A 46601-nucleotide genomic window follows, 5' to 3' on the forward strand; every position below is an offset into this window, starting at 1 on the left:
TCGGCAGCCGACAAGGCAACCATCGGGGTTCTGGTCGCGCGAACGGATCCGTCGCAACCCAAGCATAAGGGATTGAGTCAGTTTATTCTGGACATGAATACGCCCGGCGTGACCGTCAGGCCCATTTACGACATGTCCGGGGAAGAGAACGAATATAACGAAGTTTTTTTCGATGACGTGCGCATTCCGGCTGATCGGCTTCTGGGCAAGGAAGGCGATGGCTGGCGCCTTGTCATGGAACAATTGCAGACTGAGCGTTCGGCAATGACAAAGCCCGGTGCCGTCTGGGGATTTGGACCCACTGCACGTGAACTTGTCTCAGGACTGATTGCAACCGGAAAAATCAAGGATCCTCTCGTCCGCGACGAAGCGGCTCAGCTCTACATTGAAGGCGAAATGCTGCGCCTCCTCGTGTATCGCAATATGAGCAATCGATTAAACGGCAAACCTGCCGGCCTCGAGGGCAATCTGGGCAAGATGATCGCATCGCCTCACGGCCAGAAGCTGAGTGACCTCGCAAAACGCAGCCAGGGAGCGGCTGGCATGCTCGTCAACCCGGACGTCCTGCCCTTGCCGGAAAAGCATTACGGCCTTTTCAACAACTGGGACTACGCGTTCTGGTTCGGGCCGGCTTCCACCCTTGGCGTCGGCACTCAGGAAATTTTGAAAAATACCGTAGCCGAACATCTGCTCCGGTTACCGAGAGACAGTGATCCGACTGCTAAAATGCCGTTCGAAGAAATCAACAAGACCAAACTCAAAGCGGCGAGCTGATAGGAGCCTCTAATGAACTTTTCACTCAGCGAAGACCATGTCGCCTTGCGCGACTCCGCGGCAAACTTTCTGGACAAGGAGGTCGATCTTTCAGTCCTGCTTACTCATGGCCGCACGGTGATGGACGCCGACTATGACGGACTCTGGCGAAAGATCGTCGAGCTTGGTTGGCCTGGAATTGTCATTCCAGAACAGTATGGCGGTCTGGGAATGGACTATATTGATCTCATCATGATCATTGGAGAAATCGGACGTACACTCGCGCCGGTTCCCATGTTTGGCACGCTGGCAGGTGCCTGGGCGGTTGAGAAGGCCGGGTCGGAAACCCAAAAAGCAGACATTCTGCAGCGCGTCGCTGGTGGCGAGATGAAGCTTTGTCTCGCTTTGACCGACGCAGACGGAAAGGTCGGCGACGGGGTCACTGTAAGTGCAGCTAAAGGCGCAAGCCTTCTGAACGGCGAGAAGACATATGTCGTCGACGCCGATTCTGCTGACAAGATTATCGTCATGACTCAGGATGACACGTTCTTCGTCGTAGACCGGAATGCAGAGGGCGTCAGTGTTTCCGTGTTGCCATGGAGGGACATCACACGCCAGGTCTGCAAAGTCAGTTTCAAGGACGTGCAGGCGGAGCGCCTGGAGCATTCAGGCGGCGTCTGGCCCTGGGTTAAAGACCGTCTCTATCTGATCCTTGCGGCCGAGAGCGCCGCAGGCATAGCCGCCTCTCTCGCCGACTCGGTAGGCTATGCAAGCGAGCGTGTCGCATTTGGCAGACCCATCGGCGCGTTCCAGGCGATCAAGCACCAACTTGCCGAGATCGCCGCGCAGAGCGAATGCGCCACAGCCGGCGTGCAATATGCCGCCTGGACGCTCAGCGTCGATGACGAGCGAGCCTCTCTGGCCGCGGCCATGGCACAGGCGTATACCAGCGAATCCTACAAAGCCGCGACGCACCGGAACATCCAGATTTTTGGCGCGATCGGATTTACCTGGGAAATGAAGAACCATCTCTATTACAAGCGGGCCAGGGCCAATTCCGAACTCTTGGGCGCTCCAAGGCAACAGAGAGAAGAAATTGTTCACTGGATCGAGTCGCACGAAGCAGCGTGAGCCGCCAAGCTGAGCGTGTTTGGCTGACTACCAGTGAGACCGGGACACAATACGACTTTCGGTGTTTCGGCCAATGGCAGATGCGGACGGATTATTGATCCACTCAACTGTTGTGGAACTGCTCTCGAAGACCAACCGGGACGCATTCTCCAGTCGCTCAAGAAGAAGACTAGAGCGGATGATGAATAATCAGCTCCCACACGCGATTGTGAAATAATACCGCTAGTTCGTCCGTATCGATATTATTTATATCGTTGCACAAGACTGACTGATGTTCATCAAAGGACAATAGGAGCAAATGAATGGATGTTTGCAGAGCTGTAACGCAACGTATTTCCACGCGGGCCTTTCTGCCGGATCCGCTATCTGAATCTGAAATCCGCGACTGGCTATCTCAGGCCCAACGCGCTCCATCAGGTGGAAATACGCAGCCATGGCGCACCATCGTCCTAGCCGGGCAGGCCAAAGATGATCTGGTCAAAATGGCCGCTCCCGTTATTGCTGCCAATCCCCGCGGTCAGGAAACGGATCGGCCGATCTATCCCAAGGACCTCTGGGAACCTTATGAATCGCGACGACGCCGTGTTGGCGAAATGATGTATGAAGTGCTCGACATTCCTCGAGAAAACCGCGAGGGCCGTGCAGCATGGTTCTCTAACAATTTCCGGTTTTTCGGTGCGCCAGTTGCCGTTTTCGTGGTGATTGACGAGCGCATGGGTCATGGTCAGTGGGGCCATACGGGCATGTATCTTCAGACGCTCGCCCTGCTGGCCGAAGAACGGGGCTGGGGAAGCTGTTTTCAGGAATGCTGGGGGATGTTGCGCCCTGCCCTGAAGGAATATTTCAAACTTGGGGCTAGCGAAATGATCTGGTGCGGCATGGCGGTCGGCAAGCCTGACACGTCCCATCCGGTGAACACGCTCCGCGCCGAACGCGCTTGCCTGGACGAAACTGCAGACTTGCGCGGCTTCTAGAACGCCCCAAAACGACAACAGGTACCAATCGTCTGCATTGCAAATACCCATGCAGCGAATTGCTAACCCATCCCTGCGCCAACGCAGCGTTTAACGCCTACACGCTATTGTATGGTCGGAACGGGTCCCCGGATCGCGAACCCACTCTTACGAGCAGCAATCAATCATGCGATCCGGGGATGCTTTTATCCGTTCGTGATGAAGTCGGCGATCAGAGAATTGAATTCATCAGCTTTTTCCCACTGCGCCCAGTGCCCACATTTCGAATAGATATGCAGATCGGCATTTGGGATGCGCCGCAGGAACTGGAAGGCCATATCAACAGGGAGAACACGATCTTCCATGCCCCAGATGATCAGTGTTTCGTGCGCGATGCTCTCCAGGTCACGTCGCCACATATCGTTGGCTTTATTATGCACCTGTCCAGCCAACGGAGGAGACGCAAGAACTTCCGGTCTCGTCGCAGTTTCAAGTCGCTGTTTGACAAGTTCTGGTGTGATGTCCGATCGATCATAGACGAGCAAATCGATAACGCGGTCCACTTTCTCCAAAGAAGGACCATCTCCATCATAGAAGGTCGCCATACGCATGATCCCCTCCGTTGGAAAGGTGGACGTCACCGGCATTCCGCCGCCTGGTCCCATGAGGATGAGCTTGTCGACCCGCTCGGGGTGATCGAGCGCCATCACTAGCGCAGTGCCGCCACCCAGTGAGTTGCCGACCAGGCTGGCTTTATCCAAACCGAGAAAATCCATAAGCTCCAGCAATGCTGCGGCCATTGCGTCAAACATACCGCCCTTTATTTTCCGGTTCGTCGATTCTCCAAAACCTGGATGATCATAGACAATCGAACGGAATCCCTTGTCAGCCATTGCTTGCATGTTGCGGCTAAAATTACTGTAGCCATAAGCTCCTGGTCCTCCACCATGAATGAATATCACGGCTGGCCCTGAACCGACCTCATGATAACGAATGCGTCCGGCGGGAAGGTCCGCATAGTGGCTCTCGGGCATTGTAGGTTTTGCCATGGGTTTCGCTCCTTGTGGGCTTTTGTTTGATTTTCACGACTGACATCCGGGCCCTCGGCCGCAGCTTCGGTTCCACCCGGGAATTGACCGGTTCTGATCGACCGCGAAAGCACTGACTGATCACTTTTGTCATCACTTTGGTCTCGTCGCCCCAACCAGCTTTATCTTGTCAATCCTGTTTGCCATATACGCAGAAAAAGTTAAAGCGCTTGTTTTGAATTTCTTGGTAAGACATACTTGAATCGACTCCAGGATCACTCAGTCAGGTGGCCTGGCCAAACATCCGGCATCATGAAATCTGCATGCGGCCGCAGACAAGCGCCAACAAATTGGAGCCCACGACAATGGAAATCCGTCGAGACCCCTCATTACCCGTCATCGATCATGATCGTATCATGTCCCTGACGAAAGAAACGAACCACAAGTGGACCACCAAGGACGCTATTCTATATGCTCTTGGGATTGGCCTCGGAACCGACCCGTTGGACCGGGCAGAACTCGACTTTGTGTACGAAGCAAACGTGAAAGTATTCCCTACATTCCCCGTCGTTGTGGGTTTTCATGGCGGGCCGCTTGAAGACATCGGAATTGACTACCGATACGTCCTTCACGGCGAACATGCAGTAACACTCCATCGACCTTTTCCACCGGAAGGATGCGCCACGGCGCATGGCCGCATCCTGGGTGCCTGGGACAAGGGCCACGGAAAAGGGGCCGTTTTTTCTCAAGAAAAGACGATGACGCTCGACGGAGATACACTGCCCCTCGCGACCATCAGGACGACGAGCTTCGCGCGAGCGGAAGGTGGCTTTGGTGGCCCTCGGGACGGTCAGCCTGCACCACACTCCATTCCGGCGCGTTCTCCGGACCGCACGGTCAGGATTTCGACCACACCCGGTCAAGCTTTGCTCTATCGCCAATCTGGAGATCTCAATCCCCTCCATGCCGATCCCGATGCCGCGCTCGCTGCCGGATTCCACCAGCCGATCTTGCACGGTCTATGCACTTTTGCCATCTGTTGCCGCGCCGTACTTTCTGAATTCTGCGATTTTGATCCCCTGATGATTGCGCATCATGAAGTCCGCTTTTCAGCTCCTGTCTATCCGGGCGAGGAATTGACCGTCTATCTGTGGAAAGACGACAGTGTCGTCTCCTTCGAGGCACACGTCGAAGCCCGGAACGTGACTGCAATCCGAAATGGAATGACCAAGCTGTTGATCTAGTGCCGGACTTAGTTGCCTGGACTATCGGCCGGACCATTGGCAATCGTGCCGCCGGCGTGTGAGCCGGCGGCACAAGAGTAACTTTTGCGTCAAACCACGATACTGATACGGCCTTGTGGACGCAGTGTATTCATATCAATCTGCGTGCGCTTCTCAGCAATCCGGATGTGCCCGTCGATCAGTTTCAGTTTGTACATGTGATGCCCGCAAAACATGTCCGTAATGTCGTTTTTGGATCGATGGGTAATGAACTTGCTCTTCGCAATGTAATTGCCGCCCTCTGCCCCTAAAACCCTGACATTTCCGATCAATCGCGAACAGACTGACCGTGGCCATTCAGAGTGGTTCCCCGGCTTTTTCAACCGCTCGACACGATGCCTTAATCTGAAATAGTTGTCAGAAATATAGAAGAGATTTCTCGACGAACTCGCCTCATCTGACGCTCCAGCTTGAGGCACTTCGTAGATCGCCCCCTCCAGGAAAAGTGCAAACCAGTCATCCAGGCGCCATTCATCCAGCATCGCCGCTTCTTCGAATAGAAATGCTTCGATCTCAGCCTGACTCAGGGATTGCACCTGAGACGAAATAATATCCTGCGTTACCGAACTCATTTCTGATCCTCCATTCGATCTGCCCATTCCCGCCAGAAACATCGCATTTGCTCCTCGTCGGTCGCATCGAATTTCGACTTCAACATACCCCGGGAAATGTCATTCCATGCGACTTCATCGACAGCCGCATACCCTCTTTGTGCTGATTCAAGCGCCTCAACATCGTCGGGTGTAGCGAAGCCGCCCGGGCCGAGGAATTCCAGGAAGTTGTCTAGGCGGCGCTTCCTGAATGCCTCAGACTCACCTGTCACGCCCAGCGCCCAGGCACTGATGTTCATATTGCCTGGAGACAAGGGATAAAAAGTACGGACGGTCACGGCCATAATATCGTTGAGGACGAGGTTTGGAAAGATTCCCGTATTGCGTCCGAGAACGGCTATTCTGTTAGCTTGCTCCTCGCCCACACGCGCAACCAGTTCGCGCTTGATGTCCTCTACCTCGGTCTTCGCTTGTTCACCCCACGCTGGAATCCACTTGGCGACCGGCCTTCCCCATGGCGCGTTACCTTCGATCGCAGCATGCCCATTCTTAAGATCCCAGACAAACGTCTCGGTTGGCATTTCAGCTGGTCCGCCAATCGCATCTGCAAGATATTCGAAATATGTCCCGTGCGTATCGACAGCGTGATAGCCATCATAGCTGTTCTCCATCAGCAGTTTCCAGTTGGCACGAATACTGTACTTCTGCTCTCCGCCGATCACCTCCACGCCCTCTGGGCCGTGTTGGCTGAGGAGATCCAGAATGCTGCGCGCGTCGGCCAGGTATGAATCCAGCGATACCGCACCAGCATCGTAATTCAGGAAATAGAAGCCGGCATATTCAGCCAGTTTGGGGACGCTCCGTAGATTGGCGCAACCGTCGGAATTGAAATCCTCCGGATAGGTGCCAGCTTGCATGCGCGTAGCAAAATTGCCGTTATTGTTGAAGGCCCAGCCATGGTAGAAACACCTGAAAGCCAGCGCATTTCCTCTCGCCTGGCGTTCGACCATCGCGCCGCGATGCGGGCAGGTATTCATGAATGCGCGGAAAACACCCTTTCTGTCGCGATTGAAAATAACCTCCTTGCCGCCAACATTGCGCGTCAAGAAGTCGTTCGGATTTGGCAGCTCAGATTTGTGACCAAGATAAAGCCAGCACCGATTAAAAATCTTGTCGCGCTCTTGGGCGAGGATTTCCTCATCGATGAACGTCGTTCTTGCAACCCGAAAGAGCCCGCGCTCGCGATCATCGACGATGTAGGGACTCGCGCGTGATTTTTGACGAGCCTTCTCTGCAACACTCATAGTGTCCTCCGCTTTCTGTTTTCGAACCGCGCTCGGCGCAGCCCCACACTTCTGTCGCCTGGCTCGGCCCAACATTGTCGGGCCAGGCGACCACAATGACCCAATCGAAATCGGCTTGCCTTGCACGTTGGGCCATTGGTTGGACCATTAATCTTGGCATGATTTCTGTCAATTCTTAACGCTGCGACATTTCGAGACACCTTGAATCCAATGGCTTCCCATCTGCTCGCCTTGACTAAGACAGCGATGCTTCTGTATTGGTTGGACCATTGTACCTAGAAACGAGCCCTTCGGGAGGACGACCCATGGCCCAATCCAACGCACGCTTTGAACGCCTCGGTTATCTGGCGCTGAACGTAACCGACCTCGAAAAGTCGGCCGAGTTCTATGAAACAATGGTCGGCTTGAGGCGCGTGGAGACAAATGTTGATGCGGTATTCTTGCGCTGCAGTGATCGCCACCACGACATTGTGTTATTTCAATCCGACGCGCCCGGACTCAAAAGAATTGGATGGCAAATGGAGTCTCCCGAGCAGTTGGAAGCACTCGACCGGCATTTTCGGAGCATTGGAATAGTCACAAGGCCGGTATCGAATGCGGACGCCGTGGAGATGGCGATCGATGGCGGATTTCGAATGACCGAGCCAACGACAGGCGCGACAATGGAATTCTATTCCCATATGGACCACGCAGACAGCGCATTTGAGCCAACACATACCAAGATCGCCCGGCTCGGTCACGTTGTTCTGGCGAGCGCTGACATGGCCGCAACTGAGCGCTTCTTTTCTGAAAACATGAATTTCAAAGTGTCTGATCGGATCGAAAACGGCGTCGTTCACATGCGTTGCTTCCCGAACCCGCTTCATCACTCCTTTGGAGTCGGCGCCGGCAAGGCGGCGCAACTTCACCATGTGAATTTCATGGTAACCGACATGGACGATATCGGACGCGCAAATACACGGATGAAGTCAAAAACGATTCCTATCGTGTATGGCCCAGGGAAGCACCCCCAGTCCGAATCCGTGTTTTTCTACTTCCTTGATCCGGATGGACTTACGCTCGAATACAGCTACGGGATGGAAGAATTTCCCGAGCACGCCCCCCGTGCACCAAGACTCTTCCCCATGACGGTTGAATCGGTCGATCATTGGGGCGGTCTTCCAGAACCGGATTTTGCGAAAGTCGGAGAAATCGAAACCGCTGGTCGCGACCGCTAGTCAAGTTCATGATGGTCCAAGTGAGGGTTTTCGGGCAGCATATCGCATTTCCCGTCGACACCTCTTGGTTAGTCCGATGCAAGACGCGTAGCATGGCCTGACGTCAGATATAGGCTTAACTTATGTCATCCAATACTTTTCTTCCCGTCCAGTCCCGGCGGCTATTCGAAGACGTTTGCGATCAGATTCGCGCACAGATCGCCGACGGATCTTTGAAATCAGGAGATAAGCTTCCGGCCGAGCGCGACTTGGCAGTACAGTTTGGAATCAGCAGAACTGCGGTTCGCGAGGCGTTGCGAAGCCTGGAATTCGCTGGCCTCATTGAACTCAAAAAGGGCGCGCAAGGTGGGGCATTTGTGTTGGGAACTGACATGGGGCTCGTGCTGCCGTTTCAGAGTATTCTCGACGTCGGTCACCTCTCACTTCGTGAACTGACCGATGCCAGAATTGAAATACAGGACATCGTCGTCCGGCTAGCCTGCGCCAATGCCAGCATTGCGGACTTCGATGCACTTTCAGCCGATATTGAGCGGACACGACACCATCTGGAGAACGGCACTGCGGGAACCGATCCGTCCGCCACCCAGCTGTTCTACTCACTTCTCGCCGAAACCACAGGCAACAGGGTTCTGGTCGTTATCGTGAAAGCACTTTCACAAATCGTGTATCAGGCAATCCATCCACTTCACAGACCCTTGAATTTCGATCTCGTCGGCGTCCGAACGCGATTTCTCGATCATATGAAAACCGGCGATGTTGAAGGCGCGCGCAAGATAATGCGGGATTATCTCGAGTTTCTTCATCAGCACATTGTTTCGGAAGAACGTCGTCACGATTAAATATTTTCGCAAAGCCGGCTCTCGACGTCGTTGACGGCGGGACTTGCTTGCGGTCTAGTAATACAATCATTTTAATTATCAGGCCGCTTTCATCATGGTGACATCGTTTCAGCCGCTACCCATGTCGCTTGATGAGGTTACGTCCGACTGGCTCTCTGACGCACTTGGCGATGCTTTTCCAGGAGTCCGGATCAAGCGCGCGGCCCGAAGTGATGCCAGATCAGGTACTGCAAGCTCGGCACGCTTCGAATTGGATTACGACAATCGCGCCGGCCATTCTGACCTTCCCGACACGGTCTACGTCAAAGGCGGGTTTGATGACGTCATGCGAAAACGGGTCTGGGCGGCGTTAGTTCAGGAAGCCCAGTTTTTTAATGAGTTCGCGAGCGATGCACCGATCAATATTCCACACGCTTATTATGCAGGCTTCGATGAAGCCGCCAAGCAAGGCGTGCTTGTCCTGGAAGATCTCTCGGCGCGAGGCGTACGCTTTGGGCATGCAACCGACGATACAACAGTGGACACGATTGCGGCCGTCATTGAAGGCTTGGGCAAATTGCACGCGCGTTTCTGGAACGATCCGCGCCTGCCCGCATTTTCGCACTGGAAAGATCCACAGCGCACCTTTTTTCGCTATCTTTGCAGACCATCTCATTGGTCTGCCGTTCTCGAAAGAACCTATGGATCTGCTCTTCAAGCAGCATTTCCAACCCGTGAATCTGCGCTCGCTGGCTTGGAGCGTATGTGGTCAATAGATGACTCGATTGCGCGAACGCTCGTCCACGGAGATTGCCACTGCGGAAATCTGTTTTACGAGTCGGACGGAGCACCAGGTTTCCTTGACTGGCAATGCGTATTCCCGGGCGCGCCTGGTCATGATCATGCAGAGCTGATTGTGACGTCTCTTACGGCCGAACGAAGACGAAGCGCCGAGCGCGATCTGATTGCGCTTTATAGAGACGTCCTCAAGGCTCACCGTGTCCCTGACCTTCCGAGTTTCGATGAGTTGTTCTTGTCGTATCGGCAAAACAATATGCACAATCTGGTCGGATCAGTGTTAAATCCTTTTGATATGCAAACAGAGGAAGTAACAACTATCTCGGCCCTGCGCGCACTCGATGCGGCTGCAGATCTCGAGACTCTCGATGCGCTTGGACTGGATTGAAATTGTCGGGCAGAAAGCCGAGCAATAGCTGCTGGCTACACCTGCCCTCCCCGCTAATTCGTTTGATCCGCAGCACGGTTCCTAATCTGGCCTTCGAAAGGCAGGAAGCACTCCGATGGATTGTTTAATCGCCAGAATTGCGGCATGATTCGACGGTGGTGCTCGATTCCCAGCGCATTGAATCCTCAATCAAAAACTATTCTTCCAAATGATCGCTAACCGTCAGGGAGTGATCACAGTTTTCAAGACATTTGGGACGCGCGCATCCAGTTGCCGGTAAGCTTCAGCACCATCCTTGAGCGCCAGACGTGTCGTAATGAACTGTTCTGGTTTCAATCGGCCCTGCTGCACCAAAGGTACGAGCTCCTGCCACGTCTGTGGCGGAGAGGTCGTGCCGATTCTGAATGTCACCCCCTTGCTGAGCGATGCTCCCATCGGAAAAGGAAATGCCATATTCTTGTTCACGCCGATAACGGATACGACGCCCTCACGGCGTGCCATTTGAAGGGCCATCGCAATCGTTGCGTCAGCGCCGACAGCTTCCAGTACCTTGTCGGCCATCAATCCCTTCGTTTCATCACGTACGCGGTCTATCGCTTCGTCGGGGCTGAGAGCAATCGCACCCAGCCGGCTCGCGATATCGCGACGCTCCTTGATTGGATCCACAGCGAATACCCGGCCGGCGCCCATGACAATCGCACTGTCGATTGCCATCAATCCGATTGGACCGAGGCCGATGACAACAAAATCATCACCCGCTTCGATATCAGCGTTCCTGCATCCGAACCATGCAGTCGCCTGAGCATCCGTAAGCATCAACGCCTGGTCCATGGACACGCCCTCAGGAATGGCACCCAGATTAAAGTCACCGAATGGTACCCGTACAGCTTCAGCCTGAGATCCTTGCAAGGCGTGCCCAAGGCCGAACACCTGCTGTTTCCCATTGAGACAGTTACGCACGTTGCCCCGCAAGCAATTGCGGCAAGACCCACACCCGACTGCTCCCGGGATCATCACACGGTCTCCGGATTTGAACCGGTTTACACCAGAGCCCGTCTCGACGACCTCCCCCACGGCTTCGTGACCGATGCAGAAACCAACTCCTTCAGTAAACCCCGCGCCCGCGCCATGGTAGATGTGCAAGTCACTTCCGCAAATACTGCAAGCGGTAACCTTTACGAGGACGTCTTGCTTGTCACGAAGGGTTGCGTCGTCGACACTCTCATACCGTACATCGTAGGGCCCATTGTAACATAACGCCTTCATTTGGTGTCCTCTTCGAAATGTTGGTGCTGAGATTTTTTTTGCCGTCGCTCATCGTCAAGACACAGACCTGTTCGCGGCCTGCCAATAGGGCTCACGCAGCGCTTTCCGGTCAAGTTTACCGATACCTGTTAGTGGCAGTTTGGATCGAAATTCAATTGACTTGGGAGACCAGGGAGCGCCGCGGATTGCTTTGACATGCTCCTGGAGCTCACGCTCCTCGACGATCGCTCCAGCGCGTCTAACCACGAACGCCTTAACGGCTTCACCCCACTTCAGATCCGGAATCCCTACGACACCTGCCGAGGCCACGCCGGGATGCGCCATCAGTGCGTCTTCGACTTCGCGCGGGTAAATGTTGAATCCCCCGCTGATGATCAGGTCCTTGATACGATCAACGATCGTGAAATAGCCTTGCGCGTCTTGCACGGCAACGTCGCCGGTATGCAGCCAGCCACCTTTGAAAAGCGCGTCGGTCTGGGTTGGCTGTTTCCAATAGCCATTGCAGACTAAAGGCCCCCTCACGCATAACTCTCCGGGCTCACCGACACCAACTTCGTTCATATCGACATCGAACAGACGAATTTGTGTCAGCGTTGTCGCCCGTCCGCACGAGCCCAGCAAGTCCGGCCGTGCCAAATCGTGATCGACGATACGCAACGTGGTGAGAACTTGCGGCGCCTCTGTCTGGCCGTAGAGTTGCAGGAATACCGGTCCAAACATCGCGATTGCCATCGCCAATCGATCCAGTGACATCGGTGCCGCCCCATAGATCACGAGCTTCAAGCTGGACAGATCGTATCGCTCAATCACATCACCTGATTCAATGAGGGTATTGATCAGCGTAGGCACCAGGAAGGTGGCGCTGATATTTTCTCGCTCAACGACTTCGCAAAACCTCGTAACATCAAAACCAGGAAGGAGTCGGACCCGACCGCCCATCAACATCACAGGATAGATGTTGACGCCTGCCGCGTGACTTATGGGTGTCATCAACGCGTAGTGAATATCAAGCGGCCACTCCCACTCAGCGGCGATGATGGTCGCCATCACAGATAGAGCACGGTGAGGTAGCATCACACCTTTTGATCTTCCCGTCGTCCCTCCAGTATAAGCCAACATGACGAGGTCTTCAGGCTCTGCGCGATCCTCGAGTTCCAGAGGGGAGACTGTCGTCAAGGCCGCAAGCGCATCTTCGACATCGTTCGCCGGACCAAAGCCAAATATTTTTAAATCTTCCACTCTGGACCGGATGGCGACTGCCCGCGCGCCGAACTTGTCGGGGTCAAAGAAGAGCACACGCAGTTCAGCATCTCCGATGATGTGAACATGATCGTCCTCACCTGCCAGCGGATGAAGAGGCGTAAACCTCAATCCGAACACAGCTGCAGCACAGATCGCAGCCCACGTCTCCACTCTGTTTCCCGTCAAAAGGCCTATGCCGTCTCCTTTGGATAAACCTATCGAACGGTAGAGCGCACCGAACCGTCCAACCATATCGCCGAGCTCGGAATAGGTAAGCGACGCGTGATCATCAGAGATCATTGGCCGGTCGCCGAACCGCCTTACGGAATCAACCACGATCGCGGCCAGCGATCCTCCCGACGTCATGCTATTCATCTTCAGCCCTCAAATTATAAGTCGGCGTTTCTAGTGCCTGCGGTGCGGGTACAAGACAGGAATGCGCTGCGTCACCCCATACCAGCTAGCGGCTGCATGAGCCTCCCTGAACAAAGCCTCCGTCTTGGCCGACGCCTCTCCGATCTCGATGATTTCGCCTGGGTGCAAGTCTGTCGCGAGATATGCCAAGCGGCTCCGACGCGCCATCTTTCCTTCGGAGTTTACTGAAATCCCTGCTGCCTTGGACAAGGATATGGCGTCATCAAATCCATCTACTCTACGCCCACACAGATGATGCAGACCTTGGCAAAAGCGTTGCCGAAACTCCAGATAAGTCGAGAGCGCCTGACTGTGATGCTGATTCAACTCCATCCGGGGGCTGGCGGAGAAAACCAGAGCAATCGACAGTTCGGGTTCCAATTCTTCGTCTTTGCCGACTTGACAAATATTCCCAGAAATTCGGGCCATCGTTTTTCCTGCCCTCCTTGGCAAAGGCAACCGCACTGATGCTCCATTGATCTGGAACGTTTGTTTCATTCTGGAAACCTAGCATATGCCCCTGCGATCACAATAGCGGACGATGGCGATCGAGTACGAGTAGCTCTCATTTGTCTTCGCAGACTGTCGCTCGTGAAACAATCAAGATGCAACACTGTTCCAGCGTTCACCAGCCATGGATTTCAGCGAGCTTCCATTTAGTTCGTATGTTCTATATGGATTAACAAGACCACACCCCGTGGAAAAAGGAAGGAGCCTTTATGCCGGGACCGCTTCAAGGACTAAAGATCATAGAATTGGGCAGTATCGGTCCGGGACCCTTCTGCGGAATGATGCTTGCAGATGCTGGTGCAACGGTGATCCGTATCGAACGTCCGGGAGCTCACGTCGATACGCGCGACGCAATGCTTCGGTCCCGCAAGATTGTTCACCTCGACCTCAAGGCTCCGGGTGATCGGGAGCACTTGCTTGAGCTAATCAAGGACGCTGACGCGCTTTTCGAAGGCATGCGCCCTGGCACACTGGAGCGGCTTGGGCTCGCTCCTGAAAAGCTGCTTCAAGACAATGCCAGGCTTGTTGTCGGCCGAATGACGGGATGGGGGCAAACGGGCCCTTACGCGAAGGCGGCTGGCCATGATCTCAACTACGTTGCCTTAAGCGGCGCGCTACATGCGATCGGCCCTGCTGCTCACCCAGTCCCGCCACTCGCGCTGGTCGGCGACTTCGGCGGCGGCGGAATGCTGCTCGCCTTCTCGCTCACGGCCGCGATGCTCCACGCGCGCAGCACCGGTCAAGGACAGATCATCGACTGCGCCATGGCGGAAGGCGCAGGACTTTTGATGTCAGCTTTTTACTCCTATGTGGCGACAGGCCAATGGCGGGATGAACGCGAATCGAATGTGGTCGATGGGGGAGCGCATTTTTACGGTGTTTATCAGACGAAGGACGAGAAATTCGTCTCAGTGGGGGCGATCGAACCCCAGTTTTACGCGCTGTTCCTGCAATCCTTGGGACTGGAGCACGACGCGAGGCTTTCAGACCAAATGAACGTCGCCCTCTGGCCTCAACTCAAGGCAGTCGTTGCATCTGCCTTCAAGGAAAAATCCCAAGCCGAATGGTGCACCCTGATGGAGGGCACCGACATTTGCTTTGCACCCGTCTTGAGCATGAGTGAAGCGCCCCTGCACCATCACGCGAAAGCCCGCGGTTCGTTCGTGGACGTTAGCGGTATTGTACAACCCGCGCCCGCACCTCGCTATTCTTTGACGCCGCTAGCCCGCCCGAAGATTCCCGAAACCATTGCTTACCAGGACGCTGCGGAGACTTAGGTTTCCCGCGGCCGCCCAGGCATAATTTCTAGGGACGACAATCCGATCCGGAAGACGGCGGCACCCGCAATACTATCGTTGCCGCGCCATGCACGTTGGGGCATCGGTGCAACTTAGTCAGAATCGGACGGGCTCAGAGGCTCCAACTCGGATTTTGTGGTCAGCACTAGCCATGGCTGTGAGTTTGCGTTGGGATGAAAGCGTCAAAATCCGATTTAAGAAACTTTCGGGCCGCGCCCTCTCGAAGGCTGTCTATATCTGTCGCACCAAGACCGGTTGACGCCAAAAAAGCTGCCAGGTTCTCTTGCTGGATCAGGTAGGGATAGTCCGTTCCTGCAAATACGTGCCCAGGCGCCATGACAGTCGCCGCATGCGCCAAGGTAGCCGGATCGTAGACATTACTATCGTAAAAGAGCTTTGCGGCTTGCACACTCGGTGCCTCTAGACCGTCAATCCCGAAGCCAGCCGTCGCAGCCCATCCCTTGTCGAGACGCCCAAGAATGGAACTCAACGCCCCCCCACCATGGCTGAACCCGACTCTCAGTTTTGGAAACCGAAGCAGGGTACCCTCCATCATCATGGAGGCCGCACTCATGGCGACGTCAATCGGGAATCCGGCAAAGGCGGTAAAGACTGGCGTGACATCGAGTGATTTCACTGCGACAGGATGGAGTGCGTGCACAAACACCGCCATGTCCAGCGCTTCTGCAGCCTCCCAGAATGGGTCGAACAACCTGTCTCCCAGCAACCGACCGTTGATGTTGCTTCCGATCTCCACGCCTAAAAGTCCGAAATTATCGCGAATTCTCTGGAGATACCTCATGGACTCTGTGGGGTTTTGAAGAGGCAAGGCCCCAAGGCCCCTAAAGCGCTTGGGGGCCGCAGCATTCATATCGCCAATTTGCCCATTCACGTAGTCACATAGCGCTTCTGCACCCTGCACATCAATCCAGTAAGACAACAGCTCTGGCATGGGTGACAATACCTGAACGGCGACACCGTCCCGGTCCATATCTTCCAACCGTCTCGACACGTCCCAGGATCTGTTGTCGAGTTGTCTGAACGGCTTGTCGCCTATCAAAAGCGTCGCATCCACGCTCGACGCACACCTCATGCAGGGCCAGTTCGGAGCCAGGGTGTCCGCTGGACAGGCCGGGAAGCTGCTCGGCGTGACATGAGCGTGGACATCGATCAGATTTGACAATTCTTATTCTCCATTCGGTGATCGCTTCGACCGTGTTTTCTATCTCAGGAAAGGTAATCTTATGCGTATCGACCCGCTCCTGTCTCCAGGAACGGGTCGAAAGCGCTTAAGTCGAACGCGGAAAGTCTAGAACTTGCCTCGTAGCGCCACCCCCCAGGTCCGCGGGGCAGCGGGGAAGCCCATGTATGAGCCCGTTTGGAATGTTGCACCAAACTCAGCCCCTACATATCGTTCATCCGAACAATTGTTGCAGTACGCACTGAGCGACCATCCCTGCTCGAGCTGCTTGAGCCCAACGCTGAGATCGACCAACCATGTATCTGGTTGCTGATTGGCAATGTAGCCGGTCGACCCCTGAATCGGCAGCGCCCCGGAATTAGTCCGCTGCTCGGAAGTGTACTGATAACCAGCCGACGCAATCAGTGCCAGGCGATCGCTCAGTGGTTTCTCAAAATCAAGCGTCGCATTCGACGCCCATTCCGGGGTCAGGAGGAAGCGCTCGCCGCTCACTGCAGCGCCGCCCGAAGTTGCGTTTTCCAGGTCCGCGTCGAATCCGTACTCTGCATGCGGAATGTATGTCGCCGCAAGATTGAGCGTGAGATAGTCGCTGAGAACGAAGCTGTTCTCAATTTCGACGCCGTAGTCTTCCGCGGACGGCGAGTTCACAATTGAAAAAGCTGCACCGAGGAATTGCGGGACCTGGAGGTCTTCAATATCATTGTAAAATAGGGACACATTGGTCGAAGCCCGGCCATCCCAATAGACGAACTTTCCGCCCAATTCGTAGGCGTTGACAAACTCCGATTTGTAAGTCGGGTCCTTCGGCACACGGCCCGCACCAAGTTCAGGATTGTTTGAGGGCGCGCCCGCTGCGGTACTGTCAAGAATAACCCCGCCAGCCTTGAACCCACGGCTGAACTTGCCAAAGATCGTCGCGTTCGAGCTCAGATTGTAGCTAAGGCTGATCGCACCCGAGAATGCGTCTTCGTCGTAGGAATCCGAGAAGGCTGGTGCCGGGAACACATTGATCAGCGTCCATGCCGAACCCGCCGGTGGATCAATGATATTGTCATAGGATCCCGTTTTTTCTTCCTTCGAGAGGCGTCCGCCTGCGGCAAGCGTCCACTTGTCGGAGAGTGCGAAAGTCCAGTTCGTGAACACGGACATGCTCTTTGCGGTACCAGGAATGTACTCTTTCTGTATGACCGTCCCGGGTGTTGCGCCCGACGGAATTCCTGTAAGACCCGTGATAAACGCCTGAGCGTCGGCACCATTGATCAATGTACGCTGGCGAAGCAGGTCTTCGTCAGAATAGAAAACGCCAAAGAGTGCATCAATCGAGTCAGAGATCTTGGTGTCGAACAGGAGTTCCTGGCTGAACTGTTGCGACTCGAACTGTGGCGAGAATGCAAGCACATCTACCGTGCTGAACAATGCCTGCTCGTGGCGGTTGCGCGAGAACCATTCACGGTAGGCTGTAATCGATGTCAGCGTCCCGAGCCCCAGATCGAACTCCGAGCGGAGAGTCAGGCCCTTGTCACGCATAGCCAGATCGCCATTATTCCGCACGGCCGTGCGGAAATCCCCGCCGTTGACATAGTCGAGAGTCGTGTCCGGAAGCCCCCGTGCGGCAGCGAGCGCGTCGAGAAGATTTGTTACCGGACTATCCTGGTTCGTGTAAACAGCGCGGACGCAACACTCACCGGTTGTGTCTGACCAATCGGCGATGAGATTGAAGTTCATGGTTTCTGATGGCTCAAACAGCATCGAGACCTTTGCTGCCCATCCTTCAGTCTGATCCTCGGTCCGCCCTGTCAGTACATTCTCCACGTAGCCGCCATTGTTGAAGCCCATCAATGAAGCACGCACCGCCAGCTTGTCATCGACCAATGGAAGATTCACCGCACCCTTGAACATGCGACTATCAAAATTCGACAGGCGCATCTCATAGCTGCCGGCCGTCTCGGAAAGATCCGGAGCGGTGCTGGTCAGCAGGACAGCGCCCGCTGACGTGTTCTTGCCAAACAGCGTGCTCTGAGGCCCTTTGAGGACCTGAACACTCTGATAGTCGAGGAAATTCGAAAGGGCCGCGCCATTCCGGCTGCGGTATACACCGTCAACGAAAACACCCACACCTCCTTCAAGCGAGACACTCGGACCGGTTGTGCCGAGACCGCGAATAAGCAAGCGCACGCCTGCAGCTGGCTCGTCCGCTGTCCTCAATTGGATGCTCGGCGAAATCACATTGAAACGTGTACCGTTGTCGATATTCTTGTCAGACAGAATTTCGGCCGTAGCAACAGAGACCTGAATAGGCACATTCTGCAACGACTCTTCTCGCCGCTGGGCGGTTACCGTGACCGTATCCAGTTTACGGGTTGCTTCAGACTCTTGCTCTTGCGCCATGGCCATTGGCGCATGAAACGCGGAAGTCATGATCGTCGCCATGGCCGCCGTGCCAAGGAAACTGAATTTTTGAGTTTTCTTCATTTGGTGCTTTCTCCCAATTGAACGCATTTTTGCGTTCTTGATCGTTAAATGCTCTGGCTGCGTATCCGACCGATCTGCGCTTGCAGGAACGAATGACGGGCCGGCCACAACGGCGCCGATCACGAACCTGAAGATATGCGCGTCCCTAACCCTCCCGGATGACAGCCAATTCGTCCCTCCGCACATGCCCGCGTTCCGTGCGCGTGCGTTCTATGCATTTTCACGCTGAAACGCTTGTATAATTATGTCAAGCATTCCTGACCCAACGCAAGCCCCTGCCTTAGTGGCAAGGGCCTAGTGATCTCGCTTCCCGGAAAATTCCCGCACAAAATATCCCGACGAATGCACTGTTTTTTATCATTATTTAATCCATTCTATCTTTCTGTGACCTCTGCGACACATTCTGGTTCTTTTCCATTCGGCGCCAGACCGGCCCGGAAAAACAATGAGAGTGACACCAATGGATCTAGTACGGCATGCAGCTTTTATGACTATTATTGAACGATCGATTTAGTATAAATCGCCCAATCAGCCTCCGGTCCCGAAGTCCAGCCCAAATGGCTGGATGGTCGCATAAGGACCAATCAAATGGATGAAGGGGCTCGCTTTCACGCTCAATTTTCGTTGCACGCCGCACAATTTCGTTGAGCAGAATAGCCGACGATACGCCGCTTGCCCCGGCCTCACCGGGACAGTCAGATCACCCACATTCAATTCACACAGGCTGCGCCGCCTCCCTGCGCGAGTATTCCTGCTGCTGCTCAGATCTATTCGGTCACGCCTAGTGAAGCCGGACCATCAAGACCAAGGCAACGACAGAGGCGACCGCCTGAAATCACCGACCGCATCTGAGAGGTCTCTGGAAACGCCACACTGACGCGAGCAGCTCTTGCGTTTACGCTTTGAAGAACGAGCGCGTTACACGATTGAATTCTTCTGGTGCTTCATATTGAGGCCAATGCTTGCTGTCGGCTTCCATCACATACAGCCGGGCGCCGCCGACTTTCGAACAGGCCAGTTCTGCAGCATCAAGTGTATGAATGGGGTTGTCGCGCGTCCAAAGAAACATAGTTGGACATTTAATTTTGTCCAATGGAATGTCGAATGCGTGATGGTCGGACGCCGCAAATTCCCCAATACTCTTGTTGGCCACGGACATATCGGGATGCGTGTAAATACTAAGCCGTGTGCCCACCAGTTCCTCATCCAGTAGATGGTGATTGCTTTCATGCATAAGCCACTGCATGCGTAGCAAAGTGCTTTCATAGGTTGGCGTGCCGGCACTTTTCTTCATCAACTCCACGAGCTCAACGAGATCCTTCTTGCCTTGTTCCGACGTAATCTGAATGCCGCCGGTCGTGTTCAATTGAATCTTGATGACCCGATCGGGATACATTCCAGCAAATGTTCCGGCGACCCAGCCGCCCAGGGACTCCCCGGAAATATTGGCTTTCTTGTAACCAAGCGCATCCATGATTTCTGCCAGCTGCTTTGATAATGTCACGGGGTTGAAAACCGTATCCATCTTTTCAGAAAATCCACAGTTCAGAAAGTCATACGCAATCACGTGGAAATCATCGGACAGCGGTTTAACATTCTTGGCGTAAGCTTCTAAATGGCCACCAATCCCGTGCAGGAAAAACAGTGGCGGCTTGCCTTCGCCTTTACCCGCCTCCACGATACGTACCCGCCCATACGTTGGCGTATATATGTACCTGACTTCGCATCCCAGAAAATCGTTCCAAATGGTCATCTAACTCTCCATAGCGTTTGCTCTGCCTGCCATCAGGCTTGATTGACGTAATACTCAAATTCTAGAAATCGGGACGCTTCAGGCTAACCGGTTCATTTCGGTCGCCAGGCCCCGGCCGCGATTTTGCGGTTTGCTTATTCACACAGGAAACGCCCTGAGAGAAAATATTGCCAGCAGGGACTTGAGGTGATCGATGCAGGGCCGGCTCACTTGAACGCTCCTCAGGCCTTGGCAGTCTTATGCCGTCGAGGAGATTCCCCCCCATATGTCCTATGTCGGGACCGATGGTCCGAGTATCGGGGGCCCGCAGCGATGGCGACGCCGGCCCGCAACTCGGCTGGACTAAGACCCTTGCCATAGGTTCAGTCGGCTTGCTTGAGGATGTCGGCCTGGTGCTCACCGAACTTGGGCGCGCGTTTTTCGATTTTTATCTCCGAGGTGCCGAACCGGACAGGGTAGCAAAGGTTGCGGATCGTGCCGTACTCCGGATCCTCGATATCGAACCAGGTTTGTTTGAACTTAACCTGAGGGTCGTCGAAAAACTCTGCAATCGAATTGACAGGAGCGAGTGGCACGCCGAACCTGGCAGCCTTGTCGACGACGCTTTTGGTGCTCTGTTGAGAGGTGCCGACCTCCATCTCCGCCCACAGCGCCTCATAATTAGACATGCGAGACCAAGCGTCCTTGAAGCGCACGTCACCCACCAATTCTTCCCTGCCCGCTGTTTTGCACATTCCCTCGAACTGGGAATCTGTTTGTATGTGGCCAATCACAAATCCGTCTGTCGTCTTGATGGGATGATACATGTTGATCTTGCGAATTCGTTCGGCCCCTTCGCTCTGGAAGGTATGATTGATCATGATTGCCGGAAGCATAAGTGCGGCATACGCCTCCAGCAACGAGACCGAAACGGTCTGCCCTCTTCCCCCATTTCGCTCACGCGCGAGGAGCGCCGCCAGCACACCTTGCGTAAGCGTCGTTGAGGCGATCTTGTCGACCAGAAAGTTTCGGACCGGCACCGGCTCCTTGTTTTCGGAATACTGGCCGAAATCGTCCATTACGCCGCACATTCCTTGAATGACGTGATCGTATGCGGGTCGATCAACGTAGGGGCCATCCGAACCGAACCCGGTAATTGACGCAAATATCAATCCGGGATTTTGGGCACTCAGGACATCGTACCCCAATCCGAGCCGGTCCATTACGCCAGGACGAAAATTTTCAATAATGACGTCGGCTCCCAGACAGAGCTTGACCGCAGTGGCCTTATCCGCTTCGGCTTTCAGATCCAGTGCGATGCTTTTCTTGTTACGGTTCACTTGCTGGAAGAACGCAGGCAGATCGTCTTGCTTGGGATGCATCGCCCGCATCGGGTCTCCGGTAGCGGGTTCGATCTTTATCACCTCGGCGCCGAGGTCGCAAAGCATCTGTCCTGCAAATGGTCCGGAAACCATCGTGGCGAATTCGATCACGCGTAGTCCCTTGCACGGCGCATCCTTCGGATCGATCATTTCGCGTTCTCCTCCGCATCTATTTGGTAAGGCTCAAACTGTTTCAGTTTCGGAACGACAGAGCAAGGAAAAACAAGAACAAACGTTCTATTTTTAATTCGCAACCTGCCATGCAAAGAGAATGGAAATGCACATTGGGAAGGGTCTCAGATTTCAGGACTCCGCTTTATCCCAATACGTGTCTCTCAACAGGCGCTTGTACAATTTCCCGGTCGCATGCCGCGGTAGCTGTTCCATGAAATCGATCTGTTTCGGAATCTTCATCTTCGCAAGTTTCCCTTTGAGATGATCCCGGATGGACGTCGCCAGCGCGTCCCCTGAGTCGGACCAATCAAGCGGCTGAACGATCGCCACGAGGCGCTCGCCAAGGTCTTCGTCCGGGGCTCCGATAACGGCAACATCGGCCACCTGCTCATGCGTGATGATCGCATCTTCAATTTCCTGGGGGTAGATGTTCACGCCGCCGGAAATGATCATGAAACTCTTCCGGTCAGTAAGATAAAGAAATCCATCTTCATCGAGCCATCCAATATCCCCTAATGTGCTCCATCCCTTGTCGTTGTAGGCCCCTCGGGTCTTTTCCTCATCATTGTGGTAGCTGAACGCATTACCGCCCTCGAAATAGATCAATCCTTCCTTTCGGACCGGCAACTCTTCCCCTTCATCAGACAAGATATGTATCTTGCCGAACACTGCAGGACCGACCGAGCCTTTGTGCGTCATCCACTCCATCGGCCCGATAGCCGTCAGACCGTTGAACTCTGTGCCGGCATAAAATTCATGAATGATCGGTCCCCACCAGGCGATCATCTCTTCCTTTATCGGCACGGGGCAAGGCGCGGCGGCGTGGAAGGCAAGCTGAAGACTGGACAGGTCATACTGCTCCCGCACGTTCCGCGGAAGCTTGAGCATACGCACAAAATGGGTCGGAACCCATTGGGAGTGCGTTATATGCTCGTCCTGAATGTATCGAAGCGATTCCGCAGCGTCGAACTTCTCCATCACGATGACCGTGCCTCCGACTTTCAGGACCGACATGGACCAGCGCAGAGGCGCCGTATGATACATCGGTGCTGGCGACAGGTAGATCATATCGGGATTGTAGTTGAACCATTCCACTGCCAGGTTCGTCAAACCGTCCATCTCGTCAATTCGCGCGTCAGGAAGGGGGAACTTGACCCCTTTGGGACGACCGGTGGTCCCGGAAGAATACAACATCGGCGCGCCCTGACTCTCGTCGCCTATGCGCGATACCGGCATGGCGTCACGTTCGGTTACATAGTCGCGCACATCATCGGCCTGACCATCAACCAGAAAGACTTTGAGGCCCGGAACCTGTTGGGCAATGTCTTTACCGAGTGCGAGCTTCGCCTTTGAGACAAAGAGCACTGTCGCACCTGCGTCCTTGACAATGTAAGCGGCTTCCGGAGCGGTCAGTTGGGTGGAAATAGAGGTGAAATAGAGCCCCGAGCGCTCCGCAGCAATTGTGATTTCAAGATATCGCGCATGGTTCTCCATCAAGACAGCAATGACACTGGCGCGCGCGAGGCCTTCGGCACGCAGGAGATGGGCGCACTGATTGGACCGGTCTTCAAGTTGCTGGTAGGTAATTGCTTCGCCGTTTGGCACCATTTTATAGGCAATGTGTTCGGGCCTGCGTCTCGCATGATTGTGCACGTGTAGTTCCATGTCTTCTCCCTGCCTTCTCGGCCCGCCACTGGCTGGTCCTGAAGGGCCAAACAATTGATACATCCGTTTTAGTATAAAAGGAATCCCGCGGACGCAAGCGTCACGAAAGGTCGGAAGGTTGCAGGAGGCACCCGATCAGGATGGGAGCAAAAGTCTGGTATTTGGGAGTTCGCTTGTTTTCCTGCCGCCCGGATAATACTAACGACCTAATTTCAATGTTGCGGCACACAAGATCGCTACGAGGGAGAAGCACAATGCCCGGACAAGACCCTGAATCTCAAGCAGACCTCCGCTCCGGAAGCCTTCCGATCGCTCCGCAGCAAGGAGACCTTCTCTGGTCGCCATCATCGGCACGTGTGGAACGGTCCAATCTGTTCCGATATAAGGCATGGCTGGAAAGCCGAAGGGGGCTTTGTTTTGAAAGCTATGAAGCTTTGTGGGACTGGTCCGTCACAGACGTTGATGCCTTCTGGGCGAGTATTTGGGATTATTTTGCGGTCGACGCGGTGCAAAAATATAATACCATCTTGTCCGGTCCCGAAATGCCTGGCGCCATCTGGTTCGAAGGTGCGCGACTTAATTTCTGCCAGCATTTGCTTCGGCATGAATCCGTCAATCCTGATCGAGTGGTCATCCATGCCTTTTCCGAATCAGGCGTTCACCGGGAGGTGACGTGGACTCAGCTCGGCGAGTCTGTGAGACGTATGGCAACGGCTCTTCGAAACCTGGGCATCGTGCCAGGAGACCGGATCGTCTCCTATCTCCCCAACATTCCTGAAACAGCCATCGCTATGATGGCGGCAACTGCAATCGGGGCGGTCTGGGCATCGGCGGCACCTGAGTTCGGCTCAAAAACGGTCATCGACCGGTTCGCCCAGTTGGATCCGAAACTTATTTTCGTGACAGACGGCTACACATTTGCCGGCGCCGACAAGGACCGATCGGATCAAGTTGCACAAATCGTCGAAGGGCTGCCGAGCCTGGATCATGTTGTTCACGTCCCCTACAATCAGGAAGTCCGTCTGACCTTTTCAGGCGTAAGCGCACACACTTGGCGAGACCTGATAGACACGAATGCACCGACGAGAGAGCGTTTCGAATTCGAGCAAGTCGCGCACGACCATCCGCTGTGGGTGCTTTTTTCGTCTGGAACAACCGGGTTGCCGAAGGCCATAATTCATAGCCATGCCGGCATGTTGCTTGAGCAATTACGCGCCCAGCATTTTTGCGCGGAATTGACCCCTGATTCGACCATATTCTTCTATACGACGACAAGCTGGATGGTCTGGAATTCACTTTATTCTGCGCTGGTTACCGGCGCATCGGTCGTCATCTATGATGGCAATCCGCTTTATCCTGATAGCTCGAAATTGTGGCGCATTACTGAAGCCTCTCGCGCAACTGTTCTCGGCCTCAGCCCGAGCCTTGTCGTCAAGATGGACCAGGACGGCGTCCAGCCTGGCCGCGACTTTGACGTATCTGCACTGGAAATGGTGATATTGGGAGGGGCACCCTCCACACCGCAAACATTTGCCTGGTTCTACAATCACGTGAAGCCGGATCTCTGGGTGACTTCTCAATCGGGTGGGACCGAGATATGTAGCGCCATTACCGGTGCCGTATCATTGTTACCAGTACATGCGGGAGAAATGCAGGGACGTGTGCTCGGTATTCACGTGGAAGCATGGAACGAACGCGGCGAGAGTGTGCGAAATGAAGTTGCGGAACTTGTGATCTGCGCGCCGTTTCCGTCCATGCCACTCGGATTCTGGAACGATCCGGGAGACCAGCGATACTTTGAAAGCTATTTTGAAGATTTCCCCAACGCGTGGCGCCAGGGAGATCTCTTCATGATCAATGATCGAGGAGGCTGTTACATTTTCGGGCGCTCAGATGCGACGCTCAACCGTCACGGCATTCGTATCGGCACTTCGGAAATCTACCGCACACTGGAACAGATGCCCGAAATCGACGATGCAATGGTGGTCGCGCCCACACTTCAAGATGGCCCTCAGATGCTCCTCTTCGTGACCCTTCGAGCCAATGCCGCGCTGACTTCGGCGATGGACGAGATGATTTGTCGGCGGCTAAGGGAGGACAATAGTCCTCGGCATGTTCCTGACCGCATTATCAAGGTACCTTCAATACCGTACACAATCACCGGAAAGCGCCTTGAAGTGCCTGTCAGACGAATTCTTGAAGGCACGCCGGTCGACCAAGTGGCAAATCCCGATCTGATGCGGGATCCAGGCACATTGAACTGGTATCTCGAATATGCCGACCACATGAGACTTGGTATCCGGTGACCAGGATGCAGCAACGTCAAACCCACGGGGCCCTACCTGTGACACGCACCATTCAAGGAAAGAGCCGATCGCTCCAGGCGCCGAACCCAGAAAGCTTCGGCATCTCTATTTTCCGACGAAATTCGGTGGCCGCCCTTCGGCAAAAGCCATGAGACTGTCTTTGACGTCCAATGTTGCACCTGCGATCAGTTGATTCTGACTTTCCACCTTGAGCATGTCGTCAAATCCAAGTGTGAGCGCGCTAGCCACCTGACTCCGAATAAGGCTGAGCGCGACCGTCGGCCCGCTCGCCAAACGGTTTACTAAATCCTGCGCTGTCGAAGCAAAACGCTCATCGTCGACTACTCGCGTGATCAACCCGGCCAAGCAAGCGTCTTCCGCCGACATTCTTTCGCCCAGTAATAACAAGTCCAATGCCCTGGTTCGGCCGACACTTCTGGCAATCAGCCACGTCGTTCCCGTGTCGGGCACAAGGCCAAGTCTGACAAAGGGGCACTGCAAGTAGGATGACCGCCGAGCGATGATTACATCGGCGGACAAGGCAATGGCGCACCCTCCCCCTATTGCCGCGCCATTGATGGCCGACACGATTGGAATGGGAAGCTCGGCAAGTTTCCTCGCAAATGGAGCAAAGTATTCGTCCAGAATATTGTCGTTGTCGCCTCGCGCGTGACGTTCGCCAGCGTCCACCAGATCAAGACCGGCGCTGAAGGCCCGGCCAGCGCCCGTCAATAGTAAGGCGCGCGCACCGTTCGCCAATGCCGTATCGATCGCGTCGGAAGACTCCATCAGCACGTCGACACTGATCGCATTCAGACGCTCAGGTCGATTGAACGTGATCTGGGCCAGTCCTTCTGTCTGGGAGAACAAAATCGTTGAATATGTCTTCGTCACGGATACACTCATTCTCTCCTGATATCGTTATCCCGATTGGTTTTTCACTCGTCGTCGCGATTCTTGCACACAGAGCAGCTGGAGCTATGCTTCAAACTCTGGCGATGGCAAATATATAGCCTTGGCGGTCAGCACGTGGCGGATCAGTTCTTCATTCCGAGCGCATCGAGCACATCGTGGTCAAGCGCTGCGTGAAAAACACGCTCGGCGGAGCGTTCAACGATATCAGGCGCCCCCATGTCGCGAGGCACTGCGCCATATGAAGCCAGCGCATGCGCCATGTTCTGGCGATACGACAACCAGGCATCGTCAAATTTCGGAGCGTCGCCACGATGGGCCCCCAAGGCACCAAGATAGTGCTTGATAAGATCTCGTTCGTGCTTGCGGCGTTGTTCGACATTCAGCGCCGTGACAATTATCCAGGACATGTCATGCGCATAGTTTCCCGCAAAACATAACTGCCAGTCAAGAAAACCAGGTCTGCCATCCGCTTCGTAGAAGATGTTGCCGCCATGCAGGTCGCCATGAAGAAATGTGCGGGGACGACTGTCCATCATGTCCCACAGAGTTTCCAGGGATCGCTTCGCGGTTGCAGAATCCACCAGGGCGCGCTCCAGCAATTCGCCATGTTTGCAGGCCACAAGTTCATCCCAGTGAGACGGACGGTAAAGATATTTCAAAAATATTCGTTGGGGTTCACGCCAGCTCTCATACTGGTTCAGCCGCGGATCGCCCCACCATTGCGCATGCAATTTCGCGATGTTCTCAAGCACCGCAGCAACATCATCTTCTGAAACATGCGCGAGACTCGAAGCAAAACGCACATCTCCCGGTCTGAGCCGCAAATCTTCCAGTACAACTATGCCTTGGGGCGCGTCATTGATGGCCGCATAATACGCACCCGGAATGTTCAAATCGATGTCCGGGGCAACCTCGTTGTAGAACAACGCTTCCTGTTGCAGCGCTTGATAGACTCGTTTGCGCCACTTGTCGTCAAACCCGCCTTTTACATAAACTGATTCAGGCAGATCATGCCCGGCACGGTCCGAATAGGTCAGCACGAAACACGCTGACATTGAAGTGCCTCTATGGCCGCCGGTACGGCGGCATGCCTCGACTTTAACGCCGGGGAATCTGTTTTGAAGGACGTGGGTCAGCCAACGGGCGTCTACGTCTTCAAGATACAAGGGAAGATCGGAACCGGTACTTGATGTGGTCATGACAGATCCAGTATCGCGTGGCGCGATAGAAAGTGGATGAAAAGCCAGAACGGCTACGATGCGAGGCCTGATTCCCGCCTAAACCTTGTCAGCCTCTCCAGTGCTGCTCATTCGCATTCCCGCCGTGATTGAGGCACCTGAATGTGGAAACAGGCCCGGGCCCCACGCAAGCAATCCTCCATCCACAAGTAACGTCGTGCCGGTCACAAAGCGGGCTTCATCGCTTCCAAGATAAACGGCCGCATAGGCGATATCGTCCGACTTTCCTGTATCCGGCCAGGGCTGCTTCCCCTTCATAAAGACTTTCATCTCATCTTCAGTCTTCGCCGGAACCAGTGGCGTGTGAATTCCCCCTGGGGCTATGGCATTGACGCGGATGCGGTCGTCAGCGAGCTGAACAGCCGCGTTTTTCGTCAAGTTAATGACACCGGCTTTTGCTGCAGAATAAGCAGCCGGCCCGCTCCCTCCGCCAAGTCCAGCTGTCGAAGACGTATTGATGATCGCGCCGCCACCCGTGTTCTTCATCGCTCGGGCACCATGCTTGATCCCGTAGAAAACCGCGCGCATCATTATGTCGAAAGTTTTGTCCCAGTCTTCCGAACGAGTCTCCACTATTGGACTCATCGCACCGCCGACCCCGGCATTGTTGAATACGATATCAAGCCGCCCAAAATCATCGAGTGCAAGGGCGATCATCGCCTCGATCTGCGCTTCGTCGCAAACGTCTGTTCTGATGAAACGCGCACGCTTTTCAAAGCCTGCCTGCTTAGCCATGTCGAGTGTCGCTTGCCCCGATGCCGCGTTCAAATCTGCGATGATCACAGATGCGCCTTCGCGCAGGTACATCAGAGCAGAGGCTTGCCCCATTCCGCTCGCGCCGCCAGTAATTACCGCGACTTTTCCTTCCAGTCTTCCGCTCATAGATATTCTCCACGCCTATTCAGTTGTCTCACGGATCCGTTCATGCCGAACCGCCCCTAAATGATTCAAAACTCAATGACATCGGTGTCGCGCGCCTCCGCATACCGACGGGATAGTTTGTCGCGCAACGCCAACGATGCCGGATCAGCCGTACGGGGAATTACCAATTCGCGTTCTAGATCGAGCCCGCGCTCAAACGCCAACCGCTGACCATCCACGACCGCCCGCTTGTTTGCCGCCAATGCCGGACCGTAGTGAACCGATATTCGCCGGGCCCAATCAAGCGCGTGATCCAGAAATCCGTCCTCGGGCAAGATTGCGTTGATAAGGCCAATCTCTACGGCTTCCTCAGCGCCAACCTTTCGGCCGCTCAGGATGAGCTCAAGCGCGCGCCCTTGTCCGATCAAGCGCGGCAGGCGTTGCGTCCCCCCTGCTCCCGGCACCATTCCAACAGCAATTTCGGGAAGTCCAAAGCTGGCATCGGGTGTTGCCACACGCAGTGTGCAGGCTAGCGCGAGTTCAGTTCCACCGCCCCATGCTTGACCGTTGATCGCGGCAATGACGGGCTGCGGCATAGCTTCTATGAGACTGGGTGTTGTGCGCCACGCCGTGCGTTCACCTTCAACCGGCTCGCCCCGGGCAACCCGCGACAAGTCGTCCAAGTCGGCATGAGCCACAAAATATCCAGGCACACTACTCGTCAGAAGAATAACAGAGACGTCGTCGCGATTACGCAGGCTCTCCAGGATGCTGGAAAGTTCTCCCAACGCCGCGAAACTCATGAAATTTCGTGGAGGCCTGTCGAAGGTGATGACCGCGATATTTGCGACATGATCAGTAGTCCAATTACTCATACTTGCACTCTTTTCTGCATATCGCCGAATGCTGGGTCGCGATTGCGGAAATCACGACTTCACCCTCACTACGGTTTTGCCAGCGGAAGGCGCATTCAGACTTTCAATCGCGCTCATCGCATCTTCAAATTCAAAGACCTTGCCTAATGGTGTCCGGACCGCACCTGAAGCACCCAACTTCGCCAGTTCGGTATAAGCCACTGCTTCTTCATCAGATGAGAAGCCGCCCGAAAACACGCCAATAGCGGAATAATTGCGCAAGACCATGTCCTGGGTGTTGAGATCGAGCCAGCTCCCGCTCGCGAATCCAATCAGCGCAATGCGACCGTTCCGCCCAATGGCCTTCACAGCATTCGCAGCAGCTTCCCCGCCAACAGGGTCAAAGATCACATCAACGCCTGCACCTTTGGTGATCTCGATGACTTTGTCCTGCCAGGCGGGTGTCCGGTAACTGAGCGCGAAGTCCGCGCCTTGTTCCCGACAAAATGAGAGTTTCTCATCTGATCCGGCAATGGCGATGACAGTGGCGCCGCGGGCCTTTGCGAGTTGAATGGCGGCAGCTCCAGAGCTTCCCGCGCCTCCAAGCACAAGAACTGTACTTCCCGAAATGACCGGCACTCGCTCAACGAGGGCCGCATGGGCAGTACGAAAGCAAATCGTAAATCCCGCCGCAGCCTCAGCAGACATATTGTCCGGGACATGCAAGCACTTTTTCTCCTGGACAAATGCGTAGTCTGCCAGTCCCCCGCGCCACCAACCATCCCCATAGATTGTAAGACCCATGACCCTGTCGCCGACGGCAAACCCTGAACCCTCTGGCACAGAGATGACTCGGCCGGACACTTCCTGCCCTGGATTCACCGGCGGAGCTGTTACGATCGGATAGACGCCTCGAGTCATAAAGAGGTCCGGCAATCCGACACCACACGCCTCGACTTCGACCAAAATCGTTCCTGGCGCAGGATCGCCCCAGGATGCTTCATCAATTTCCAGAACGTCAGCGGGCTCACCGAATGTCTGCGCCGTCCATGCTCGGCCACGCCTCATGATCACCCGCCCCCCATTTATACAATTGTTTTACATTATCAAAATCGAAATGCAATGTCGCAGATCCAATTCCTGCCATCGCTGCGCGACTATTTTCGAGATTGTCGCATCGGTCCCGCTTCTATAATCGCGAGGGACCGGTAGGATTCACGCGCCGAGCAACTGCGCCAGTAATCCGAGACGACGTCCGGAATTTGGTCACCAAATCCCATCATCTCGAACAGGAAGAGGCTGTAGCAAACGGAGATATCGGCCGTCGTGAAACGGTCACACGCCAAATATGTTCGCCCCTCCAGACGCGCTTCGATTACCGCCACGGCATCCTGGAATGCGTCCAGATAGTAACGAACGATCTCGGGATACTTGGAGCAGCCCGGGACATGCCGCTCATACCAATCACCATAATGAAACGCGACACTCAGCGGATAGGTCATCGAAGCTTCGCCGAACACATTCCAATTGAGCCATTGCCCGTAATCGTTGTCGTCCGGACGGCACGCGAGCGGAGAGGCCGCCCTGGATGCGAGGTATTGGCAAATGGCAACAGACTCATTCATTCTCAGAGCTCCATCAACCAGATAGGGGACGGTCCCATGCGGATTTTCCTGGATGAAATCAGGCTCCATGCGAGGCGGGTAACTCAGGAGAACAAGATCGTACCCAAGATGCAGTTCTTCCAATGTCCATAAGACGCGGAGTGATCGAGCACGAGGTGCATGATACAATTTTATCATTTCGTCCTCACGTAAAGTTTCAGCTCACATCCGGGGCTGGCCCTAATGTGAAATGGGCGCCGAGCCCGGCGTCCTGACTCATGTGCCCGCCTCTGGCTCGCAGGTCGCTTGACAACCCGTCACTCTGATTACCCACCCGCTCATCGCTCCAATTGAGGCGTGCGAAATAGTTGCACTAAACAAAATTATAGACAATTGTTTTAGATGAAGCGAGTGTGCCATTTGCGCCTCGTTGAATGTATTTGCGAAAGGGAGTGACGGGCTGTGGGACATTTTATCAAGACCGAAACCAGGGATCGTATTCTTCTGGTTACGCTTGATCGACCCGCGGTGCACAATAGCCTCCATGCGCCGGCATGTCATGAACTTGCGGCGGTGTGGGACGCGTTTTTGGCAGATGATGGGCTTTGGTTGGCGATTGTTACCGGCTCAGGTGAAAAGGCGTTCTGCGCAGGACACGATCTTGTTGACGACTTCTTTGATCCAATGCCGGCGTCGGGTTGGGCTGGCCTGTCGCATAGGTCCGATTTCACGAAACCACTCATCGCCGCAGTCAATGGTCTGGCGCTGGGCGGAGGATGGGAAATCGCGCTAAATGCAGATATTGTTATTTCTGATCCGCGAGCAAAGTTCGGGTTGCCGGAGCCAAGAGTTGGATTTGCAGCTCTCGGTGGCGGCGCCCGCATGCTGCCAAAACGAATGCCCTACCATCTTGCAATGGGGCTCATGATGACGGGCGATACGATATCTGCCTCTGACGGGATGAAATGGGGACTTGTCAACGCGGTTTCGGCCGAAGGTGGCGTCATGGACACCGCGCTTGAATGGGCCAGTCGCGTACTGGATTGCGCACCCTTGGCCGTGCGCGCGACCAAACAGATCGCCCGCTTGTCGATGGAGTCTGAAATATCGCGCGATTCAATTCAATCGCTTGAGCAACAACTAGCCGACGTTTTAGCTGGTTCTGAGGATACGGCAGAAGGACTTTCCGCATTCTCAGAAAAACGCCTCCCTGCATGGACAGGGCGTTAGGCTTAAACTGACAAGGGGAAGTGCGATGAAAATCGGACGTGTTCTGATCGAAGGCGAAATGCAAATTGCCATTGAATGGCAGGGCGATGCCATACCACTGTCTTCTATCTTGCCGGATCTCGGCTCAGATATGATTTCACTCATCCAGAATTGGGACAAACACAGAGTTGAAATTGGACAGCTGCTAGCGGCCCCTCCGGCGGAATCGATGATCCGCTCGCCGACTTGGAAAAGACCAATATCCAGGCCGGGTAAGATGATGGCGATTGGTTTGAATTACGCCGATCATATTGCAGAATCAGGAATGCAAACACCCGAACGCCAACTTTGGTTCTGCAAACTTGGCACATCAGCAAATGATCCTTTTGCCGACATTCCGCTTCCTGTCGTCAGCGATCAGGTCGACTATGAAGCAGAACTCGTCGCCGTTATAGGCAAAACGTGCCGCCATATTTCAGCAGAAAATGCCAGACAATACGTGTTTGGGTATTGCGTCGGGAATGACGTGTCGGTTCGCGACTGGCAGCTGGCCTCCCCGCAATGGATTCTTGGAAAATCGTTCGACGGCCATGCACCGTTCGGCCCCTACATCACACTCGACAGCGCAATCCAGGATCCACACCGGCTCGATATTCGCGCGTGTGTGAATGGTGACCTGCGTCAGGCTTCCAATACAAGGCATCTCGTTTTCTCTCTCTGGGATCAGATTGCCCACCTTTCTCAAGCGGTCACGCTTGAGCCGGGGGACCTGATTTTCACAGGGACGCCCGGCGGTGTGGGTGTCGCAATGACGCCACCCTCATTCCTTAAACCAGGTGACCGCGTCAAATGCGAAATTGAAGGTCTCGGGTATATCGACAACCAATTTCGGCCGGAATCTGTGTCTCATGGATCTTGATTTGACGGGAAAAAGGGTACTTGTGACCGGCGCCTCCAAAGGTATCGGTCTGGCGATTGCGCATGCCTTTGCGCGCGAAGGATGTGACCTTGTAATTGTCTCCAGAACAGCAACAGAGTTGGAATCCAGCGCGGCTTCCATCGAGAGCGCGTTCGGTACAAATGTTACGTCGATCGCAGCTGATCTCTCCAGTGAAGCCGAGGTTAGTCGTGTGGCGCGCGAGGCGGGCGCCTGCGATATTCTCATCAACAATGCTGGAGCAATTCCACCCGGTGCCCTCTCGTCGCTTGCCATGAGTGTCTGGAGGCGAGCATGGGACTTGAAAGTCTTTGGCTACATGGCGCTGACACATGCCTGCTACGAGCAGATCGCGGCCCGCAAAGGCGCTATCGTGAATATTATTGGCGCAGCCGGGTCTTATCCGAATCCCGCTTACCTCGCAGGCAGCACGGGAAACGCCGCCCTCATGTCCTTCACGCAGGCTTTTGCGAAGGAAGCAAGAAAGGATGGCGTCCGGGTTGTCGGCGTCAACCCCGGGCCGGTGGCAACGGAGCGGTTCGAAATGCTGCTGAGAGCCGAAGCACTGCGTCAGTTTGGAGATGAATCCAGATGGGAGGCCCTGCTAACGACAATGCCGTTCGGCCGGGCGGCGCGGGTTGAGGAAATCGCGGACACGGTCGTGTTCCTCGCTTCCCCACGCTCAAGTTACACCACCGGCACTGTCGTCGCGATTGATGGAGGTATGATATGACCGGCAAAGACACCGTGGGATTCATCGGGCTGGGCGATATCGGTGCGCCCATGGCCCATAGAATTCTTGAATCGGGTCTGGCGCTTGTTGTCTGGAACCGGACGGAATCCAAGATGGCTCCTCTCAAGTCTGCCGGCGCGGCAACAGCAGGATCGCCGGCTGAACTCGCGGAGAGCTGTGAAATTATCTGCATCTGCGTGGACAGCGCAGCGGCCATGGATGACGTCCTGTTTGGAAATTCTGGGATAACCAGGGCAACCCGCAGCAAGGTTGAATTGGTTATCGATCATTCTACTTTGGCTCCAGGTGATGCCAAAAAGCTCGCGAGCCAGCTCGTCGAGCATAATATCGGATTTCTCGACGTACCGGTTTCGGGCGGGGCCGTCGGCGCCCGAGCCGGCACATTGGCAGCCATGGCAGGCGGCGATGCGAAGCTTCTGGATCGAGCGCGGCCGATTATTGCTTCCTTTGCGAACCAGATCACACACATGGGTCCGATCGGCGCAGGCCAGGCCGCTAAGGCGTGCAACCAGATCATCAATTTTGGAAACATGGCGGCCCTGGCCGAAGCAATGGCTCTTGCCCAAAGGTTTGACATTGCCAAGGAGCGTATTCCCGAAGCCATTGCTGGCGGGTTTGCCGATTCAAACATTGCACGCGAGTACAAGCGGTCATTCGATGCAGACGACTTCAGCCCGGTTCGATATCTCGTCGAAGGGCTCAGGAAATTTTATTCGGCGCAGATCGACACCGACTATCGAGGACAACTTGGCATACTGATGAAAGACCTTTCGATCGCGCTGGATATGGGCCGATCGACCGGCGTCCCATTGCCGACTGTGACACAATTTGATTCCGTCTTCCGAATGCTGCAAAATATACCTGAGCAGACGTCGATAACATCAACCCCATAAGGACGACGCGCATGGTCGCAAGCATGCCCCCCAAATGCTATGCTCACCTGAGGATGAGTACATGACGTCTTGCCTGATCACGACACGCAGCGGCGCAATTGTGGTCGTCACATTGAATCGTCCTTCGGTTCTCAACGCCCTCTCCCGTGAACTCAGGCGAGAGTTTTGCACCGCCTTGCAGCATCTGGATGACGACCCGTCTGTTCGCGCCATCATATTGACAGGAGCAGGTGAGCGGGCCTTCACAGCCGGACTGGATCTCACTGAAACAGCGGATGAGCTTCCTGGTACAATCGAACGAGTCGATGGCGCCAACCCCGTCGCGGCGATCGAAGCATGTTCGAAGCCTGTAATCGCTGCGGTCAATGGCTTGTGCATTACCGGCGGAATGGAAATTGCTCTTGCGTGCGATATCGTTTTTGCTGCTCGTACGGCGCGGTTTGCAGATACCCATGTTCGTGTCGGCCTGCTACCAGGTTGGGGCCTGTCTCAAAGGCTGTCTCGGCAGATCGGCCGACAGAGGGCAAAGGAAATCTCGCTCTCTGGAAACTTTGTCAATGCGGATCGCGCCTTCGCACTTGGACTGGTAAACGATGTCGTCGACCCGACCGAACTCATGAGCCATTGCCTTGAGTTTGCAAAGAGCATCGCAGATGCGGACCAAGACACTGTGGGGGCCTATAGCAAACTTATTGATGATGGTTTGGCTTGCACTTTTGCAGAAGCGGTTGAGCTTGAGAAATTGCGATGTGCGTCCCACGCATCCCGGCTCGATGCGGAAGATATCGCAAATGGCATGAAGCGCGCGCAGAGTCTCAACCGGACGCAGACGTTTTAGGAAGTGACATGTCGCCAATGCGCGGACTTCAAAATGTAACCTTGTCGACGAACGTATTGCGCAAGCGGCAATAGTCCCTTTCGCACGGATCTTTCCAAGCATCGGTTCGATCGAGTCATGCGCCTGGGTAGGCAGCAACGGATGACAACCTGCGTCACCTCGAGTGATCGCAGCAAAAAACTCGAGACTGCGACCACGACGCCCGAAGAACAACGAAACATTTGTTCTATGCGTCTCGCGACAATGCATGCGCTTCTATTTCTATTCTCGTCTCCATTTCCGCGAGACATGTCAGAATACCCCGCGCACAGGCCATTTTCGATACGCGCCTAAAACAGCACACCTTTCCCTCCATATTGTCAGGTGAGCGCTTGCCCAGAACACCAGGCAGGATCGAGACTTCGGAATGGCAATTCAACTCCAATCTATTGAGTGAACGCCGCCCTGTCACCGATATCCAATACCCAGGCCACCCAAATGCAATTTCAGAATTTGACCCATGATAGTATGGCGCGCGACGGTCTCTTGAGGGCGGCGAACGACGCCCCGGCAAGCGTTGAACCTCAAATTGTCTGATTGACGCAGCGTGCGCACGCCCGCTAAGATTAAAACGCAACGATAATTTCGAATAGTTCGTATCTTACCAGGGAAATGGCCATGCCAACGCTACCGGAACTCTATCAGCCCATGAAATTAGGGCGCTTCCAGATACCAAACCGGTTGATGATGGCAGGCATGTCCGCGGGAACAAAAACGGACGAAAAAGGCGACGTTACGCCTGAGATGATCGCATACTATCTCGAACGGGCACGCGGCGAGCCAGGCATGATTGCAATCGGTGCATCCCAGGTGATACCGCCCAAAAAACGGCTATTCGGGCCGCATGCCGGGATCGCGCTTTACAATGATGACATTGTCCCATCACTCGCAAAACTGGTTGATGCGGTTCACCAGTATGACGTGAAGTTTGGTATCCAGCTATGGAATGGCGGCGGGACCGAAGGCACAAGCCACGAGGAGTTGTTTTCTCCATCGGGTCTTTCCTCCAATGTCCGAACGGCCCGGGGCGATGATACGGCACGCTACCGAGGCCAGCCAAACCGCGCGCTTGAGAAAGAAGAAATTTCCGAAATCGTCGATCACTTTGCCTCGGCCGCCAGACGGTGCGCTGATGCAGGATTTGACTTCGTCGAAATCCATGCGGGCCATGGCTATCTGATCAGCAACTTTCTGACACCGCTCTTCAATCGACGCACGGACGAATATGGCGGTTCTTTTGAGAACCGCACACGCTTCCTGCTTGAGGTCGTGACCGCCGTGAAAAACGCTGTCGGCGATCGTATTGCAGTTGGTCTGAAGTACAATGGCGACGACTTTCTGGGCGAAGACGGCTGGACCCTCGAAGAATCTTGCCGCCTCGCTCCGATTGCCGAGAAAGCAGGTGCCGATTATATCACCGTCACCGCCGGTCTCGTCGGTTCTCCGAAACTTACAATCCCGCCAATGTACGAGCCGCAGGGATGCTACACCGACCTAGCCGCCGCTGTGAAACCACACATCAAAATTCCAGTCGGAACGATCGGTCGGATCAAGAACCCCGAGATGGCCCGCGATCTCGTAGCGGCCGGCAAGGCGGATTTTGTCTGTTTTGGGCGGGGCACGATTGCCGACCCGGAAATATTCCTGAAGACCCGGGAGGGTCGACTCGACGACATCAGGCCGTGTCTTGCCGATTGCCGAGGCTGCATTGATGAGCACTTGCTTCGCAATGGCGGTGGCGACGCAAGCTGTGTCGTCAACCCACGGATGTCCCGCGAACTCACCTGTGTGGATATCCCCGGTTCAGCCTCTGCAAATCCGAAGAATGTCCTTGTCGTGGGCGGCGGTCTGGCGGGGATGGAGGCTGCGCGCAGAACCGCTTTTTCCGGGCATCGCGTAACCCTGTGTGAACGGCGGTCGAATTTGGGCGGGCAAATTCTGCTCGCCCGAAAAATGCCAGGACGCAAGGAGATAGGCGATATCGTGCCGTGGTACGAGCGCCAGCTGGTCAAGCTTGGTGTTGATGTGCGCCTCGAGACCGAAGTCGATCTGAACTTGATGAAGCAACTTGCGCCAGACATCGTGTTCATCGCGACTGGAAGCGCTCCCACCGTCCCGCAAGACATGATGGACGTCGTCATGAATGCCGAGGACATTGAAATCATCATGCTGGACGACCTGGTCGAACATGACCTCGAGGCGGGCGGAAATGTCCTTGTGGTTGGCGGCGATCAAAACGGCATGGTTGTGGCAGATTATCTTGCGCAATCTGGCCGGAAGGTGACTGTTGCAGAATCACTCAATCACTTTGGCGGGAAGCTGGCTGCCCATGACCGCTGGTATCTGCTGAATCGGCAGAATGCCAAACACGTGAGGCGGATCAAGAATGTTCATAATGTGCAACTCGATCCGGGAACGAACGAGGTGATCCTTATCGGTGATGACGCACCGGAATCACTGCCCGGAATTAACACAATTGTCTTCGCCAGCGACCGCCGCTCCGAACGCGGCCTGATTGAAGTCGCTGAATCCTTGGGCGCCAAAACATACGTTGTCGGAGACGCCCATGATGTCACTTCGGAAAATGCGGGTACGATCTTTAACAACATCGCCCATGCATATGACACGGCCAGGCAAGTCTGAGTTTGATGGCCTGCACGTTTGCAAAATGCCATGTCGGATCGTTCAAAATGGATGTTCTTATCATTTAGTCTACGGATGAATTTCCGCTGTTGTCTGCCTGGCGCGAAAGTGCCTCGGGACTCGGGAACAGCATGAACGTCCAATCGGCCACGACTGCAGGCTTGTCCCGCCCTTCAATGTCCATCCTGTATTCCATGCGAAGCAACACTCCCGGACCTCTGGGCTCAACCCCTAATATTTTCAGACTGAGGCACACACGATCACCTCCGTGTACTACTGCGGGGAATCGGACACGGTCGAACCCATAGTTCAGGTCTGTCTCAATCCCATCGATTTCGATCAGCTCCTGAGCAAGTGGCGGCGCCAGTGACAATGTCAGCAATCCGTGTGCGATTGTTCCGCCAAATACCGCTGAAGCGCGCCTGACGTCGACATGGATCCAATTGAAGTCATTTGCCGCTTGCGCGTAAAGATCAATCTTCTCCTGCCAGACCGTGACCCAGTCCGAGGGACCGATCTGTCGATTAATATGCCTGCCGAGTTCATGGACCGAAACGCGGAACTTGGTCATGTCACCTGGTGCCCGCGTAAATGCGCTTGTGCGGCACCGGGTGCAGGGTCTTGAGATGCGGTCATGTCAGGATCCTCGTATCGAATTCAAGCCGAAACCCGGGCGGCTCGCAGGCCGGCTTCCCGCCCGAACGTCGCAGAGCTGCTCAACGAGGACGCGCTGTAATATCCCCCGCCATGAAAGCCCCCAACGACTTCTCCTGCCGCAAACAACCCATCGATCGGTATGCCGAACCAATCGACAACGGCCATGGTGCCGTCCGTTGTTATCCCCCCATATGTCGACGTGATCGCATTGCCTGTGGCAGCTATATAGAATGGGGGCTGGTCGATTGGCAAAAGATTTGTCTGACGACCAAATTCGGGATCCACGCCTTTCGCCACATTCCGGTTGTATGTCGCGATGGTTTTTTCCAGCATAGGGGCATCGATTCCCATGATCGTCGCGAGTGTGCTGATCGTTTCTGCGGACTGAATATAGCCGGCCAGAAGCGCTTCCTTATAGTTGTTGACGGATGTGTCCTCATGAGAACGCTGCATCAACCGGTTATCAAAAACCTGAAATCCAATCCCTTCAGGCTGCGCCATTCCGATATTGCTCAATGCTTTATAACTTTGGCCTTCATTCGCGAAGCGAGCACCGCTCTTGTTCACCATGATCCCACCTTCAAGAAAGGAAAAGAGAAGCGGTGGAATTTCGTCGGCCTTGTTCTGGATATCTGGATAATTTCGGATGCCGCCCCCGAACGAACCGGACACATACCCCAGATCGGCGTGTCCTGCACCAAGGTCCGACGCCATCATCAGGCCATCGCCGGTGTTTGCGATCCCGCCATGCTTCACTGCACCTGCCAATTCTGGTGCATACGTCTGAAGAAGCTCGCGGCTTCTTGAAAAACCTCCGGTGGCGAGCACGACGCCGCCTCTCGCACGAACGAATACTTCCCGGTCTCCAAACATGACCAGTGCACCCTCCACCCTTCCCGTGTCAGACGACCGCCGAAGCCTGATGCCTGCAGATTTGGAATAATAGTGAATCCTTGGCTCAGCCTGGGCAGCCATATGAAGCATGGTTATCGCCCTGCCCGTCCCCGTAACATGGGCTCTGGAGACCGCAGGTGCGGGCACACGGTGAAGCTGAAATTTGACTCCGTGATTTCTCAGGAAATGGTAGGTATCGAGCTGCGACATCAGAAACCGGTCAATGAGTTCCGGGTTGTTCTTGTTCTTGCCGCTCGCCAGGAGATCCTGACGCAGTGCTTCCAGGCTGTCTTCCTGCCCTGCCGCCAACTGTTCTTCGGTTCCGCAAAAGACAAAAGCTCCCCCGGCAATCGCCGAGCTGCCACCCGGCTGTGCCGATTTCTCCAGCAGGAGCACATCAGACCCGGCTTCAGCCGCAGCCAGGGCAGCGCAATGTCCAGCCATCCCCGCTCCCAACACGAGGACATCTGTCTCCTCCGGTATGGCGTTCGTTTCCCTCAACATGTAACTGGATCCTTCAAACCGTTTGGCGCCGCATATGGCTGCGCCCGATAGATGTCTTGCTGGTTGTTGCAGTTACCCACATGTTCGCCTCTGGGCCGTCCACGATGCCTCCGGTCGAATGTGCCCTCGCATGGGTCATGGCGAAGCGCCTGACGGGATGTCCTGGCATGTCTGGTCGGTTGGAAATTGCATTCAGTCTGCTTGGGCATGATAGCCTCCGTTTCGAAATCCTGACCAACCCTGACTTATCCGAGAGCAGGATCGATGGTCGCCACCTGAGATATGATACGTTTGTTTTATAGTCTCGGCTTGATGCTGATTACTAGTTTCTAAAAACCTGAAAACCGGCTTGCTGTTTCTGTCATTCATCATGTCCTTCTGCTGACATAGACTGGTCTGGAACCATTATTGGAATTCAGCGGCTGGGAGAAATTTCGTGGAACAATTCGACGTTGTTGTCGTGGGAGCGGGCCCCGTTGGTTTGACCCTTGCGATCGACTTGGGCCAACGCGGAATTCGAACCTTGATTTTGGAGCGGAACCCGACGACCGGACCGTGGCCCAAGATGGACCGATCGAACGCGCGAACGATGGAATTCTATCGCCGCCTCGGAATTGCAGAGGACGTACGGGCGCTGGGCTATCCGGCCGAGGCATCGATGGACGTGTTTATCGTCACACGCCTTTGCGATGAACCCATCCTCAAGCTCCATTATCCGACGGTAGCAGAGTTTCGCGGCACGATTGCGGAGACTACAGATCATTCCCAACCACTTGAACCATATCAACTGGTTTCTCAGAACAAGCTGGAGCCGCTCTTGAAGTCCGTCGCCGAGCGGACGCCGCACGTTACCGTAAGATACGGTTGCGAGGTAACGCACTTTGATCAGGCACCGGATGGTGTGACGGTTGAGTATGCTCAATTCGAACTTGGTTCCACAAAAGTGCAGGCTCGTTACCTTGCCGGCTGCGACGGCGGTGCCAGCACGATCCGCAAACAGCTTGGGATCAAACTGGAAGGCCAGGGCGGTTTGCGCCAAATGCGGCAGATCTGCTTCTACTCCGAACAGCTCTATGATAAAATTCCTATGGGAAAGGGGCGCCATTACTATTTCGCCGACGCAGAAGGATCTGCACTCATTGTTCAGGGCGACCGTAAGGAGTTCACGCTCAACTCGGACGTGCCTGAGGGTATCGACTATGAAGCCTGGGTTCGGGAAAAAGTGGGTCCCGGGATTGATTTCGACTTCAGAATCTTGAATGTGAGCCCGTGGAACCTCAATCTGCTTCTGGCCGAAAGCTACAGTGACGGGCGAGTATTTCTAGCCGGCGACGCGGTGCACCTTGTGATCCCTACCGGTGGTCTGGGCATGAATTCCGGCGTTGGTGACGCATTAGACCTTTCGTGGAAGCTCGCAGCGACACTACACGGCTGGGGCGGGCCCGGATTGCTGCCTTCTTATGAACGTGAGCGCCGACCAGTAGGCAAGAAGAACGTTGAAGCATCCGGATGGGCCGCACAGGGCCTCGGACTTTGGCGCGAGCTCCACACAAATGCCCTGATGGACGATACACCTGAAGGAGCATTCGAGCGGTTGCGCACTGCACGATCTGCGAACGTTAATCACAGACGTGTGCACGAGATGGTTGGCGCCGAATATGGATATTCATATGCCGACTCTCCGCTTATTGACACGCCGGGAGACACGCAAGCGGAATGGGACACGGTCCGATTCCTACCCAGTACGAATCCTGGAGTACGTATCCCGCACATCTGGTTGAGCGACAAGGCTTCGATTCTGGATGCAATGGGACCGGATTTCACCTTCATCGATTTGACCGGGTCAGCTGCCCCCTCGGACATCGAAGACGCCTTCAAACAAATGGATGTTCCCCTAAAGGTCTTTCGTCGGGATGAAAGACACGTAAGATCCGTGTATGGATGTAGATTTCTTCTGGTTAGACCGGACCTGCATATTGCCTGGACGGGCAATTGCCTCCCGCAAGACTCCAACAAGCTCGCAAAGATGGTGACAGGATTCTGAGTCGGGTTTTGTCTAAGCTGGATCTCTCCCGGCTATCACATTCCGTGCCCTTAACTTGTCGATCTCTGCCCGGCTATAGCCAAGAGCAGAGAGCACATCGGCGGTATGCTCGCCCAGCAACGGCGCTCGCCCCCCATCCGTAATCATACTGGCTGAGAACTCTGCAGGAAACTTGAGTTGGCAAAAATCACCGATCGGATCAGACCGTCTGATGAATGTGCCGTTGTTCACAGCTTGCGGGTCGATCAAGAACTCATCAAGAGAATTTACGCGCCCCCTTTGGAACATGCCAATAATTGGTAGCTTGATTGGCAATTCTCGGATTTGCCTGCCCTTTAGTCCGGCTGCAACGCGTATTGTTCAATCGAACTGCCCGGAATGGTGAAGTTAGTGTCGTCCAATACTGTGCCGAGATTGGCCGCAACGCCTTCGGCGGTCAGCGGTGATGCAATGAAACCCGGAACGGTTGCCGTAAAAATTCGGGCGACCCGGCCACCGGCCACGCTCAGTACATCACCGTTGAGCGCGCAGGAATCATGCGCGAGATAGACAACAACCGGAGAGACCGCCGCCGGATCCAGTCGTCCCGTGTCAAGTTCGGGATGCGCATCAAAATATGGTTTGGCCATGGGTGTATAGGCGACTGGGCAGATGGTATTTATGCGGATATTCCGGTCTCGATTGTCGAGAGACGCCCCCCGACTGAGGCCGATGATGCCCGCCTTTGCGGTGACATAGGGCAAGGCATCAGGCGCGCCAAAGGCACCCAGTGCGGATGCTGTGTTGACGATGCGACCATAGTCCTGCGCGCGCATATATTGTAACGCAGCTCGCATGGTCCAGAACATGCCCATGAGATGAACTTCGAGCACTGCTCGCAAATCGTCTGTGGCGACGTCCTGAATCTTGCCTGCGATAGAGTTTCCGGCATTATTCACGAGGATATCGATCCGGCCCCACCTGTCCACAGCTGCTTTTATCGTTGCCTCAGCCTGCGCTTCCACGCCGACACTACCTTGGCTCGCAAACACCTCGTACCCGTCACCTCGCAGGCGCTCGGCTTCCTCTTCCGCCGCACTTGCGTTCTCATCGCGAAGTGCAATATCGTTAAGCAGCACGCGTGCACCCCGTGCCGCCAAAGCGCGCGCGTGGCTCAATCCGAGGCCACTTGCGGCGCCGGTCACAACAGCGACTCTTCCTTCAAACGACAAATCTGCCATGGGTTCACCTGCTCGAATGGATTTGGATTACAGTGTATCGAGCGTCACTTGACCCGCTATCGGTCTGCCGAAGGCGACTGCAGAGGTGATCGGGTTATAAAATTCACGCAAGCATTTGATCTTGCCGTTATCGATATCGAACCGAAGAACATACCGGTTTTTATACAACTTGCCCGACGTCATCTCCACCTCCCCTCGTGCCTCGACGAAGACGGTCTGCCCGTCGGCCGACACGATGTATTCGGCACTCACAAGTCGCACAGATTTTTCCGCAGCGAATGCGGTATCAATGAAGCTCACGATTTCCGATTTTCCAGTGTATCGGCGAAAACTCCCTTCCTCGGTCTTGCCAGACTCATTGAAAGGTATTTCGAGCACCATATCGTCTGAGATCACCGCTAGTTTGGATGCCTTGTCCTTGTTGACGTCCCCCATTATCCAACGTTCGGCCACTTCACGCGCGTTGACATCTTCTGCTTTCGAATTTGACATCGATTTCCTCCACTCAAGATTATACCGGGAACGGCTAATTGGTGACGAGTGTGTGCCCGCCAGCGACTTTTATACTCTCGCCCGTGACATAGGCTGAGAGATCGCTCACAAGAAATTCCATTACGCCGACCACGTCTTCGATTTGGCCGAGGCGGCGCAAGGGTATCGCACTAGCCTGGTCTTCTGTCGCAAGGTTGCGGTTTGCTGCCAGCGCTTTGACACGTGGTGTTTCGATCAGGCCCGGCGCAATACAGTTTACCCGCACCTTGTGAGGCCCGAGTTCGACAGCCAACGACCGCGAATATTTTTCAACTGCGGCCTTGGCCGCGCCGTACATTGCGAAACGCGCGTTCAGGTCATCCATAAATGCACCGATTGTAGAGATATTCACTACCACGCCGCCTTGCCGCATCAGGTAGGGCGCACAAGCCTGGCACATATTTACGGTTGTTTCGAAATTGGCTGCAAAGAGCACGGCCCGATCCTCCCCGGAAGACCTGAGCGCTGAACTTTCCGAAATAGGCGTGATTGCGCCGCCGGCATTGTTGATGAGTATGTCGATGCGTCCGAATTCGCGCACAACTTCGTCAACCGCATCGCGCACTTCGTCTGCAACTGAAAGATCCGCTTCAATCCCCAATGCGCGTACGCCTATCGCCCTGAGCTCGTCCGGAACCGTTTCAGCCGTCAGCTTCTCGCCGTATTTGGCCGAGATTGAGAGATCGATATCAATGATCGCGACGTCGGCACCGAGCGCAGCCAATCGCTGCGCGTGCGCTCTGCCCATGCCGCCACCACCACCGGTAACGATTGCGACTTTTCCGGCCAACTGTTTCATATTCAGGCCTGCGCGGCCGCTGGCGAATTCAAAGATGGATCCTGGTGATGCTCACTTCTGGTCACGTTGGCTCTCCCTTGTTCGCAATCCTGTCTGTCGAGGACGCGTTGTTCAATACAGGTTGCCCGCACAAGTCTTGTCAGACCAGTGACATTCGATGCAATGTGGCTTTCAGAAAATTGGAAAGCTGGCCATGCGATACAAATTGCCACCCTTGAATGCATTACGTGCGTTCGAAGTGACCGGTAGGACCGGAAGCTTAAGTGGCGCGTCCAGAGAACTTGGCGTTTCAGTTGGCGCTGTCAGTCGCCATGTAAACCTGTTGGAAGAATTCCTCGGTTACAGGCTGTTTGTCCGGCAACACAATGGCATGGTCCTTACGCAATGGGGCGAGGCTTACCATGAACAGATCGCATCGGCTTTTGAGCTTATTGACGGAGCTGGACGTGGCCTCCAACTCGGCTCGCGACATACAATCAGGTTTCGCGCCTATACTAGTTTCGCGACCGAGTGGCTTACACCTCGGCTTCCCGATTTCAGGCGCAGGCATCCGGATATCGTTGTCCAGCTGAAGCAGTCGCTCAACGAAACAAATTTCGCTAGTGAACCACTTGATGCAGCAATCAGTGCGCTTCCTGTCATGCAGCGAGACGTTGCAAGTGTCGACCTGTTCAATACCGTATTTGTACTTGTCTGTGCCGATGGGGCGGCCAGGTTCAAAGCAATGCAAGGCGATTTTTTCTCGCCAGGCGCACCTCCTATTCTCTTTGCACGGCGTGAAATACCGTTTTGGGAGCAGTATTTCGAGCAAATGAATTTGCCGCCTCCACCATTTGCCAGCGGGCTTGAATTTGACAATTTGAGCCTCACCTACCAGGCAGCAAGAAGCGGTGCCGGCGTCGCGCTCGGACAACTCTTCCTTGTCGCTGACGATTTGATTTCGGGCCGGCTCTCACCTGCCGCTTCAGTATGCGTTGAGATCGACCTGCCCCACAGGTTTGTTTATCGTACAGGACGGGACACGCCTTCAGAAATTGCCCATTTCAGAAATTGGATGCTCGAACAAGCCGCCGAGACATTGGCCAAGATGGCACAGATCCGCAAGAATCTCGCCGACCTTCAGGTGCCTTCCTAAACACCGACAAATGGCAATATAGTACATTTGTTTTGTTTTCTTGACGCGGCAGGTCTGATCTTTTAATCGCTTGAACGTCCAATTGAACTCGCCACCGATGCGGGTCGAACTAGAATTCAAAACAGGGAGCACCGCATGAAGGTCCT

At 54.8% G+C, this 46601-nt stretch carries 39 protein-coding genes and 1 pseudogene; 17 read left to right on the top strand and 23 right to left on the bottom strand.

What is annotated here, in order from left to right; translation table 11 throughout:
- From HY30_RS08965 to HY30_RS08975, 3 genes are all read left to right on the top strand, one after another.
- On the top strand, positions 1-774 hold a 774-nt coding region (locus tag HY30_RS08965), incomplete at its 5' end, for an acyl-CoA dehydrogenase family protein (RefSeq protein ID WP_277812966.1).
- Positions 775-786: 12 nt separating this feature from the next.
- Positions 787-1884: an acyl-CoA dehydrogenase family protein gene (locus HY30_RS08970; RefSeq protein ID WP_034739324.1), complete on the top strand. Its 1098-nt coding sequence runs from the start codon at positions 787-789 to the stop codon at positions 1882-1884.
- A gap of 302 nt (positions 1885-2186) precedes the next feature.
- Positions 2187-2858: a nitroreductase gene (locus HY30_RS08975; protein WP_034739326.1), complete on the top strand. Its 672-nt coding sequence runs from the start codon at positions 2187-2189 to the stop codon at positions 2856-2858.
- Positions 2859-3043: 185 nt separating this feature from the next.
- Here the strand turns inward: HY30_RS08975 and HY30_RS08980 are convergent, their stop codons facing one another.
- The gene (locus HY30_RS08980; RefSeq protein WP_034739328.1) at positions 3044-3886 is read right to left on the bottom strand and encodes an alpha/beta fold hydrolase; all 843 of its coding nucleotides are present in this window, start codon (positions 3884-3886) and stop codon (positions 3044-3046) included.
- Positions 3887-4230: 344 nt separating this feature from the next.
- Between HY30_RS08980 and HY30_RS08985 the strand changes: the two genes are divergently transcribed.
- Positions 4231-5109 (top strand): MaoC/PaaZ C-terminal domain-containing protein, encoded by an 879-nt coding sequence (locus HY30_RS08985; RefSeq protein WP_034739384.1) that lies wholly within the window; start codon positions 4231-4233, stop codon positions 5107-5109.
- An 89-nt stretch (positions 5110-5198) separates the two neighbouring features.
- Here HY30_RS08985 and HY30_RS08990 read toward each other — a convergent pair whose 3' ends face one another.
- Together HY30_RS08990 and HY30_RS08995 are read right to left on the bottom strand one after the other, a co-directional pair.
- Entirely contained in the window at positions 5199-5720 is a 522-nt protein-coding gene (locus HY30_RS08990; RefSeq protein WP_034739329.1) for an aromatic-ring-hydroxylating dioxygenase subunit beta, read from the bottom strand.
- Complete coding sequence (locus HY30_RS08995; protein ID WP_034739331.1) at positions 5717-7003, bottom strand: aromatic ring-hydroxylating oxygenase subunit alpha; 1287 nt, start codon at positions 7001-7003, stop codon at positions 5717-5719. The genes HY30_RS08990 and HY30_RS08995 overlap by 4 nt, the downstream gene beginning before the upstream one ends.
- 305 nt (positions 7004-7308) lie before the next feature.
- On the opposite strand from HY30_RS08995, the gene HY30_RS09000 reads away from it, so the two are divergent.
- The 3 genes from HY30_RS09000 (at position 7309) to HY30_RS09010 (ending at position 10224) form a co-directional block, all read left to right on the top strand.
- Positions 7309-8220: a VOC family protein gene (locus HY30_RS09000; RefSeq protein ID WP_034739333.1), complete on the top strand. Its 912-nt coding sequence runs from the start codon at positions 7309-7311 to the stop codon at positions 8218-8220.
- Positions 8221-8342: 122 nt separating this feature from the next.
- On the top strand, positions 8343-9059 hold the full coding sequence (locus HY30_RS09005) for a FadR/GntR family transcriptional regulator (protein ID WP_034739335.1): 717 nt from the start codon (positions 8343-8345) through the stop codon (positions 9057-9059).
- 94 nt (positions 9060-9153) lie between these two features.
- Positions 9154-10224, top strand: coding sequence for a phosphotransferase (locus tag HY30_RS09010; protein WP_081812149.1), 1071 nt, complete (start codon positions 9154-9156; stop codon positions 10222-10224).
- 222 nt (positions 10225-10446) lie between these two features.
- On the opposite strand, the gene HY30_RS20465 is transcribed toward HY30_RS09010, so the two are convergent.
- The 4 genes and pseudogenes from HY30_RS20465 to HY30_RS09025 all read right to left on the bottom strand — a co-directional run bounded on the left by HY30_RS20465 (position 10447) and on the right by HY30_RS09025 (position 13644).
- Positions 10447-11055: a zinc-binding dehydrogenase gene (locus HY30_RS20465; RefSeq protein WP_241765685.1), complete on the bottom strand. Its 609-nt coding sequence runs from the start codon at positions 11053-11055 to the stop codon at positions 10447-10449.
- Between the two features lie 54 nt (positions 11056-11109).
- Positions 11110-11490: pseudogene (locus HY30_RS20470) on the bottom strand (alcohol dehydrogenase catalytic domain-containing protein); the annotation flags it as partial.
- A 54-nt stretch (positions 11491-11544) separates the two neighbouring features.
- The gene (locus tag HY30_RS09020; RefSeq protein ID WP_034739343.1) at positions 11545-13107 is read right to left on the bottom strand and encodes an AMP-binding protein; all 1563 of its coding nucleotides are present in this window, start codon (positions 13105-13107) and stop codon (positions 11545-11547) included.
- A gap of 30 nt (positions 13108-13137) precedes the next feature.
- Positions 13138-13644, bottom strand: a complete 507-nt coding sequence (locus tag HY30_RS09025; protein WP_155839287.1) for a VOC family protein — start codon at positions 13642-13644, stop codon at positions 13138-13140.
- A 221-nt stretch (positions 13645-13865) separates the two neighbouring features.
- Here HY30_RS09025 and HY30_RS09030 point away from each other — a divergent pair, with 221 nt between their 5' ends.
- Positions 13866-14933, top strand: coding sequence for a CaiB/BaiF CoA transferase family protein (locus HY30_RS09030; RefSeq protein WP_034739347.1), 1068 nt, complete (start codon positions 13866-13868; stop codon positions 14931-14933).
- Positions 14934-15099: 166 nt separating this feature from the next.
- On the opposite strand, the gene HY30_RS09035 is transcribed toward HY30_RS09030, so the two are convergent.
- From HY30_RS09035 to HY30_RS09055, 5 genes are all read right to left on the bottom strand, one after another.
- Positions 15100-16137, bottom strand: a complete 1038-nt coding sequence (locus HY30_RS09035) for an amidohydrolase family protein (RefSeq protein ID WP_051615208.1) — start codon at positions 16135-16137, stop codon at positions 15100-15102.
- Positions 16138-16263: 126 nt separating this feature from the next.
- Positions 16264-18627: a TonB-dependent receptor gene (locus HY30_RS09040; protein ID WP_034739348.1), complete on the bottom strand. Its 2364-nt coding sequence runs from the start codon at positions 18625-18627 to the stop codon at positions 16264-16266.
- Between the two features lie 895 nt (positions 18628-19522).
- Entirely contained in the window at positions 19523-20380 is an 858-nt protein-coding gene (locus HY30_RS09045; protein WP_034739350.1) for an alpha/beta fold hydrolase, read from the bottom strand.
- Positions 20381-20742: 362 nt separating this feature from the next.
- Complete coding sequence (locus HY30_RS09050) at positions 20743-21891, bottom strand: CaiB/BaiF CoA transferase family protein (RefSeq protein ID WP_034739352.1); 1149 nt, start codon at positions 21889-21891, stop codon at positions 20743-20745.
- Positions 21892-22044: 153 nt separating this feature from the next.
- Positions 22045-23580, bottom strand: a complete 1536-nt coding sequence (locus HY30_RS09055) for an acyl-CoA synthetase (protein ID WP_034739355.1) — start codon at positions 23578-23580, stop codon at positions 22045-22047.
- 254 nt (positions 23581-23834) lie between these two features.
- Between HY30_RS09055 and HY30_RS09060 the strand changes: the two genes are divergently transcribed.
- Positions 23835-25886: an acetoacetate--CoA ligase gene (locus HY30_RS09060; RefSeq protein WP_081812151.1), complete on the top strand. Its 2052-nt coding sequence runs from the start codon at positions 23835-23837 to the stop codon at positions 25884-25886.
- Positions 25887-25991: 105 nt separating this feature from the next.
- Here HY30_RS09060 and HY30_RS09065 read toward each other — a convergent pair whose 3' ends face one another.
- From HY30_RS09065 to HY30_RS09090, 6 genes are all read right to left on the bottom strand, one after another.
- Complete coding sequence (locus tag HY30_RS09065) at positions 25992-26780, bottom strand: enoyl-CoA hydratase-related protein (RefSeq protein WP_206741447.1); 789 nt, start codon at positions 26778-26780, stop codon at positions 25992-25994.
- A 143-nt stretch (positions 26781-26923) separates the two neighbouring features.
- Entirely contained in the window at positions 26924-28000 is a 1077-nt protein-coding gene (locus HY30_RS09070; RefSeq protein WP_081812152.1) for a phosphotransferase, read from the bottom strand.
- Between the two features lie 78 nt (positions 28001-28078).
- The gene (locus HY30_RS09075) at positions 28079-28921 is read right to left on the bottom strand and encodes an SDR family NAD(P)-dependent oxidoreductase (protein WP_051615212.1); all 843 of its coding nucleotides are present in this window, start codon (positions 28919-28921) and stop codon (positions 28079-28081) included.
- A gap of 65 nt (positions 28922-28986) precedes the next feature.
- Positions 28987-29775, bottom strand: a complete 789-nt coding sequence (locus HY30_RS09080) for an enoyl-CoA hydratase/isomerase family protein (RefSeq protein WP_081812153.1) — start codon at positions 29773-29775, stop codon at positions 28987-28989.
- Between the two features lie 51 nt (positions 29776-29826).
- Positions 29827-30822 (bottom strand): NADPH:quinone oxidoreductase family protein, encoded by a 996-nt coding sequence (locus HY30_RS09085; RefSeq protein WP_081812154.1) that lies wholly within the window; start codon positions 30820-30822, stop codon positions 29827-29829.
- Positions 30823-30911: 89 nt separating this feature from the next.
- Positions 30912-31556, bottom strand: coding sequence for a glutathione S-transferase family protein (locus tag HY30_RS09090; protein WP_081812155.1), 645 nt, complete (start codon positions 31554-31556; stop codon positions 30912-30914).
- 264 nt (positions 31557-31820) lie between these two features.
- On the opposite strand from HY30_RS09090, the gene HY30_RS09095 reads away from it, so the two are divergent.
- The 6 genes from HY30_RS09095 to HY30_RS09120 all read left to right on the top strand — a co-directional run bounded on the left by HY30_RS09095 (position 31821) and on the right by HY30_RS09120 (position 38671).
- Positions 31821-32588 carry an enoyl-CoA hydratase-related protein gene (locus HY30_RS09095; RefSeq protein WP_034739361.1) on the top strand — a complete coding sequence of 256 codons (768 nt, stop codon included), beginning with the start codon at positions 31821-31823 and terminating at the stop codon, positions 32586-32588.
- Between the two features lie 25 nt (positions 32589-32613).
- On the top strand, positions 32614-33486 hold the full coding sequence (locus HY30_RS09100; RefSeq protein WP_034739363.1) for a fumarylacetoacetate hydrolase family protein: 873 nt from the start codon (positions 32614-32616) through the stop codon (positions 33484-33486).
- A 22-nt stretch (positions 33487-33508) separates the two neighbouring features.
- Positions 33509-34237, top strand: coding sequence for a short-chain dehydrogenase/reductase (locus HY30_RS09105; RefSeq protein WP_206741448.1), 729 nt, complete (start codon positions 33509-33511; stop codon positions 34235-34237).
- Positions 34234-35151: an NAD(P)-dependent oxidoreductase gene (locus HY30_RS09110; RefSeq protein ID WP_051615219.1), complete on the top strand. Its 918-nt coding sequence runs from the start codon at positions 34234-34236 to the stop codon at positions 35149-35151. Before HY30_RS09105 ends, HY30_RS09110 begins: the two co-directional genes overlap by 4 nt.
- Before the next feature lie 61 nt (positions 35152-35212).
- The gene (locus HY30_RS09115) at positions 35213-35989 is read left to right on the top strand and encodes an enoyl-CoA hydratase (RefSeq protein ID WP_034739400.1); all 777 of its coding nucleotides are present in this window, start codon (positions 35213-35215) and stop codon (positions 35987-35989) included.
- A gap of 657 nt (positions 35990-36646) precedes the next feature.
- The gene (locus HY30_RS09120) at positions 36647-38671 is read left to right on the top strand and encodes an oxidoreductase (protein ID WP_162176919.1); all 2025 of its coding nucleotides are present in this window, start codon (positions 36647-36649) and stop codon (positions 38669-38671) included.
- Positions 38672-38735: 64 nt separating this feature from the next.
- Here the strand turns inward: HY30_RS09120 and HY30_RS09125 are convergent, their stop codons facing one another.
- Positions 38736-39242, bottom strand: a complete 507-nt coding sequence (locus HY30_RS09125) for a MaoC family dehydratase (protein ID WP_051615223.1) — start codon at positions 39240-39242, stop codon at positions 38736-38738.
- An 86-nt stretch (positions 39243-39328) separates the two neighbouring features.
- Positions 39329-40726 carry an FAD-dependent oxidoreductase gene (locus HY30_RS09130; protein ID WP_081812157.1) on the bottom strand — a complete coding sequence of 466 codons (1398 nt, stop codon included), beginning with the start codon at positions 40724-40726 and terminating at the stop codon, positions 39329-39331.
- Between the two features lie 436 nt (positions 40727-41162).
- On the opposite strand from HY30_RS09130, the gene HY30_RS09135 reads away from it, so the two are divergent.
- Positions 41163-42770, top strand: a complete 1608-nt coding sequence (locus HY30_RS09135; RefSeq protein ID WP_034739367.1) for an FAD-dependent monooxygenase — start codon at positions 41163-41165, stop codon at positions 42768-42770.
- Positions 42771-43105: 335 nt separating this feature from the next.
- Here the strand turns inward: HY30_RS09135 and HY30_RS09145 are convergent, their stop codons facing one another.
- From HY30_RS09145 to HY30_RS09155, 3 genes are read right to left on the bottom strand one after another with little or no spacing between them, the layout of a single operon-like run.
- A complete protein-coding gene (locus tag HY30_RS09145) occupies positions 43106-43990 on the bottom strand; it encodes an SDR family NAD(P)-dependent oxidoreductase (protein ID WP_034739372.1) in 885 nt (294 codons plus the stop codon).
- Positions 43991-44017: 27 nt separating this feature from the next.
- Positions 44018-44482 carry a nuclear transport factor 2 family protein gene (locus tag HY30_RS19230; RefSeq protein WP_051615228.1) on the bottom strand — a complete coding sequence of 155 codons (465 nt, stop codon included), beginning with the start codon at positions 44480-44482 and terminating at the stop codon, positions 44018-44020.
- Between the two features lie 34 nt (positions 44483-44516).
- Positions 44517-45320 carry an SDR family NAD(P)-dependent oxidoreductase gene (locus HY30_RS09155; RefSeq protein WP_034739374.1) on the bottom strand — a complete coding sequence of 268 codons (804 nt, stop codon included), beginning with the start codon at positions 45318-45320 and terminating at the stop codon, positions 44517-44519.
- A 193-nt stretch (positions 45321-45513) separates the two neighbouring features.
- On the opposite strand from HY30_RS09155, the gene HY30_RS19695 reads away from it, so the two are divergent.
- On the top strand, positions 45514-46455 hold the full coding sequence (locus tag HY30_RS19695) for a LysR substrate-binding domain-containing protein (protein WP_162176920.1): 942 nt from the start codon (positions 45514-45516) through the stop codon (positions 46453-46455).
- Positions 46456-46601 lie beyond the last annotated feature (146 nt).

The sequence above is a fragment of the Hyphomonas chukchiensis genome (assembly GCF_000682695.1).
In the GTDB taxonomy this organism is placed as follows: domain Bacteria; phylum Pseudomonadota; class Alphaproteobacteria; order Caulobacterales; family Hyphomonadaceae; genus Hyphomonas; species Hyphomonas chukchiensis.

Coding starts and splice junctions, on each gene's coding strand:
- HY30_RS08970 (WP_034739324.1), top strand. CDS start 787: ATGAACTTTTCACTCAGCGAAGACCATGTCGCCTTGCGCGACTCCGCG.
- HY30_RS08975 (WP_034739326.1), top strand. CDS start 2,187: ATGGATGTTTGCAGAGCTGTAACGCAACGTATTTCCACGCGGGCCTTT.
- HY30_RS08980 (WP_034739328.1), bottom strand. CDS start 3,886: ATGGCAAAACCTACAATGCCCGAGAGCCACTATGCGGACCTTCCCGCC.
- HY30_RS08985 (WP_034739384.1), top strand. CDS start 4,231: ATGGAAATCCGTCGAGACCCCTCATTACCCGTCATCGATCATGATCGT.
- HY30_RS08990 (WP_034739329.1), bottom strand. CDS start 5,720: ATGAGTTCGGTAACGCAGGATATTATTTCGTCTCAGGTGCAATCCCTG.
- HY30_RS08995 (WP_034739331.1), bottom strand. CDS start 7,003: ATGAGTGTTGCAGAGAAGGCTCGTCAAAAATCACGCGCGAGTCCCTAC.
- HY30_RS09000 (WP_034739333.1), top strand. CDS start 7,309: ATGGCCCAATCCAACGCACGCTTTGAACGCCTCGGTTATCTGGCGCTG.
- HY30_RS09005 (WP_034739335.1), top strand. CDS start 8,343: ATGTCATCCAATACTTTTCTTCCCGTCCAGTCCCGGCGGCTATTCGAA.
- HY30_RS09010 (WP_081812149.1), top strand. CDS start 9,154: ATGGTGACATCGTTTCAGCCGCTACCCATGTCGCTTGATGAGGTTACG.
- HY30_RS20465 (WP_241765685.1), bottom strand. CDS start 11,055: ATGGACCAGGCGTTGATGCTTACGGATGCTCAGGCGACTGCATGGTTC.
- HY30_RS09020 (WP_034739343.1), bottom strand. CDS start 13,107: ATGAATAGCATGACGTCGGGAGGATCGCTGGCCGCGATCGTGGTTGAT.
- HY30_RS09025 (WP_155839287.1), bottom strand. CDS start 13,644: ATGAAACAAACGTTCCAGATCAATGGAGCATCAGTGCGGTTGCCTTTG.
- HY30_RS09030 (WP_034739347.1), top strand. CDS start 13,866: ATGCCGGGACCGCTTCAAGGACTAAAGATCATAGAATTGGGCAGTATC.
- HY30_RS09040 (WP_034739348.1), bottom strand. CDS start 18,627: ATGAAGAAAACTCAAAAATTCAGTTTCCTTGGCACGGCGGCCATGGCG.
- HY30_RS09045 (WP_034739350.1), bottom strand. CDS start 20,380: ATGACCATTTGGAACGATTTTCTGGGATGCGAAGTCAGGTACATATAT.
- HY30_RS09050 (WP_034739352.1), bottom strand. CDS start 21,891: ATGATCGATCCGAAGGATGCGCCGTGCAAGGGACTACGCGTGATCGAA.
- HY30_RS09055 (WP_034739355.1), bottom strand. CDS start 23,580: ATGGAACTACACGTGCACAATCATGCGAGACGCAGGCCCGAACACATT.
- HY30_RS09060 (WP_081812151.1), top strand. CDS start 23,835: ATGCCCGGACAAGACCCTGAATCTCAAGCAGACCTCCGCTCCGGAAGC.
- HY30_RS09070 (WP_081812152.1), bottom strand. CDS start 28,000: ATGACCACATCAAGTACCGGTTCCGATCTTCCCTTGTATCTTGAAGAC.
- HY30_RS09075 (WP_051615212.1), bottom strand. CDS start 28,921: ATGAGCGGAAGACTGGAAGGAAAAGTCGCGGTAATTACTGGCGGCGCG.
- HY30_RS09080 (WP_081812153.1), bottom strand. CDS start 29,775: ATGAGTAATTGGACTACTGATCATGTCGCAAATATCGCGGTCATCACC.
- HY30_RS09085 (WP_081812154.1), bottom strand. CDS start 30,822: ATGAGGCGTGGCCGAGCATGGACGGCGCAGACATTCGGTGAGCCCGCT.
- HY30_RS09090 (WP_081812155.1), bottom strand. CDS start 31,556: ATGATAAAATTGTATCATGCACCTCGTGCTCGATCACTCCGCGTCTTA.
- HY30_RS09100 (WP_034739363.1), top strand. CDS start 32,614: ATGAAAATCGGACGTGTTCTGATCGAAGGCGAAATGCAAATTGCCATT.
- HY30_RS09110 (WP_051615219.1), top strand. CDS start 34,234: ATGACCGGCAAAGACACCGTGGGATTCATCGGGCTGGGCGATATCGGT.
- HY30_RS09115 (WP_034739400.1), top strand. CDS start 35,213: ATGACGTCTTGCCTGATCACGACACGCAGCGGCGCAATTGTGGTCGTC.
- HY30_RS09120 (WP_162176919.1), top strand. CDS start 36,647: ATGCCAACGCTACCGGAACTCTATCAGCCCATGAAATTAGGGCGCTTC.
- HY30_RS09125 (WP_051615223.1), bottom strand. CDS start 39,242: ATGACCAAGTTCCGCGTTTCGGTCCATGAACTCGGCAGGCATATTAAT.
- HY30_RS09130 (WP_081812157.1), bottom strand. CDS start 40,726: ATGTTGAGGGAAACGAACGCCATACCGGAGGAGACAGATGTCCTCGTG.
- HY30_RS09145 (WP_034739372.1), bottom strand. CDS start 43,990: ATGGCAGATTTGTCGTTTGAAGGAAGAGTCGCTGTTGTGACCGGCGCC.
- HY30_RS19230 (WP_051615228.1), bottom strand. CDS start 44,482: ATGTCAAATTCGAAAGCAGAAGATGTCAACGCGCGTGAAGTGGCCGAA.
- HY30_RS09155 (WP_034739374.1), bottom strand. CDS start 45,320: ATGAAACAGTTGGCCGGAAAAGTCGCAATCGTTACCGGTGGTGGTGGC.
- HY30_RS19695 (WP_162176920.1), top strand. CDS start 45,514: ATGCGATACAAATTGCCACCCTTGAATGCATTACGTGCGTTCGAAGTG.